Raw genomic sequence first — 57,671 nt, 5'->3', positions numbered from 1 at the left:
CTTTACGCACATTGCAACTTCTAGAGTATAGCATAAGAAAACCCTCCGTGTAAAGAGGGTTTTCGCACTTTTTCTTATGAATTTTACTGATTCTTTAACATTTTACGCTTTCTTTCAGTTCTGTTACTTCTTTCTCTGTCAGCGGACGGCATTCGCCTTTTTTGAGATCATCCGGGAGGGTGAGAGTTCCCATGGAGATCCTTTTGAGGTAGATGACCGGTGTTCCGACTGCTTCCATCATCCGTTTGACCTGGTGGAATTTGCCCTCGTGGATCGTCAGATGGAGTTCTGTGTAGACTTCCGGGAGATTTTCTCTGCGGACACGTGCTGTCTGTCCGAAAGATCCGTCTGTCTCTTCAAAGCTTCCGCCTACGATTTCTGCTTTTGCCGGCATGGTCAGTTTCGCTTCTCCGATATCCACGCCTTCTTCAAGTTTCGCGACTGCTTCCGGTGTCACATTCCCCTCTACTCTGACAAAATAGGTCTTGTCCACATGTTTTCCCGGGGCAAGCAGTTCGTGCGCCAGCATTCCGTCGTCGGTGATCAGGAGAAGTCCTTCTGTATCCTTGTCAAGACGGCCTACCGGAAAAAGTCCCTTCCTGTCAGATGGTACATATTCCATGACAGTTCTGTCGTTTCTGTCTTCTGTTGCACTGACGCAGCCCGCCGGCTTATTCAGAAGATAATAGACAAACTCCGGTGCCGCACCAACCGTCTCACCTGCAAGCACGACTACGTCTTTGTCCTGATCGACTTTAAGCTCCGGTTTCTTCGCCGGTGTTCCGTTGACCTGAACCTGACCTTTCTGTATAAATTTCTTTACTTCACTTCTGGTTCCCTTCCCTGCATCCGCAAGAAATTTATCCAGTCTTACTGCTTTTGCCATAATCACTCCTCATTCTGTCTCACTTTCCAAACCAGGCGAGCCACCTGCCCGAACTGTTTATGGTCTTCTGGTAGGTTGTCATTGTATCTCCGTCATCGTCACTGTTATCAGAAAACTCCGGGCTGATTCCAAGTTCCTGCATTTTGTCCAGTACGAAATCTGGTACATCTGCTCTCTTTAGAAACAGGGAATTCATCATCTCCCCCTGTTCCATGTAAACGGCAACAGCTACATTGGAAACTGTCTCCGTATCACCGCCCGCATATGCATTCCGTTCCAGGACCAGTGCATTCTGGATTGCTTTTATTTCCTCTGGTTTCGTATAAAAAAACTCTTCCTGTTCGGAAATGTTTTCCTCTTCATAATAAGTCAGTGAGATCTTGTTGATATCCAGTTCTTCTATTGTCAGAGGATATCCTGTTTTCTTAAGAATTGCAAGTGTATTTTTGAAAGAAGGTGGAACTCCAAGGTTCCAGTCCACATACGTAACTTCTTCATTGTTCTTGCCCGGCACAAGACTGTTGATATTACTTCTGACCGGAAGTGCATAATTAAAGTCAAGCTGGATTATTATTTCTTCCATCATATCTTCTGCTGATGCGGACTCGATGTCTTTTTTCAGTGCATCGAGAAGTTCCTGTTTCTGTCTGTCATCATTCTGGAAGATACTGTACCCCATTCCACATGCATCTGTCATTCCTATGGTCGTCAGATATTTTTCATCCAGATCCAGAAATTCGTATTTTTTCTCTTTGAGATTTTCTTCTGCGTACAATCCTTTCATGAGAGTTCTCAGATTCTTCACATCAGCCCAGTAACCTCTGCATACAACACGCCCGGATTTCAATGTATATTTCACAGAGATAAAATAAGATCTCTTTTTTGCTTTATCAACATTCAGGCTGTCTTTCACGATATTTTCAAGAGCCTCGTATGTCTCGTCTCCGATCCCGTCTGCCCCTGTCAGAGCATTTGCCGGATCGTACCAGTTATAATTATCTGTCAGATCATAAAATTCTCCATCTGCTGCTTTCTCTATATGAGCATAATAATCCTGATCATATCCGTTACTGATATTCACAGATGCAAGCTCCTCCTGTTTCGGAAGATAGCTGTCAAAATGAAGAAGGTCTTTCTGATAGATCATCGCACATCCGAACACAAGCACTCCTGCCAGTACAAGCTGCATTTTTTTTGCAAAAAATTTCTGGAAGCTCATATGGTAGATAATTTCTATCATACCATGTGAAAGTACCGTTCCCAGGATCAGGCCGAACACCCACCAGATCAGTTTTGTCCTTCCATCTGCCTGCGGATAAAAGATCCAGCCCACTGCCAGTCCTGTCGGGATCACGACCATAAATTTCACCAGTACTGCTACCCATCTGTATACCATGGATCTTCCTGCTGCCTCAGAAGGTCTTTTTTCATAGGCGATCCAGGAAAGAACTGCCAGTACAACGATAAGGATCACAAGTGCCACAAGATATTTCGCCGCGTGTCCGGCTGAGTAGGCATCTGCCAGACTGAACGCAAATGCCGCAGGCGAAGCATCCTTCAAAAGAAATGCCATGATCCCATATCTCTTATCTATAAAAGTATCCAGAAAAGTAAGTCCGCATGCCGCCAGGACAAGTTCCAGTGCGATCCCGTACAGATATATTCCACCCAAAGTCAGGATTCCCATCAGCATATTTCCCGTTATACATAAGACCAGTACAACGCTGAAGTAGATCATCAGATAAACGAGCAGGTGAAGGCACAGCATTTTTACTGCCATTCCCATAAGTTCCAGGCTGAAAAGCCCCCTCGCTGCCCCAACACAGACTGTCAGAAATTCTATAACGATATATGACACCAGATAGTAGATCAGTCCCATTACTGCCTTTTCTGCAAAAAGTTCTGACCGTTTCATTGGAAGACTGTGATAAAAATTCGTTTTCTTTCTGGAATACAGATACAGGAATCCATTTACTGCATTCATAAATCCTGCCGCCATCGCAACAGCCATTCCTGTCAGGACAAATCCATCCTTCCACAAACGATAATACAAAAGTGTGATCTGATCCTGCGTATATCCCAGATTTCTCCAGGATCCCAGTTTCTCCAGTCCTATCACCGGAAATGCCAGGATAAATCCAAGTGTCAGAAACGCCGGTATCCATGCCTGTCCTTTGGATACCGTTTTGATATATTTAGAAGAAAAGATTCTGGATCTCATAACCAGCCACCTCCGTTTCACTGATAAAAATTTCTTCCAGACTCAGTGGAAGTACCTCGCAGAACAGTGGATTTTTTTCCTGGATCCTGTGCATGATCTCTGTCCTTGTCCCCCTTGCAGTGATAAGCGTGAGGGATCCCTGATGATCGATTTTGAGGACATCCAGTTCTTTCCTGAGTGCGTCTTCCAGTTTCTTATCCTGTAATACACACTGGATCTTGTGGATATGGAATTTCATGTCTTCCAGATCTTTACTGAGGATCATGCCGCCCTTATGCAAAAGACCCACATGGTCACAGATATCCTCGAGTTCCCTCAAGTTATGTGATGCGAGGACCGGTGTGAATTCCCGGCTCAGGATCTCTGCTGCAAAAAGGCTCTTGACACCCTGCCGCACCACCGGATCCAGTCCGTCAAAAGTTTCATCGCAGAGAAGATATTTCGTTCCTGCACTGATTCCCAGAAGTACCATGAGCAGCTTCTTCATTCCTTTCGAAAAACTGCTGATCCGCTGTTTCTCATCAAGCCGGAACTGCCGCATCAGTTTGGAAAAACGCTGGATCTCAAACTTCGGATAATGAAGCCTGTAAAAAGCCGCCATATCTGCCGGTGTAAAATTTGTCGGAAAATAGCAGTCATCAGATATGTAAAAAAACAGCTCTTTCGCAGTTTCATTGTCATAGACTTCCATATCGTCAACGGTGATGCTGCCTTTATCTGGCTTCAGGATTCCTGCTACCATTCGAAGCAGGGTACTTTTTCCTGCTCCATTGCTTCCAACCAGTCCGAACACTTCCCTCTCTCCAATATCCATGGAAACGTTATTGACCGCCTGAAGTGCTCCAAATGCCTTGCTGCACTCTCTGATCTCTATCATTTCTGTTCCTCCTTGTACCCTCTCTGTACTAATGTGAGCAGTTCCTTTTCTTCAAATCCACTTCGACAGCCTCGCTTTACCAGTTCGAGAAATTCGCTGCGAAAATCTTCTTTGTATTTTTCCTGTATCTTCTGTGTGTCTGCCACGAAATTCCCCTTGCCTTTCACCGGGTAGATCAGTCCTTCCTGCTCCAGCGTCATATACGCTCTCTGGATCGTGTTTGGGTTGACCGACAGTTCTATTGCCAGCTGCCGTACAGATGGAAGTCTGGAATCAGCCGGCAGTGCGCCCTGATAGATCAGCGTCCGGAATTTCTCTGTTACCTGTTCGTACAACGGCCGCCTGTCCTGATAGTCTAAAACGATCATAGGTCCTCCTTTCCTGCATTTTCTATGTGTATATAGTGTACTAATTGTTTTAATACGCTCATTCTAGCATATCCATGCCTTTCAGACAATACTTTCAAATCTAAAATTTCCACAAAGCCGGTTTGAGCCGTTCGGGCAATAAAAAAACTCCCGGAATAAAATCTCATTCCAGAAGTTTCTTTTTCTTATATGATCCTTCGCTGTTCTGTATCCGTACGGTTTCGGAAATAGCTGATCCCGGCGCACATTCCAGTCAGAAGCAGAACCAGCATCACGGCAATTCCCATCGGATATCTATCAAGCAGCCATGCCGCCAGTTCAGGAAGGACCAGCGACCATATATTGGCACCCATGTGGAGCAGGACACTTGTCCACAGGCTGCCTGTCTGTTCAAGAAAATACGCGAAAAGACATCCGAGTATACTTGCATAGACACCCTGCACCAGATTTCCATGATAAATGCCAAAGAACAGACCGGAGATCACGATCGCCTCACCGGAGCGCATATAATCCCGGAGTCTCAGATAGATCAGCCAGCGGAACACGATCTCCTCCGCAAGTGGTGCTATGATTCCCATGCACACGATCAGGAAAAACATGCTCTTGCCATCCGTCAACTGGCTCATCGTCTCCTGATATTCCTCTGCATTGAGAAAGGAACCTATCATATTGACGAACATATTTGCAAACTGCGCAAAACCAGCTCCCATGACCAGGATCAGTCCGCATTCGCCAATGCTTAACCGATTCGGTTTCTGTCCTGTTACCAGCCCGCCGGCTATTCTCGCCCGACAGTCCTTCTTGTAAAAGTACAGACAGGGAATCATAGTGATAAGTCCGGTAAGCCCTGTGAGCAGGATCGCATTATTATAATAAGCCTCCGTTCCCCCTTCGCCCAAAAGCTGCATCGCAAGCCAGATTCCTGCATACCCTATGATCTGTGAGATCAGAAAATGGATTCCGCATGGATAAAGAACTCTCCATATCCGGTGGATGCGGCTTTGTTTACGCAGAGGGCTCAGTCGAAAAAATGAAGCAGTTCATCGACAGAATCAACGATCTTGAGAGGATTCGCCTCTGTCAGTTCTTCCTGTGTTCCATAACCATATGCAACTGCCACACAGTCAAGTCCTGCCGCACGCGCGCCAAGAACATCGTGCTCTTTATCACCTACCATGAGAACTTCGTTTCGTTTATCGCTCATGTTGATGCGTTTCAATGCTTCCTCGATCACCTCTGATTTGCTTGTTCTGGCACCGTTCATTTCACTTCCTACAACCACATCAAAATAAGAACTCAGCTTGAAATAATCAAGGATCTGCGTTACATAGTACTCTGGTTTTGAGGAAGCGACTGCCAGAATGTAACCTTTGCGTTTCAGTTCCTGAAGCATCTCCTCCACACCCTCATATGGATGATTCTCGTAAATTCCCTTTACTTCATATCGTTCTCTGTAAAATTCTACTGCCTTGCGTCCAGTAGCCTCGTCCACACCGGCGTATTTCATGAACTGTTCCATGAGCGGCGGTCCGACAAAGACTTTCAGTTTCTCCAGGTCTTCTTCTGGTTTTCCGATCTTTTCCAGTGCATACTGAACGGATTTGGTGATTCCCTCGCCAGACTCTGTCAGTGTTCCATCCAGATCAAAAAAAATTGCTTTATACATAAATTTCCTCCATTGTCAAAAAATATTATACGTTAGTATAGCATTCTTTTTTGCTTCCGTCCACGACAATTCTTTCCTGCACATTATGGCTGTCTCGATTTCTGTCTGCATTTCCTGTGGGTTCAGTTTCAGCAGGATCCTGCTGCTCCTCCAGTGCCAGTCTGCTTCTTTTCCATTTATCCGGATCGAGACAACTGCGATCACACGTGATCGATCCGGGATGATTTCTGCCTCTGCTGCATTCCGGATCTCTTTTCTGCAGTAAATGAGCTGCGTTTTCTGGCGGCATTCTTCTTCGGTAAGCTCTTCTTCTTTTTGTGGAACTGTCAGGATATTTTTCTGGATTTCTGAGACCGGGGTTGGAGTGGGACTGATGGATGGGATTGGTGTCATTGTTGGTGTGGGGGAAGGAATTGGTGTTGGAGATATGTCTGCGATCTGTTGTTCTGTATTTTCAATATTGTAAAGGGTATCATTACTGTTCTGATGGTCTGCGGCCCTGGCGGTTTCTGAGCTGTTATTTTGAGACACGGTGTTGTTGTTTGAAGTTCCATCTTCATACGAGTCTGCTGAGAAAAAATCGTTCCAGTCTGTTTCTGGCTGTGCGGTATTGGTGTTTCCTGTCGTGTAACTTCCTGCACCTGCGCCAGAGGAATCGTCTCCTGTATTCCAGGAATCTTCTGTGTTGCTCCAATTGTTGTTACTGTCATAATTATCATTGTCGGACGATGTCGTCCCGCCTGTGGTTTCTTCCTGATCCCAACTGGAATCATCCTCGAAACTTCCTGTTCCCATATCAACATCAAAGCCGCCCAGTTCGATTGCCTGGACAACCTTTACTGCGAGCAGTAAAAATATCAACAGCGAAACTCCTGCCAGAAAGTTCTTTTTTATTTTGAGGATGCTTCTTTTTTCCATGCTTCTATCTGATTCTGTGTTATCCGACTGTTGTCTGTTTTCTTTTCTGATGTCTGTTTTTCCCATTCTCTGTATACCTCCATACTCTGTTCATATCGCCCCTGTCTGTTGAGAAAGTTTCCAAACTCCAGATAGCCTGCTCCGTATTCCGGTTCGTATGTGATCAGCTGTCTGTAATAAAACTCTGCTTTGTTTGCTTTGCCAAGCAGTTCTCCGTTCCACGCCAGTAATTCCAGGAGGCGGATCTGCTCTTCACTTTTTCTGTAGAGTTTGAGCATCTGCTGTAATCTGTGTTCCGTATCCAGGCAGAAAAGTTCTCTGGATTTTTTATCGCTGCTTTGATATTCCATGCTATAAAATCTGGCTGTCACGGCTGCCAGTGCGTTCTGGAATTCTGGAAGTACCGGCTGCTGTTCTGCGCCGTGGATAACTGCCAGGAGGGTGAGGAGTGCAGCACAGACCGGAACCAGGACGGATTTCAGGGAGAATGGTTTCCAATTGATCTTTGCAAGATATTTTTCTGCTTCTTCTGCATTCTGCCAGCGTTTGTCCGGGTCCTGGCGGCAGCATTTGTGAATGAATTTTGCGAATTGCGGGGAGCGGATATAATAGTGGTATTTCTTTTTTCCGCAAAGTTTTTGCAGTGTTTTGCCGAGGGCGTAGAAATCGCTGGGTGCGGTCAGGATGCCTTCGTATTGTTCCGGAGCGGCGTAGCCTTTTGTTCCCTTTATCGTTTTTCTTGCAGTTTTGTAACTGCACAGGGCGCTTCCAAAATCTATGAGGTAGATTTTTCCATTTTCATCTAAGATTAAGTTGTCTGGTTTTAAGTCGCCATAATAAATGGGGGGTTTTTGTGAATGCAGGTATTGAAAAATTTGAAGAATTGTATGGGTGATCGTTAAGATTTGGTCAAAAGAAAATTGATAAGATTCTTTTAGATGGGATTCAAGGGATTTGCCTTTGATGTATTCCATGACGAGGTAGCAGGAATCGTCTTGTTCGGTGTAGTCTGTCATTCTTGGGAGGGATGGGTGGTTGAGATGTTTTAGAAGTTTTGCTTCGGTTTTCTTTGAGATGGGGAGTTGTTTGATGGTCCAGAAGGTGCCCAGGTCCATATCGCGGGAGAGGTAAGTGGTTCCCTCCCCGCCCTCTCCTATCTTGGATATGATGCAGTAGCGGTTTTTTAGAATTTTGCCTGTTAAATCTATATTTATTCTCCTTTCTAATTTTCCAAAACCGTCCGAGGGGGAACGCACTCGAAGTTGCGAAGGCCGTTTTTTCCCCCTCGGGCTCCCCCTTTTTCGACCACGCTTTGTGTGAACAAAAGGGGAAAGGTGAGGGACGGAAACTTTACATGCGGTCTGGGGCTGAGAAGCCCAGGAGGTCGATGCTGGTTTCGAGGATGTTTTTGGTGAGGCTCAGGAGTTTGAGGAAGGATTCTTTCTGGCCCTGGTTTTCTTCGCTCAGGATCTTGGTCTCGTGGTAGAAGCTGTTGAAGGCGTTGGAGACTTCGTAGATGTAAGCGCAGATTTTGTGTGGTGCTTTTTCTTCGAAGGCGTTTTCGATGGTGCTTCCGAATTTGGTCAGTTCCAGCATGAGGTTTTTCTGGCTGGTGTTTACTGCCGGGAGGAGTTCTCCGGATTCGAGGTTTCCGCCTTCTTCTTTGTAACGGTTCAGGATGGATTTGATTCGTACAATTGTGTAGAGGATGTACGGACCTGTGTTTCCTTCGAAGGAGGTGAAGCGGTCGATGTCGAAGACGTAGTCTTTGGTTGCCTGGTTGGAGAGGTCACCGTATTTGATTGCGGAGAGGCCTACTACTTTGGCTGTTTCCTGCGCATCCTGGTCTTTGACGCTTCTGTTTTCGACAATCTTGTGGAACATTTCTTCGTCGATGTCTGCGATCAGGTTTTCAAGACGCATAACGCCGCCGTCTCTTGTCTTGAATGGTTTGCCGTCTTTTCCGTTCATGGTACCGAAGCCAAGGAAGGAAAGTTCTGTCTCTGGTTTTACGAGACCGGTCTTTCTTGCGCAGCGGAATACCTGGATGAAGTGGAGTTCCTGGCGTTTGTCTACGACGTAGAGGATCTCATCCGGATCGAAGAGTTTTACTCGTTCTACGATCGTTGCAAGGTCTGTTGTTGTATAAAGGGATGCTCCGTCGGATTTGAGAAGCATGCATGGCGGGATTTCTTTGGTGTCTGTGTCTTCTTTGACATCTACAACGAGTGCTCCCTGATCTTCGTATGCGAAGCCCTGGTCTTTCATCATCTGGACCATATCCGGGATGTATGGCTGTGCGTCGGATTCCTTTTTCCAGAGGTCGAAGGATACATTTAAATTGCTGTAGTTTCTCTTGAGGTCAGTTACGGAAACCTGCATGATGTGGTTCCAGAGAGCCATGTAGCCTGGTTTGCCCTGCTGTAACTGATGTGTTGCCTCAAGTGCCTCGTTACGGTATTCCTCATCTACTTTGGATTTACCGCTTGCACATGGATAGATCTCTTCCAGTTCGCTGATGGTGAACGGTGCTTCCTGCGGGTATTCTCCCTGATAGCTGTCGTCAAAGTAAACAAGCTCCGGTTTGCGGTGTTTGAGTTCTGTGATGATAAGTCCCATCTGGAGTCCCCAGTCACCGAGATGTACGTCACCGATCACCTTGTGTCCTACATATCTGCCGATACGTTTGATACTCTCTCCGATGATCGCGGAACGAAGATGTCCTACGTGGAGCGGTTTTGCTACGTTCGGTCCGCCGTAGTCGATGATGATGGTCTTTGGTGTCTCTGCAGTCCTGACAGAGTATTTCGGGTCTGCTTCCATTTCCTTAAGGTAGTCTGCAAGGAATTCTTCTCTGACTCTGAGGTTGATAAAACCTGGTTTTACAACCTCTGCCATAGAAAAGATCTTGCTGTCCTTGAGATATACAACTACATCATCTGCGATCATGAACGGTGCTTTCTTGTAAGCTTTGGCTCCTGCCATTGCTCCGTTGCACTGATATTCACATAAGTCAGGACGGTTGGAAACGGTTACTTTGCCGTATGACGGATCATATCCGGCTTTTTCAAAAGCAGAAGCAAGTTCCTCTGCCATTAATTCCATAAGTTTTTTCATTATCATATCTCCTTATTTTACAGTTACTTTTTTGGAGCAGGCTACGGCGAGTGCTCCGTGTCCGATGTGGCAGGCTACACTTAAAGAAAGCGGATCCATATGGATGTCCAGACCCGGGAATGCTGCCTGAACTTCATTCTTGAATTCCTCTGCTTCTTCTTTGTTTCCTGTATATGCCATCTGGAGGCACATTTCTCCTGCTTCTGCATATTCCTTAAAACGGCTGTCCCAGTCTTCTCTCATTGCTTTGAGCATGACTTTCTTTGCCTGTTTCTTACCTCTTACCTTGGCATAGGCATCCAATTTCTCTCCCTGGATCTGAAGAACCGGTTTCAGGTTGAGAACAGTTCCGATCGCTGCTGCTGCCGGAGTGATCCTGCCGCCTTTTTTGAGATATTTCAGTGTTTCCAGTGTGATGTAGATGCTGGATTCCATTTTTTCCGCTTCGAGAACTTCTTTGATCTCTGCGGCTGTCTTGCCTACATCACGCAGTGCCAGTGCATCCAGAACGGACTGACGCTGTGTTACGGAAATCCTCTGGTTGTTGACAACCTGTACTTTGCCGCCATATTCTCTGGAAAGTGCTGTTGCAGTATCGCATGCTGCACTTAATCCGCTGGACATCGGAATGTGCACAACCTCATCATACTCCTCCAGAAGATTGTCCCACAGTCCGCAGACTTCTGCCGGGCCTGGCTGTGAAGTAGAGATTGCTTCATCGTTCTTGAGCTTCTCATAAAATTCTTCCTGAGAAAGTGTGATCCCCTCAAGATACATAACATCATTAATATAAAAAGGCATCGGGAGGACAGAAATTCCAAGCTCTCGTCCTTCATCCTGTGTAATGCCACTGTTACTGTCTGTTACAATCGCAATTTTTCCCATACTGTATCTCCTCATGTGTTTTTCTGTTTTCAGATAACAATACTCATATCCTTATTGAATCATTGCATACTGTTTATAGTTTAGCACATCTCACCCGGTATCTCAATTAAAAATATAAAAGCCGGATATTTTTTACATTTTATATAAAAAAACCTCTATGGTTCCCGGGAACCATAGAGGTTTTTTGTTACTGTTCACTCCGTTCACAGTAACAGATTTTTGACTTATTCACTTCGCAGTGCATCGATCGGGTTCAGGTCTGCTGCCTTAACAGATGGGAGCAGTCCAAAGATAACTCCGATCAGCATGGAAAATATTACTGATCCGATGATCGCCGGAATACTGATCGCCGTCGGTGCTCCCGAAAGCTTGGAGACCACTTTCGACAGGACAATTCCGACAATAACTCCAATGATACCGCCAATACTTGTCAGCATGGCCGCTTCTGTCAGAAACTGGAAAAGAATGACCTTTTTTCTTGCTCCGATCGCTTTCTTTAGACCGATCTCACTCGTTCGCTCTGTGACAGATACCAGCATGATGTTCATAACACCGATACCTCCTACCAGCAGAGAAATACTTGCGATCCAGATCAGCTGTGTATTGGTGCTTTCGCTGAGTTTCTGCATATTTCTTACCTGCTGCATCACATCGTCAGCCTTGTATTTGAACTTGGAAGAATTTGTATCAATTCCCTGATTCATAACTTCCGCTGCTGCATTTCCGGCAGAACTCATATTGTCTGTAGAATCCGCACGGATCACTGCATTCTGCGGCTCGTCAAACTGAAAAGCTGTCGGCCAGGTGGTTTCCGGGATCATAACTGTTCCCATGATGGTCTGATAATATTCATTGAACTCGTCAATCGTCTTGATGTTCGGAAGATAGTCGTCACTCTGCTGAACAACCCCGACAACGGTAAACGGTTCTGATCCAATCTCAATCGTCTTACCTACCGGGTTCTCTCCTGCAAACAGATTCTCTGCTGCATTATCATCCACAAGAACGACCTTTCTCATCTCATTGAGATCTTTCTGTACAAAACCTCTACCCGCTCTGACCATATACCCGCGAGTTTCCAGATACTCCATGTCTATTCCATAAATGCTTCCGCCCTGGAAACTGACATTCTGATAATAAACGTTGCTCGCATAAGAACGACTGTAAAAAAATGTCGCATTCTCTACATGATCCAGTTTCCGTACTTCTTCTTTCTGTTCATCTGAAAGAAGCGGTGCAGCTTTCCCATCACTCATTCCGTAATCCTGGTCATAAGCACTGTCTCCATAATTAAGCGTAATGGAAACCGTGTTATTACCCGCACCGATCAGGTCTTCCTTGATCTGTTCATTTGTTCCCTTCAAAGTTGAAACGATTGCAATAATGGAGGCAATACCGATAATGATACCAAGCATTGTCAGAAAGGATCGCATTTTGTGAGACCAGATTCCCTGAATGGATATTCTGATATTTTCAAGCATAAATTCCCACCTTCCTAGTAGCCATACATTTCGTCTGCTGAAACTTCTTTTGTTTTGACACCATCTGCAACATCATCGCCATAAGGAAAAGCAATTTTGTCTTCTCTGGTGATTCCTCCTGTTACGAGAACACTGTATCCACTGTTTACATTGCCTCCCACTTTCAGAATCTGTTTTTTCAGCACACCATTATCATCCTTGTAGACATAGCTGACTCCATTTTCAGTGCGGACAAATGCTCTGTCCAGAACAATTCCATTGCTGACCACATTTCCTGCCAGCATAACCGTAAGCCAGTCGTCATCTGATACTTTAACGGAACTGTCCTCTATAGTAGCTGTATATTCGTAGTAAGAAGCATTCGGATTTCCACTTCCATAATAGGAAGAATCGCCCGAAACAGGATACTCGGACACGTATGCCACCTTTGCATTAAAGTCACCATTTGAAGTGGAACATTTCAATTCTGTGCCTTCCTTTATCTGATCCAGCATCAGTTCACTTACCGTTCCTTTAACATAGTATCCTTCTTTGCTCTTAACTGTCATAAAAGTGCTTCCATCAGAAGATGAAGTTGTGGAATCTCCAACCTTTGCCACAGTTCCATCCAGTCTGCTGTAAATCGTTTCTTTCTGAACCTTCTTTTCCAGTTTACTGATATTCAGTTTGCTTTCCCGAATATCCAGACTCAGACTCTGAATTCTTGATTTCTGGATTTTGATTGCTTCATCTCTGGTAATTGAAGCGTTTCCTGAATCATCCGCATTATCATAATCTCCACCATCATCTGGTAATTCATCCTCATACTGACTTGCACCATCCAGTGTATATTCAATTTCCGAATCATTATCTACACGTTTGTCAAGAAGATTTCCATCAATGAGATAATACCCAATACAGGATGACTTTCTGTCCTGATAATCTGCCACCTGATTATTCTGATGAAATTCCAGCTGATACCAGTATCCTGTCTTTCCCGCATCTCTTGTACCGTCACTGTTAAACTGTGCCATTTTGTTAAGGAAAGAACCTTTTGCAACTACATATCCTTCGGACGAGTCACACAGGAACACAAACGGATCATCCTTTGTACCAGTTCCGGTAATAGGTTCTGTTTCATCATTCAGGATCTTCACAAACTGTGATTCTCCATCCATCAGTTTATCTTTATTCTCACCTGGTGCTATATCCACAATTTTTACATCATCCACAAAATCGTCCTGCGGCTGATCTGCTCCCGGTGTTTCCGTTGGTGTTGGTATCGGTGTCTCTTCCGGTGTTTCTGTTTGTTCAGGAATCGGCGTAGGTTCCGTATCATCTTCCCCTGTATCATCAGAACCAAAATCCACATCTGCGCTCGTATCTGCTTCCTCAGAGGAAGCTTCCTGCTGCGTATCCGTAAAATCCTCGGTCGAAGCTGTGCTTTCCAGCATGGCTGCCGCCAGAATTGGATTCATTACTGCTGCCAGATAAACTCCGTTCAGGGAACTTCCAGCCGAAGCCAGCTCATCTCCGGTGCTGCTTGTATCTGTGTCCGATGGCTGGTCTGCATTCAGAGAATCACTGCCTGCATCGCTTTCCTCAACAGGACCTCCATTCTGAAGACTCGCAAGTCGTTTCTGTGCCTTTGCCAGATTTTGTTCCTGCTGTTCCTGCTTCAGTTTCGCGATCTTGAGTTCCATCTGCACCAGTGTCATATCAAAAGAAACCAGTTTGTCTCCTTTTTTTACTGTATCGCCTTTTGATACATAAACATCCTGAACGATCATGTCTTTGTCTATGGTAATACTTTGAACTGCACTTGTAGCGATATTTCCCTCCAAGCTGGTATCATCCGTATAATACTGACTCGCCAGGCTGTCCACACTTACAACTGACACTTCACTCTGATGTGATTTTCTGTAATAAACTGCACCACCGGCAGTACCGCCCGCTATCAATGCAGCGATCAGAACTCCTATGATGATTTTTTTCTTCATGAATTCACCTCTTTTTCCCTGAGTTCACCGTCACGGATCGTTACTACACGTTTCGCATGTGCTGCGATTTCCGGATCATGCGTGATCATCAGGACTGTTACCCCCTCATCATTTAACTTCTGAAAAAGCTCCATGACCTGTGCTCCGGACTTACTGTCCAGTGCTCCTGTGGGTTCATCTGCAAGAAGCAGTTTCGGACTGTTTACGATTGCCCTGGCGATCGCCACTCTCTGCATCTGTCCTCCGGAAAGCTGGTTCGGCTTAAAGTCAACTCGATCAGCAAGTCCTACACGATCCAGTGCTTTGAGGGCTCTCTGTCTGCGTTCTTTCTTTGGAACTTTGGCATAGTTAAGCGGAAGTTCCACATTTGCTGCTGCTGACTGCCGCGGAAGAAGATGAAAACTCTGAAAAACAAAACCGATCTTGTTCAGACGGATATCTGACATGTCATTTTCGGAACAGGTTCCAATCTCCTGACCATCCAGAAAAAATTCTCCCTTTGTCGGTTTGTCAAGACATCCTATGATATTCATAAGTGTTGTCTTGCCTGAACCGGACGGTCCCATGATTGCCACATATTCTCCCTCTTCCATGGAAAAGTTGATATCTTTCAGTACCGGAACGCTCATTTTGCCCTGCTGGTAATCCTTATAGATTCCTTTTAATTCCAAGATCATTACTCTGCCTCCGTATCATCCTGTATCGGGACCAGATCTTCGTCCGGGAGATCGCCATCGGTCATATCACCCGTATCGTAATCACTTATCATGGTGTCGTCTGTTCCGTCATACCCGTAGTCAATGCTATCCATATTATCATCTGCCGGAAGTTCATCAGAACTCATATCAGAAACAGGCTCCATATCTACATTATCTGACTCAACAGCTTCTTCTCTGTTTTTGGTCGTTGCCATTCCCTCTTTGAGATTTTCTGCCGGGTAAGCAATATAATCATCCTTCGTAAGTCCGTCTGCGATCTCATATTCTCCCAGTTCTTCATCATACTGTCCAAGAATCACGCTGCGCTTCTCAAGTTTCTTGTCCTTACCCATTGCCCAGACATACGGCTGGTCAGTATCTGTATCTGAAATATACACTTCACTCAGCCACAGGCCTGCTTTCTGATCTTCCTGTCCTTCGTCATTTTCTATGTAAACATGCTGTCCAAGCATGAGACCGTCAGAAGAATCAAGATTCACATAAAATGGATAGGTACTTGAAGAAGTCTGGGAATCTCCACTTGCATCCATCATACCGAAGCTGTTGCTGCTACTGTTGGTAGTTGCACTGTCCTTATCAATAGTACCCATGGTCCCATGCCAGATCTGACTGCTGTCCACACGAGACCGGACAATTACCGGTTCTCCTTCTACAATGTTCTGGATATTCAGTTCATTTACAGTTCCTTTGACTCTGTACGAACCAGTACTCAGAATCGTAATAAATGCATTGCTGCTTCCACTTCCTGTATCAGAAGAAGAAGACATATCGTTAGCACTGTCATCCAGACTGTCTCCATCATCTGTTGATAATTTAGATGTGTCAATCTTCTGAATTACACCATCAATCGAACTTCTCACCTCAGTATTACCTGTTGCGCTCTGCAGTTTATCAATTTCTGCCTGCTTGCTTTTCTGATTATATTCATTTTTTTTGAGATTCATTTTGTTTGTCTCAATTTCAATTGTATAAGACAGCTGATTGTCCTGAGATGCCTGTTTCTTTTCTTTTTCGAGAGTAGCAATCTGATCATTCAGGCTGGACTCCTCATTCTTGAGACGGTCCAGTTCCAGCTGCGCTTCCTCCAGGCTGTCCTGAATACTGCTGAGATCATATTCAAACAAAAGCTGTCCTTTTTTGACCTGGTCTCCTGTCTTGACCTGGACTTCCTTGACAGATCTTCCACTCTCCAGTTCCACCTCAACCGTTTCCTGCGGTTCTACCGTGCCTGCATATCTGTTGGATACACCTGCAGCATCTCCATTGATCTCACTGATCAGTGTTACATATATAACATCTCCGCTGACTTCCTGCTGTCCAAACACTCCTGTTTTCCAGCAGACTCCCGCTGCGCCTCCTCCTATTATCAGGATCCCCAAAAGGATCAGAATTCTTTTTTTCATAATATGAAGTTTCCTCCTTACAGCCCTTCGCCATCGGACATTCTGACATATTCCTGTCGTTTTTTGTTTCTTAATTTATGTTACATGATTACTGCTACAATTCTGTAACAGCTACTTTTTTATCTTACCTATCATAGCAGATTGTTTCCAAAAAAGAAAGTCTTCCACAAAATCATTAAGATTTTCACATTTTTTTCACGTTTTCTTTCCAAAAACAGAGTAAAATATCCATTTTTTTGACTTTTGAGCTGATTTTTGGTAAAATGTATAAGAATATTTTTTTGAAAGGAAAGATACTTATGAAGATTGCCAAAAATCTGATCTCTCTTTTCGTTTTTATCCTTGCAGTTGTCTGTTTTGGCGGCTGTTCCCACCTCGATAAAACCGATGTAAAAACAGTGATCAGCAACGAACTGAATCTCCTCAAGAATCTGGACTCCGATACTGCCCAGAAATATGTATCCTATAAAGAACTGTTCCCCGACGCAACGACGGAAACTTCTCTTTCCCAGGAAGTAGAAGAAGTTTTTTCTCTCTTCTTTCAGGATTTTGATTATCAAATTCTTGATCTTGACGTCGACGAAGATAAAAAAGAAGCCACAGCAAAGATAAAGCTGACTACCATAGATGCTCAGACCTTAGCTTCCGATTACGCCGAAGCTTCCCTCAAAGCAGCAATCCTCAAGGCAGCCAGTTCTGATTCAGCAGACACCGAAGAAACTACAACTTCCATGGAGGACCGTTATCTGATCCTTGATGATCTGTTGAAGCAGAATCACTATGAAACTATGGAAACGGAATGTACCATCAGGCTCACAGACAAGGGTACTTCCAAACAGGAATGGGAGATCATACGGACCCATTCTCTGGAAAATGATCTTGTCGGCGGTCTTATGACTTATCTGTCCGACAGTGATCTCATGTCTCCAGAAGAAACACTGTCCGTCTATTTAGATACCCTCAAAACCATGGATTCTAAACAAATGGGAAATTATCTTGGTCTGGAAAGTCTTTTGAACACTTCAGATTCTGCCAAGAATTCCATTGCATCAGCTCTTGTCGATCAGGTTCACAAAACTCTTGATTATCAGATCACCAGTTGCAATATTCAAAGTTACAATGCTGTCGTAACTACAGAAATTACAACTTTTGACAGTGCATCCATACTTTCTGATTATCAGAGCAGCCGGGATACTTATCTCTCCTCTGTTGATGCCGTCATTGATGGTTCTTCCAAAAGATATGAGCATTCTCTGGAACTTCTCCTTAACAGCATTAAGGAAAACACAGATACCGTCACTTCTTCTGTTACTTTTCATCTTACCAACGACGGTGCATCCTGGAAACTCCTGGAAAACAGTGAAGCCATCGGAAATGCTATATTTGGAACGCTCAGCACCACACCTGTCCCCGATGAAAACAGCGAACTTTCAAATGATGAAAGTAACTCCGAACCATCTGACGAAACACTGTCTGATTCTTCCGAATATATCGATGAAGAAGATTTCGATTCCGGCTACGATTTTTCGGATGATGACGCAAATGCTGATAATTATGAAGATGACACTGCATCCGATGACAGTTCCTACGAAGAATAAACTTTCGTCCTTCTCCAGATCAAAAAACTCCTGCCAGACCTTTATATCACAGGCTGGCGGGAGTTTTTGTATATAATTAATTATTCAGCTTCTTCCGGAGCTGTCTCAAGTCCAAGTTCTTCAAGCTGCTGCTCGCTTACTCTGCTCGGCGATTCTGTCATCAGGCAGGAAGCATCTTTTACCTTCGGGAAGGCGATGACGTCACGGATGCTGTCAACTTTTGCCATCAGCATTACGAGACGGTCAAGTCCGTAAGCCAGTCCAGCGTGAGGCGGAACTCCGTATTTGAATGCATTCAGGAGGAATCCGAACTGTTCATAAGCAGCTTCTTTGGTGAAGCCAAGCATCTCAAACATCTTCTCCTGGATATCATTCTGGTGGATTCGAACACTACCACCACCGATCTCGTTACCATTCAGTACGATATCGTATGCTTTTGCACGGATCTTTCCAAGATCTCCGCTCTCGATCAGCGGGATATCTTCATCCATCAGCATGGTGAATGGATGGTGCATTGCTGTGTAACGGTTTTCTTCTTCGTTCCACTCAAGAAGCGGGAACTCTGTTACCCATACGAAACGATATTCATTCTTATCAAGAAGATCCATCTGTTTTGCAAGTTCTACACGGAGAGCTCCGAGAACATCGTATACAACTTTGTTCTTGTCTGCTGCAAAGAGAAGCAGGTCCCCCGGCTTACCTTCCATAGCCTGAACAAGTGCATCCATCTCTTCTTCTGTCATAAATTTGGCGAAAGAAGATTTGCGGGTGCCGTCTTCTGCGATCGCGATGTAAGCAAGACCTTTTGCACCATAAGTCTTTGCAAACTCAACGAGTTTGTCGATCTTCTTACGCGGCATGCTGCCCTGGCCTTCTGCGTTGATACCACGAACACTTCCGCCTGCCTCAAGAGCACCCTTGAATACTACAAATCCGCAATCCTTAACTACTTCGCTTACGTCATGCAGTTCCATTCCAAAACGCATATCCGGCTTGTCAGAACCGAAACGGTCCATAGCTTCCTGCCAGGTGATTCTCTGGATCGGAAGTTTAACATCTACATCAAGAACTTCTTTGAACAGGTATGCAAGGAATCTCTCATTTACGTCGATGACATCATCAACATCTACGAAAGAAAGCTCCATATCGATCTGCGTAAATTCCGGCTGACGGTCCGCACGAAGGTCCTCATCACGGAAGCAGCGTGCGATCTGGATATAACGGTCATATCCAGAGCACATCAGAAGCTGTTTGTAAAGCTGCGGAGACTGTGGAAGTCCGTAGAAAGAACCTGGATGGATCCTGGACGGAACAAGGTAATCTCTTGCACCTTCCGGTGTACTCTTACCAAGCATTGGTGTCTCAACTTCAAGGAATCCTTCGTCTGTGAAGAATTTACGGGTGAGCATCATAACTTTGCTCTTCATCATCAGATTTCTCTGAAGGTCCGGTCTTCTCAGGTCAAGGTAACGGTATTTCAGACGGATCTCGTCTTTTGTCTTGCTGTTTTCCTCGATCGGGAAAGGCGGAACATCGGACTCTGCCAGGATTCTTAAGGATTCTGCACGAAGTTCGAGTGCACCTGTAGCAAGGTTTTCATTTACAGCGCCGCCACGGTTCTCAACAGTACCTGTAACTGCGATCACAAACTCACTTCTCAGTTTGCCGGCTTTTTCGAATCCCTCTTCATCAATGCCGCCATTTTCAAAAATAACCTGCATGATTCCGGAACGGTCACGAAGATCAACAAAGACAAGTCCACCTTTGTTGCGGGCCTTCTGAACCCATCCCATCAGAGTTACTTTGCTGCCGACCATATCGTTTGTTACTTCTGCACATCGGCATGTCCTGTGCAGACCTTTCATACTTTCAGCCATGATTTTTCTCCTTTTGAAGCATTTATATTATTTATTAAAGAATTCTACAAATTCTGTATATCCTTCTGCGGTCATCTGTTCCTTCTGGAATTTCTTGTTTTTCTTCATGATAGAAATATTGACCTGAACGCCGTTCTTACGCTCTTCTTCTGCCTGTTTCAGAATTGGAAGAAGTTTGTCTGCCGGCATGTTTTTCTCGATCAGATATGCTTTCTTGGCTGCGCTTGTCGGGATCTCATATCCTCTCTCCAGAAGCAGCATAACGATTCTCTCAAATCCGATGGAAAATCCACATGCAGATGTATTCTGACCTGTAAATTTACCGATCATCTCATCATAACGTCCGCCGCCGCCGACAGAGCCGCCAAATTCATCCATTGCGATCTCAAAGATTGGACCTGTGTAGTAAGACATTCCACGAACCAGAGTCGGATCGAAGGAGATCTTGAAATCTGCGTTCTTTACAGAATCTACTGCTGTGATGATAGTTTCCAGATCTTCTGCAACCTTCGGATCAAGGACATCTTTCAGTTTCTCCTTGCAGTAGCGTACGCCCTCAATGTCAGAAGTGATTTCTTTGAACATACTAAGGTATGTATCAATGCTTTCTTTGCTGAAGCCTTCTTTTTCGAGTTCTTCTGCTACGCCTTCAAGACCGATCTTGTCCATCTTGTCAAGAATGATAAATACAGTATCAAAGCTTTCTTCCGGGAAGCCGCTGTACTGTGCCATAGCCTTGAGGATCTTTCTGTCGTTGATACGGATCGTGAAGTTATGGAAATCCAGTTTGCCAAGCAGTGTGGTAGTCGCCATGACCAGCTCGATCTCTGCAAGGTATGTGGACTCACCAAGAATATCGATGTCACACTGCATGAACTGACGGAAACGGCCTCTCTGCGGACGGTCTGCTCTCCATACATTTCCCATCTGCAGTGCCTTGAATGGTGCCGGAAGCTGGCTGGCATTGTTGGAATAATATCTGGAAAGCGGTACAGTCAGGTCATAACGAAGTCCGGAGTCTACCAGATCTGCCTCACACTCTGCTGTATCAAGTTTCAGTTTTTCTCCACGTTTGAGGATCTTGAAGATCAGTTTCTCATTTTCCCCACCCTGTTTGCTGCTGAGATTCTCGATGTGCTCCACGCACGGAGTCTCAATTGCTGTAAATCCGAATTTGCCGTAAGTTTCACGGATCATGTTCATCACATAATTACGGATCTCCATTTCCTTTGGTAAAATATCTTTCATACCGGTTACCGGTTTTTTCTTTAATGCCATGCTGTCCTCCTGTTATTTGTTATCATGTACCACTCTCTGAAATGCAAGAAAAACTTCCATATCAAAGTTTTTGATCTCATCGATCATCAGCTCTATCACACTGCTTACATCAAATGCCTTGCGGTAAGGTCTGTCTGAGATCAGTGCTGCATATACATCACAGACTCTCAGGATCCTGGCGCCCAGGGGAATACTGTCACCGGACAGATTGGATGGATATCCACTTCCGTCATAATTCTCATGGTGATAAAGGATACTCTGAAGAACTGTTTCCGAATAATCCTGATCTTTCAGTTCTTCATAACCAAGTGTCGAATGCATCCTGACATATTTCAGTTCCTCGATCAGAAGCGGATCGTTTTCCTGTCCGTTAATGTATCCTGTAAGTTTCAGTTTGCCAATATCATGAAGTATTCCTGCAATGGCAAGCTGATAACAGAACTCCTCATCCTGCCCCAGCTCCTTCGCTACCGCATACGCAAGATTACTGACCGCAATTCCGTGATTCAGTTCGGCAGACAGATCAAATTCCAGAAGCCTGTCCGGGGACTTTATCTCTTCTTCTTGTGTCATTTCCAACGTATATACCTCCTGCCTAGAGCCATTTCTGTATTCCTGCACGTTTTCTTTCTATCATTTCATCGATACGGGAAATATAATTAGTTACGTCTTTGACATTCTCTGCACGCTCGATGCGTCTGCCATGGTCAAAGACCAGTTTGGATGAGCCGCCTGCGCCAAGGGCAATGATCGGCTGTTTTTCTTCCATAATTAGTATATTGTAAATCCCGGCTTTGTCAACCTTTGCATAGCCTACATTTTCAAAATTACCCTTCATATTCTTCTGTCTGTACAGATAATAAGGTCCCATTTCCATTTCATAGGCTGTTTTCATGGTCATATCCATGATCTCCTGGTTGTTCTCAAACGTCATTTCCTGATATTTGTCTTTGAACATATTCAGGCGCGCTGCTCTCTTTACCGCCAGGGAATGTACCGTCAGGCTGTCAGGTGCAAGCCGTCTGACTTCCTCTAATGTATGCTCCACCATCGCTTTGTCCTCACCTGGAAGTCCCACGATCAGGTCCATATTGATATTATCAAAGCCACACTCTCTTGCAAGTTTAAACGCCTGCTCTGTTTCCTGTACCGTATGTCTGCGTCCGATGATATCCAGTGTCTCCTGGTTCATGGTCTGTGGATTTACAGAAATCCTCGTGACAGGGTAATTTCGGATCATCATCAGTTTTTCTCTGGTGATACTGTCCGGTCTTCCTGCCTCGATCGTAAATTCCACAAGGTGCTCGCAGTCAAAATGTTCCATAAGGGAATCAAACAGGACTTTCAGCTGTTCTGGTTCCAGAGTAGTCGGTGTTCCGCCTCCGATGTAGACAGTGTCCAGTTTTTTACCCTTTTGTCTCATAATCTCAGAGACAGCTTTGATTTCTTTACACAAAGCCTCAAGATACAGATCTACCCTGTCCTTCCACTGTTTCAGCGGATAAGAGCTGAAAGAACAGTAAAGGCAGATACTCGGGCAGAACGGGATTCCGACATAAAGACTGTAACCATTCTCATAATCAATGTCCTTCAGGATTTCCCGCTCTCTGTTTGCGATCGTGATCGCCAGTGCAGTTTTCTGGGGGCTGACCATGTAGCGGTCTCTCATTTCCTGCGCTGCTTCTGTGTTTTTCATTCCGGACTCAATAAGTCCCATTGCCAGCTTCGCCGGACGGATCCCGGTCAGGTTTCCCCATGGAAGGGTTTTGCCCGTCAGGCTGACCAATAACCTGTACAGTGCCAGTTTCACGATGTCCTTGCGTTCTTTACGGATTGCATGTGCCTGTTCTTTCGCATCAGCATCTTCTGACGCCGAACAAGAAACAAGGGCATCCGAAGACTGCCCTTCTACAAATTCTGCACTTGTCACACCTTTGTTCTCATGATCCTCATAGCGGATCATGCAGGACTCATCCTGCTTTTCGATCCGGAAATAAAGATCACAGCCTTCCTTTCTCTCATCATAGGAAGAAGTGATTTCACTTCCTGGATAAAAAGCACGGATCAGTTCATAAATATCATGTTCAAATTCTTTATCAAGAAAAAGTATATCAATCTTATACAAATGGATTGTACCTCTTTTCATAACCGATTGTTGTCGATGCATCATGCCCCGGATATACCTCTGTCTCATCCGGCAGTGCATCCAGAAGACGATGAAGGCTTCTGACGATTGCTGCTGTGCTGCCCTCCGGAAAATCCGTTCTTCCTACTGATCCCTGAAATACGGTGTCGCCACTGAAAAGCACACCCTCATCCTTGAGATAATAACAGCAGCTTCCAACAGTATGTCCCGGTGTCTCGATCATCTGTACTGAAAATCCGGCCAGTTCTACGGTCTGAAGATCCTTAAGATAAACATCCGCATCCAGTGTACAGCTTCCATGACCAAACACTGACAGATTCACCTTCGGATTCAGAAGTGTTGTCTCTTCTTTTTCACTTGCATAGATTGGAATATTGTATTTCTTTCTTACCTCATCTGCTGCCATGATATGATCAAAATGACCATGCGTCAGAAGGATTCCGACAGGCTTGCCCTGCATCTCGGAAACTTTGCGCTCGATCGTATCCGCCGCATCTCCCGGATCCACGATCAGCAGTTCACCATTTTCTTTATTTTTGAGGAAGTAGCAGTTTGTGTATACACTTCCGACAATGCATTTTTGTAATTCCAGTTTTTTCATGCACTCTTTCTCCTATATATCGTTCATCAGCCTGGAGTTCCACGTTCTACATCAAGTACGCTCTCGATCTGACGGAGTTTCTCAATGAGAGACGCCAGTTCTTCCTTGCTTCCGATCTCAAAGCTGATGGAAATTGTGGCTTTCTCCTGCTTGTTGGTACGGCTGTTGATCGTTCGCATATCAATCTTACGTTCTGTGAACACTTTAGAAAGGTCTACCAGAAGACCTGTACGGTTATTGGCAAATACCTGAATATCTGCCATATATTTCTCAGAGCTTTTGTTCTCTGTTGGCTGCCATTCTGCCTCGATCAGACGGGAACGGTCTGTCTCTGACATGTTCAGAACGTTTACACAGTCCGTCCTGTGGATCGTGATTCCACGGCCTCTTGTGACAAAACCTACGATCTCATCTCCCGGAATCGGACTGCAGCACTTGGAAAAACGGACTGCAACATCATGGATACCCTTTACTACGATTCCGCCCTTGTTCTTGGTTATATGAAGCTTCTCCTGCTGTTCACCGGCCGCCTCAAGGACCTGCTCATCAGTAAGATGCTTCTGATTTTCCTTCTCATAAGCTTCCAGTAGTTTATTGAAGACCTGGCCTTCCTTAAGTCCGCCATGTCCGATTGCTGCCAGCACAGAATCCCAGTCACGGAAACCATACTTGCGCATAACAGATTCCAGAAACTGTGATTTGGTATAATTACTGATCTTATATCCCTTGGACTTCGCATACTGTGTCAGCATTTCCTTGCCCTTGAGGATATTGTCTTCTTTAAGTTCTTTCTTGAACCACTGATTGATCTTGTTCTTTGCCTGTGTACTCTTGACGATCTTGAGCCAGTCACGGCTCGGTCCCTGGGAATTCATCGAAGTGATGATCTCAATACGGTCACCATTCTTGATCTGATACTCGATCGGGACAAGCTTGCCGTTTACTCTCGCACCTACCATACGGTTTCCTACCGCACTGTGTACACTGTACGCAAAATCGATCGGTGTGGAACCATTCGGCAGAGTCTTGACATCTCCCTGCGGAGTAAAGCAGTAAACACTGTCCGCAAAAAGGTCCAGGTCATTCTTGAGAAGGCTCATGAACTCCCTGTTATCGGACATGTCCTTCTGCCATTCAAGGATCTGACGGAGCCAGTTCAGCTTCTCCTCCTCGCGCTTATCTACCGGCAGTTTGCCATCGGAAGATTCCTTATATTTCCAGTGTGCAGCGATACCATATTCTGCTGTCTTGTGCATTTCGAAAGTACGGATCTGGATCTCAAATGGCTGTCCATTTGGTCCGATCAGTGTGGTATGCAGGGACTGGTACATATTTGGCTTCGGCATGGCAATGTAATCCTTGAATCTGCCCGGGATCGGTTTGTACATCTCATGGATGACGCCAAGGGCTGCATAACAGTCCTTGACTGTATCTACCAGAATACGGACTGCAAACAGATCATAAATCTGATCGATCGTCTTGTCCTGATTGACCATCTTCTTGTAAATACTGAAGAAATGCTTGATTCTTCCATCCACCTGTGCCTTGATTCCGGCATCGTCCATATGCTGCTTGACCTGGCTTACGATATTATTGACAAATTTCTGGCGTTCACTCTTACGAAGAGCGACCTTGTCCACAAGATCATAATATACATCCGGTTTGAGATATTTCAGTGACAGGTCATCCAGCTCCACCTTGATCTTGGAAATACCAAGACGCATGGCGATCGGTGCATAGATGTCCATGGTCTCTCTTGCCTTTTCCTGCTGTTTCTCCGGTCTCATATACTGCAGGGTACGCATATTATGAAGTCGGTCAGCAAGTTTGATCAGGATTACACGGATATCCTTTGCCATGGCAAGAAACATCTTACGAAGGTTCTCTGCCTGCTGTTCTACCTTGTCTGAGGAATAGCTCAACTGTCCCAGTTTTGTTACACCATCTACAAGAAGCGCAACCTCTGCGCCAAATTCCTTCTCCAGTTCCTCGCAGGTCATCCAGGTATCTTCTACAGAATCATGAAGAAGACCTGCAACAATTGTTTCCTTGTCCAGTTCGAGATCGGCAAGGATGATCGCAACGCACAGCGGATGAATGATATACGGCTCTCCTGACTTTCGCTTCTGATCCTTATGTGCCTCTCTTGCAACTTCGTATGCCTTCTCTATCATAGAAATATCCGTAGAAGGATGATATTTCTTTACGCTGGAGATCAGCTCATCGTATAAGACTTCCGGGCTTGTAAAATCATTCATGGATTTTACTGCCGCATCTGCCCGTTTTACAGATTCCAGTTTTTCTTTTTCTACCTGATCCAGATTCTTCTCAGGCTGTGCATTTTGTTTCTTCTCTGCCATTCTCTCCCACCTGCCTGCCATCGTTTAGATTTTGTATCTGTGCTTCTTATCGGGTTACTTCTACATTATTTGCCATCGTATTTGATGACAGAAGCTACATCATAGCCTGCAAGTTTTTCTCTGCCTTTCAGTCCGGCAAGTTCCATAAGGAAAACAACCTTGACTACTTCGCCGCCAAGTTCCTCTACCAGTTTGATCGCAGCTTCGATAGTACCGCCTGTTGCGATCAGGTCATCTACGATTGCAACCTTCTGTCCTGGTTTGATGGAATCCTTATGCATCTCGATCGTGGCACTGCCATATTCCAGATCATAGCTCTGTGAGACAGTTTCGCACGGAAGTTTGCCCTTCTTACGGATCGGTACAAATGGTTTGTGAAGATTGTATGCAATCGGCACGCCAAAGATAAATCCTCTGGATTCTGTTCCTGCGATCACATCTACCTCTGTATCCTTAAGACAGGCCTGCATGGAATCAATTGCAAGCTGTAAACCATCCGCATCCTGAAGAACACTTGTTATATCACGAAAAATAATGCCCGGTTCCGGAAAATCCGGAATGCTTCTTACATAATCCTCTACTCTTTTCATATATGCGTACCTCCGACTTTTTGTATAAATCTAGGTAATCAGTATATCACTTTTTTTTGATGGAATCAATGTCTAACCCGACAAGAGTCGTGAAAATACAGGGATTTTCGACTTTTAACAGTAGTTGCGAATGACAACCTGCAGGGTTTCACGTCCCTGATATACATTGATCTCCGGGTAATATGTCACGGAAATCTCCTCCTGCTGCCGTACAAAATCCGCAAATTTCTCCGCTTCTCCGAAGTATACCGCATCCATCTGCATGCCGGTCTGATCCTCCAGTTTCATCTTTGCCACATTCTGATTCTTCCCAAAAATCCTTAAGTTTAAAACCCGTAACCCCTTTTGTGCAAAAATCGGCTTGGTGTTTCCTTTGCCAAACGGCTCCAGAATTTTTAACTGCTCTGTAAGTTCCCTGGAAAGATAAGAAACCGGCATTGGCACATCGATCACAATCTTTGGACGGAGTTCTTCTTCTGTAAGAGTACAGTTTGCATTCAGCTGTTTTCGGAACAGTTCAACATTTTTTTCTTCGATAGAAAGTCCTGCTGCCATCGGATGTCCGCCAAACTGGATCAGAAGATCTCCGCATTTGACCATTTCTTCGTACATTGAATACGCTTCTATGGAACGGCCGCTTCCCTTGACAGAGTTTTCACCCTTTGTGAGAACAAAGACCGGTTTATGATACTTTTCACGAATCCTGCCCGCAATGATACCTGCAAGACTTTCGTGACAGTCCGGAAGATAGACCACCAGCACACGGTCCTCATTTAAGCCCGTCTCTTCGATCAGGCGGATGGCTTCTTCTTTTCCTTTTTCTGTCATTGCCTTTCTGCTCTGGTTCAGGGCAAGAAGATCTCCCGCCAGCTCTGCTGCCTTTTCTTCGTTTGTTTCGCAGAGAAGTTCCAGTGACCTCGCAGCCGTGTCAAGACGTCCGCTGGCATTGATGCATGGTCCAAGCACAAAACCTACATGATATGCCGTGATCTCCGCACCATCCAGATTATTCGCACGGATCAGTGCCCGAAGTCCCGGTGTATGTGTCGCCGAAAGCTGTCTCAGACCTTCTTTTACGATGATCCTGTTTTCTCCCTGCAGATCCATGACATCGCCAACGGTCGCAACAGCTGCCAGTTCTGTAAAATCCAGAACTTCACTTTGTGAGATTCCATTTTTTTCATATAATGCCCAGATCAGTTTCCATGCAACGACTGCCCCGCAGAGGTTTTTGTTCGGATATGCGCAGTCTGCCTGTTTCGGATTGATCACCGCATCTGCCGGCGGTATGATCCATTCTTTTCCATTTTCTGTCTCTTGGAATGGAATGTCATGGTGGTCAGTGATAACTACCGTCAGGCCACGTTCCTTTGCATCCGCGATCTCTGCCGAAGCTGCAATTCCATTATCACAGGTGACGATCGTGTCAATCCCATCCTCCACTGCTTTCTGGATAAGCTGTTCATGGATTCCATATCCATCTTTGATCCTGTCCGGAATATAGGTGTCCGCATCCGCCCCCAGTCTCTGGAATCCTTTGAGCAGAATGCAGGTCGAGGTAACGCCGTCTATATCATAATCCCCGATAATCCTGATTTTTCTGTGTTCTTTTATTTTTTCCTGAAGGATCTCCACTGCTTTGTCCATGTCTTTCAAAAGCCACGGTGATGGAAGTTCCTTTAATGTCCCATAAAGATAGGAACGGATATTTTCTGTTCCTTCTACATCCCTGTTCCTGATCAGTCTTGCGATCACCGGATCGATCCCGAATTCCTGGCTGATCTTCTGAAAATCTGCACGTTTCGCGCAGACTACCCATTTTCCCATAGTTCTTTCTCCCTGTGTCTTCTTCCATAAAATACATATTCCCGGAACAGATATCCTGCCCGGGAATATGGTTTATTTATTGATTATTCTGTTTTGTTTTCGTTATCTGCCGCTTCTTTTGCCGCTGCTTCCTGAGCTGCGAGACGTTCTGCAACTCTCTTGCGGTTTTTCTTCTTCGGCTGATTCTTATCCTTCTTGGAAGGCTGATTGTTCTGTGCTGTATTGGTCGGCTGTTTTGTAGAAGATTTGCTGGAACCTGCTGTCTTGCCAGCCAGCGCTGCCTGTGCCACGGCTTTGCCCTGGCGGCGCTTCATTACCAGCCACAGTGCACCTGTAATGCATACAGAAGAATATGCACCGCAGATCACACCTGCCATCAGAGGAGCTGCAAACTCACGGATGGAGGATACTCCAAGGATGTACAGTACTGCAACCATTACGAAGGTTGTAAAGGAAGTATAAATACTTCTTGTCAGTGTCTGTGTGATACTATCGTTTACGATCTGCTCCAGATTATCCGGATTCTTTCTTCCATGCATGTTCTCACGGATTCGGTCAAAGATGACGATCGTTGCGTTAATAGAATAACCAACGATTGTCAGCATGCAGGCAATAAAGGTATTACCTACAGAAATTCTGGAGATCGCATAGAATGCAAGAACAACCAGAACGTCATGGAGAAGTGCAAGGACCGCACTGCTCGCAAAACGGATATCCTTGAAACGGAACCAGATGTATACCAGCATGCAGAGTGTTGCAACAAGAACTGCAACGATCGCATCTCTTCTCATCTCAGAACTTACAGTAGCAGAAATACTTTCTGTTGTGATCAGGCTGTCATCTACATCGAAGTTCTCAACCAGAGCCTGATCCAGTTTCTCACGTTCTTCCTGTGACAGAGTACGTGTCTTGATCACTACCTGATTTGTTCCAGATACCTTGGTCGGCTGTACATTCTTGTCTCCTGTAACCTCTTCTACAACTGGTGTAACTTCAAAATCGATCTGCTTGATATCCATATCTTCGTTGAATGTTACTGTTGTAGCTGTACCACCGGAGAAGTCAAGTGCATAGTTTAATGCTGTTCCGCCAGTCTGATGATGAACCACCATTGCAACCGGACCGCTCAGGATCAGGATAATGGAAATAATGAAAAATACTTTACGCTTTCCAACAAAATCAACAAATTTACGCTGTTTTGCACTTCCGTAGAATTTCGGATCACGGACACCTACTGCATACAGTGCATTTACGATCAGTCTTGACACAACCAGTGCGGTAAACATAGAAACTACGATACCAATAGCCAGTGTGTATGCAAATCCCTTAACCGTACCGGAACCTAACCACATCAGGACCAGTGCCGCGATCAGAGTTGTAACATTACCATCAAGGATTGCGCTGAACGCTTTGGCAAAACCTGCTTTGATGGAAGTTCTCACGGAGCTTCCTGCTGCGATCTCCTCCTGGATACGTGCGTAAATGATAACGTTGGCATCCACCGCCATACCGATACCAAGGATGATACCCGCGATACCTGGAAGAGTAAGTGTAATATCAAATGCATTCAGTGTGATCAGCACGATCGCTGTATACAGAACCAGTGCTACACCTGCAACCACACCAGGAACACGATACATCAGGATCATAAAGATGATGACGATCACAAGTCCGATCAAACCTGCCATAACGCTGGTGGAAATTGCTTCCTCACCAAGCTGTGCTGCTACTACGCTGGAACGGAGTTCTTCAAGTTCGATACTCAGAGAACCGATGCGGATATAGGAAGCAAGATTCTGTGCTTCTTCTACACCTGACATACCGGTGATCTGTGCCTGTCCTCCGGTGATTGCTTCATTTACCTTCGGAGCACTTAAGATCTGGTTATCATAAACGATTGCAATCTGTTTTCCGACATTTGCTTCTGTTGCTTCTGCAAATTTCGTCTTACCTTCATCTGTAAGAGTCAGGCTGACAGCATATTCTCTGGAACTGTTTTTGTCAGACTGGAAAGCGCCTCCCTGGGCATCCTTCACATCTGTACCTTCCAGTACTACTGATCCTGCTTCGCGGATCTCATCCAGACTTCTTGCAAGCGCATAACCGCTTCCTGTGCTTGAGAAGTTTGCATTACCGTCATCGTCTGTCTGTGTGATAAAACACAGAGAACCAGGTTTACCAAGATCATTGAGGATCTGGTCTGCATCTGTTACTCCTGGGATTTCTACTGCAATACGGTCGCTTCCTTCTTTGTACACCTGTGCTTCTGTACTGTACTGTTCTACACGCTTCTGGAGCTTGTATACAGTATCTGACATGTCTTCAGCACTTGGGTTGCTGTCTTTTGCCTGATAGGTAATGCTGACACCACCTGACAGGTCCAGACCGGTCTTGATGTTCTTTGCTGCACCGGTTCCTGTTGGTCCGAGGCCAATCCCAGCCGTGTAACACAGAAAGACTGTGATAATGGCGGTCAGGAGCAGCGCAACGATTGCTCTGTTTTTCTTCATCGTTCTTTCCTTTCCTGAATTATTTTATTCCGCTAATGCGGCCTTTATCATGATCGCGCACTCCACTCTCTTACGCTGAAGTTCGCATCCGATATCATAATTGCCATTAATATCTTTCTGGAAATGATAAGCATTGGCAGCACATCCGCCACTGCAGTAAAATCTTGCAAAGCAGTCCTTGCAGGATTCCTTTGTATATACATTACATTTGCTGAAATCGCAGCGGATCTCCGGTCTTGTGATTCCCTCGTCCACATTTCCCATAAGGAACTGTTCCTCACCAACAAACTGATGACATGGATAAAAATCGCCCCACGGAGTTACCGCCAGATATTCGGTTCCTGAACCACATCCGGACAGACGCTTGTACACACAAGGACCACCGGTAAGGTCGATCATAAAGTGGAAGAAATTGAAGCCCTTGCCGGCCTTTTCCCTGGCGATCATTTCCTTTGCCAGTTTATCATATTCTTCCTTGATCTGCGGGATATCTTCTTCTCTGATCGCATAATCCTCTGTGTCAGCCGCAACTACAGGCTCTACAGAGATCTGCTTGAATCCGAGATCTGCCAGATGCAGAACGTCATTGGAGAAATCAAGATTATGATGAGTAAAAGTACCTCTTACATAATACTTGTCCTGATTTCTGGATTCTGCGAATTTCTGGAATTTCGGAATGACCAGGTCATAGCTTCCGGCTCCCTTGCGGAACGGACGCATGAAGTCATGTACTTCCTTACGGCCATCTACGCTGAGAACAACATTTCCCATCTCACGGTTACAGAACTCCATCACTTCGTCGTTGAGAAGGACACCATTCGTGGTAAGTGTGAAACGGAACTTTTTATTATGAAGTTTCTCCTGTTCTCTTCCGTAGGCAACCAGGTCCTTGACCACCTGCCAGTTCATCAGCGGCTCACCGCCAAAGAAATCAACTTCCAGGTTTCTTCTTGAACCGGAATTTGCGATCAGGAAATCCAGTGCTTTCTTTCCAACCTCGAAGGACATCAGCGCACGTCTTCCGTGATATTCTCCTTCTTCGGCAAAACAATATCGACAGGCCAGATTACAGTCATGGGCAATGTGCAGGCACAGAGCCTTAACTACGGTCTGTCGATTCTTGGTAAATTCTTCTATTACATTCTCATATGCATCTCTGGTAAAGAGCATTCCCTGCTCCCTAAGTTTCTCGCACTCGGAAACAGAAGTACGGATATCTTCTTCCGGGAAACGATCCTTTAATTTGGAAACAATTTCCTCTGCGTTCAATCCTTCTTCCATATATGGAAGCACTTCGTATGTAACCAGGTCTACCAGATGGATGCATCCACTGTTTATGTCCAGAACAATATTGTATCCATTGTTCTGATATCTGTGAATCAGACTCATCTCTCTGAAAATCCTTTCATTATAAAAACTTTTTAATCATAAGAATAAGCAGCGGATTTCACTCCGCTGCTTAACTGATTGCTTTGAACTTGCTTTATTTGTTCTCGCAGCTCTGATTTCCTACAGTACAGGAAGTTTTGCAAGCAGACTGGCAAGATGTCTGACATTCACCACATCCACCTTTTTTCACTGTGTTCTGCAGATTCTTTGTATTCAATGTTTTGATATGTTCCATATTATCATACCTCCTTATGTATAGTTATCTGGGCATAGTATAGCATAAATCCTGCTCAATTAAAAGCATTTTTTTCTTAAGATAGCATGCCTCCAAGAGTACCTCCTCCAAGGCACATACAAAGCGTTGTTATCATATGTCCCGGGCTCATATCCCAGCTTCCGCTCACAATAAAAGAAACAGTTCCCAAAAGTATGAAATAAGAGAGACCTACCAGGGCGCCCCAGCGGTATTTCTCTCTCCTGGTGATCTTTCCCGCCAGAAATCCACCAGCCATGCAGGAGATCACATAAATCACGATAATCCCAACCGTGACCGGACCTGTCCCGATATCCATCTGGAATACAAGAAATGCAAGAAGCAAAAGACATATTCCTGTCAGCGCATACGCCAGAAACAAAGATCTGAGTACTGCTTTTATTTTCATGCAGGCAACCCTCCCATATAGATTATATGAAAGGATCACCTGTATATTCCCTCGGATTTATTTATTATTTTTTTCTTTTTCTCAGATAAACGATCACACCAACGATAGCTGCTGCTGCAATTGCAAGGATCACAAATGGAAGAATGCTGGTCGTATCTCCTGTATGTACCGCTTTAACAGAACTACTGTTATCTTCCTCACTGTTCTCATCTTCGTCAGAAGAATCTGAAGAAGTCTGTGCAGTACTGTCCTCCGGTGCAGATGTAACTTCTGTATTCGTGGTATCTGCCGCTGAACTGTCTGTAGTCGTAGTTGTATCTGCTGTATCAGCGGCTGCTGAATCATTTGTATCATCTGCTACTGGTGTGAGATCCGCTGAACCGGCAGCATCCGGAGTTTCTGTCACTACTGCTGTGTCGTAGCCATCTTCCTCAATTTTCTCACCAACCAGAGTCTTACTTCCTGCAATTCCAAACGGACTGAAAGAATGTGTGCTGAAAATCATGGTACTTCCATCTACACTCGGCACAATTGTTTCCATTGCTCCGCTGTCCAGAAGATGTTCGATCGTATAGCTGTAGCCGGCTTTAACCGGAACTGTCACACTGACGTATTCTCCATCCGGAACCTCATATTCTGTATCATTCTTGAGATCCCACAGTTCAAACTCGTAGGACTGGAAGACATTTGCCTCAGATTCATTGGTAAATTCATAATCATCTCCACTGGCAACACGGAACTGAACATAGTACGGCAGGTCGATTCCTGATACGGTAATTCCATTTGTACTGTGATTTTCTTCAGCAAGTGCTGCCTTCTGAGCATCAGTCAGATCTTCCTCAAAATCTGTAGAACGGTTATCCTCTTTGATATCCTTGTCTGCACCATCAAAGATATTGTCCTTGTCAGCTTCCGGAGTCACTGTTGCCTCTGGTGTCTCGGTTGTTTCCGGTGTTTCTGTTACTTCTGGTGTCTCAGTTACCTCCGGTGTTTCTGTTACTTCTGGTGTCTCAGTTACCTCCGGTGTTTCAGATGGAGTGACCTTCGCATCTTCTTCGGCAGTATCTTCTGTTTTGTTGTTTTCTTCGGATTTCTGCTCTTCCTTTGTATCTGTTTTGGTTGTTTCTGACTCACCATCAGCTTCTTCTGACGGCTCCTCAGTGATTTCTGCTTCTTTCTCAGAGCTTTCTTCTTCAGCCGGAGCTGCTGTTACTTCTGGTGCTGCTTTCTGGTCATCCTCTGCTGAATCTTCCTTCTGCCCCTCATTTGCGTCGGAAGAATCCTGGTTTTCGTCATAATTATCCTGATTTTCGTCATTTTCTGTTTCGGAATCGTTATAATTTTCGTCATAATTCTCCGAAGAATCTTCATTCCACTCATCAGATTCCTCTGAATTTGATTCCATTCCACTTACAACCACTGTCACAGTGCTGTAAATTGCGTCAGATTCTCCATCCCATCCGGAAATTTTTGACAACACAGAAGAATCGTATGGTTTGAATACGACATCATACGACTGCACCCTTTCAGACGGCACGCTGGATGAATCTACCCAGGAAAGTGTTCCATACTCACTGTCCGGAAGTGAAATATCAGAAAGCGGCATTGGCTGTTCTACGGTCACGTTATCCGGGATCAGACTGCTTAACTGCACAGATGTGCTCTCAGCATAAGCCGGTGAAACTGAAACCTGTCCTGCCATAAGAGTTGCTGCAAGAGCTGCAATTGCAAAAAGATGCATATTTTTATTATTATTTTTCATAATTATTCTACCTCAATCTATTCTAAACATTATATAAATGATCAACAATTTATCCTGACCAGATGTGCTTATGTTATAATTCATTTCATTGCCCGTCCATAAAATCCGCTCAGTTATATTCTATCTATAAGTAAATTTAATTCAAATATTCTGACATTACTTTTTTCAAGATATGCCAAACTTCAATATACCAACCTTTTACCTTTTTGTAAATATTTCGTAACATAATATTTTCTTTTACGACACACGTATTATATCACAGTTCTGCTTTTTTCGACACCCCTAAATTATTTTTAGAATTTACAAATTATGGGATTTATTTTTGCATCATTATCTGAAATTGGCTGACAATTCGTTTTATCTCTGCCAGCACTTCATCAATTCCATGCTGAGTCAGTTTCCAGTTTTCTTTTGTAATTTCATCCACAGAGCAAGGGCATACCAGAAATTCTGTTTCCGGATACGCCCTCTGATAATACATAAATGCTCTTCTGGCATGATAATTCTTGCAGCACAAAATTGCTTTTTTCACTTTTAATCCGGCCTGATCTGTCACTTTTCTCGAAAAAAGTGCATTCTGCCATGTAAAAGTTGCCTCGTCTTCCCTTAAAACGGCATTCTCCGGCACGCCGTTTTTCATCAGTACATCCTTCAGGAATTCCCATTCCGTCTGGTAGGCTCCATTATATTTCTCTGCCTCTCCTGTCACTCCGGAAAACTTTCCTGCAGAAATACTGTATCTTCCACTTGGAAGAACCATCGGCGCCAGCCCCAGTCGATAAAGCTCTGCCGCTTTTTCTGCCATATAAGGGTAACTGTTTCCCGGAACAAAAATAATATCCGCCGATTCCGGCTGATTCTCCATAAAAACAAAGTTTCCTACTTCCTCCAAAAATTTCTCGTACATAAATTTCTCCTGTCTGTGTTTTATTTTGTAACGATTATCGTACTGTATCCCGCGTCCCGGAGTCTCTGTTCCATCTGGATCGCATTGCCGATCTGCTGAAAAGCTCCTACCTGAACCTTATACAGATCACCTTCATAGAGCAAAAATGCAGGAAATCCCTGATCTGTCAGCTGATACAGCATCCTGTCTGCATTTTCGCGACGCCGGAAAACTCCTGTCTGAACCCGATAATACAATGGCTGTTCTATCGTCTCATCATTCAGGGTTCCAAGAATAGATGTCGCGATCGCCTCCGCAATTTCCTTCTGTTTCTCGTCATACAGCTTATTGTCCTCATCTGAATTCAGAAATCCTGTCTCCACCAGAAGTGCCGGCATCCTGGTCTTACGAAGAACGACAAGACCCGGCCGCGCATTGACCCCCAGTTCTTTGAATCCAAGTTCACCCAGGGCTCCCACAATATTCTGCGCCATATCATATTTGATTCCACTCTTATCATATACCAGCACTTCTACTCCCTGATACTGATTCTCCTCCGGGCTGCTGTTTCTATGGAAAGAAATAAAATAATCTGCACCCGCCTCGTTTGCAATCTTCGCTTTCTCAAAAGGTGTCTGATAAATATCTGTAGTTCTAGTATACACCACATCTATCCCATTGTCTTCCAGGATCTTGCCCACTGCCAGCGTCAATTCCAGATTATCATCTTTTTCTTTTCTTTCCTTATATATAGCACCTGGGTCTGTACCACCATGGCCTGCATCCAGCACAATTTTATACGCCAAAGTCTTTCCTCCAGAAATCCTTTCTTAATATTATATGCATCCACCCGGCATTTGGCACTGTCGTTTGTATCACAAGACACTAAATGATCCTGTCTCAAGATCATAATGATAAATCTGATATGTCAGAAAATCTTCTGGCGGAGTCGTTTCATTCACGGTATCCTCCAGAACCTTTTTCAATTCTTCCGGATCTGCACTCTTTTCATTGTGGATCATCACCTCATGAATGCTGGTAAACACCATATAAAATCCTCCCCCCATCAGCTGCCCGATCCGCTCTGCCACACCGGGCAGAAAAATTGCCACAGCTCCATTCGTCCGGATTGTCGTACTGAGACAGTTCCCCAGTACATCTTTCTTCAGCTTGTAATCACATAACAGGTTCATGAAATTCTCTCCTGCATAATCCGGATCAAAAATCAGCTTTTCCCAGCAATAGATCCTTGGTGGCGAAATAAAATATGTATTCAGCAAAGCTTCCTCAAAAACCTGTTTTGGCTCCTGCTCCCACTTTTCCAACATGTGTCGTTTAATCTTGATGCTTGCACTGCTGCCATTCAGTTCTCCCATTCTCGCGTAAAGCACCAGTGCAATGTCGCCAATCGTTCTGTAAATACAGTCTTCAAGTTCTACCTGATTTTTTTCTATATTTAAAAGACGGATAAACAAGTCCTCTTTTATCTTATCATAATCCTCAAGATTTCTGGAGCGCTGAAAACATTCTGATCTTGCGATCGCATCCAGCCGCTCAACGATCTCCCGCACAATCGCTTCCATGCTCCAGCCATTTTGATATTCCCTGAACAGGTCCTGCACATACAACGCACAGACTTCCATGATTTCCTCATTCCGCTGTCTCTTCAATAGAAGCCGATCCCCCGATGTAGGTGGATATTCCGTTTCCTGCTTATAACAGATCATCTCCTCATCGTATCCTGTCGCTTCAAGTAACTCTGAACGAAGTGTTTCTACAAAACTTTCGTATGTCATTTCCATATTTAATTTCCTCGTCTTTCTGAATGTTCGGGCGAACGCCCCTGATAAATGATAGATAGAAAGGGAGCCTGACTGCTCCCTTTTAAGAGTTGCTGTATGAACAGTATATACAGATTTGAAATGTGTGTAAAGAAGTTTTCATCGACAAATTCTCCCCGTCGATGTTGAATGTCGTTGAATAAAAAAGAATCTAAACTTATTTCGAAGGTATTTGTCCATTCTGCATACTGACAAATATTACTGTTTATTTTATATAGAGCCTTTGCGCCTCAGATATTCCAGAAATCCCTCGCATCCTTCTACAATATCTCTGTATGTCAGCTCAAAGTTTCCCGTATACCACGGATCTGCAATATCCCTCGGCCGGTCTGAATAATCCAGCAGAAGACTTACTTTGTGTTCCGGATCACTGCCAAGGATCCGCAGCATGTTTCTCCTGTTCACGCCTTCCATCCCGATCAGATAATGATATTTATCATAATCCGATTTCTTAAGCTGCACCGCCCGCTTGCCCTCACAGGAAATCCCATGCTTTGCAAGCTCTCTCTGCGCCGGCGGATAAACCGGATTCCCGATTCCATTCCAGATCTCCTCCGTACTCGTCGCAGCAGACGCAATATAGAAATCAGACTGCAGTTGTTTTTTGTTGATCATGTCTTTGAAGACGAATTCTGCCATTGGGGAACGGCAGATGTTGCCGTGGCAAACAAATAACACTCTTATCATTGCTTAAAACTCCTTGAAATGCTGTATTTACGCTGTTTACAGGCATTTTCCGATAATCTTCAATCCTGTCATTTTCCTGTATATCACAGCATAAATTCGTATATTTTCTTATCCAAATTTAGTAACTTCTTAGTAATAACCAGCCTGGAAAACAGGCTCTCTAAGAACCTTATAATCAGATTATTTTTAATTCTTTTTTCTATTATTTTATCATACTATGCCAGTTTTGCAATCCTATTCATCTCTTCTTTTGCATCAATTAATCCCAGATGCGTATATACATTTAACGTAACCCCTATATCAGAATGTCCCATTAAATATTGGAGTGCTTTCGGATTCATTCCAGCTTTCGCCATATTGGAACAATATGTATGCCTACATACATGAGGCGTGATCTTTGGCATTTGTTCCTCATGAGTACGATTATACTTTCCTAACGCCCACTGAAAATGTTTTTCCCAATGGAGTGCTACCTCAGGCATATCTTTTTTATCCAGGAATAAAAATCGACTATATCCATCTATAATCGGCTCAACCCTTACTTTTTTACGGTTTTTCACAATCTGTTCAAAACATTCATAAACTTCATCTGTCATCGGCAACATTCGTGTTCCACTTGAAGTTTTGGTATCTTCAATGACGTACTGCATTCCTCTGGTTCTCTGAAGCTGATGATTCACATTGATTTTTCTCTCCTGAAGATCAATATCTTTCACTGTCAATCCACAAAACTCAGAAATACGAAGTCCAGTCTTAAACAAAATAAACATTCCATTATAGTATTTTGAGTAATGGTCATCATTTCGGATAAACTCCAGAAATAACTCTTCCTGTTCTTTTGTAATTGCCTGTCTTGTAACACTGTCATTTACGACAACTGTACATAATTGAAATTCAAAAGGATTCTTGCGCAGTAAATCATCTTCAACTGCCATCTGAAATGCAGGTCTTACAATTCCACGCACACTGTGAATGGAACTGTATCCTCTTCCATCTGCTTGCAGCTTAATAAACCATGCTTTTGCATCCGACAATTTTATTTTATCTATTCTTCTGGTTCCGAATTCTTCTTTTTTTATTATATTGATCACAAAATCATAGTTCGCCTGAGTATTATGACGAACCCCCTTTTTTTGTCCAATATATTTTTGAACCAAATCCAAAACTGTTAAATTTCCTCCGTAAGGTACTATACCATCATGTAAATCTCTTTGGATATTTTTTTCTTTTTCCCTTAGAGCTAAGCATGGTCTGCATCCAGTTGGCAGAGAATCTGTTGGCTCTAATTTCCAACTATACAAAAACTTCTGCTTTCCATAACAATCTGTATATACAAACGCATATCTTCCATCTTTTCTCTGACTTTCTCCGTTTCGTAAAATTCGACCTTTTTTATCTCGTCGTTTTTGGTCACGTTTTGTTTTACCCAAACGTCTTCGCCCCTTTCTACGAAGAAGCCCTAGCACGATATAGGTATTATATCATACCAGGGCTAACATTTCCACTTTAAAGTGCTAAATTGTTCGTATATTTTTTACAAAGACGTAGTCTGATCCAGAAAGGCCTCAAATTTCTTACGGTTAATCAATGACTTACACCCCACCTGGACTGTAAAGCAACATTCTGAATTTAGATGTTCCGAAATAAGCATCCTTATTTTCTTTTCACCTATTCCGAAATATTGCACTGCTTCATCCACCGTAAGCATATATTTTTCCCAAATTGGAATCTTACCTTTTTCAATTTTAATCGCCACTCTTCTCTCCTCCTTTTCTCTTTGGACAAAACATTTTTATCTGCCCATGACAATTTACAATTTTATACACTGTCATCGGCAGATAAAATTACAATACAGGTGGCAGTTCAGTACTCTGCCCACATCGGTTTTGCACCGTCATTAAATATGACCAGATTTTTTCTGGAAGTATCATTATCACAGATATGCTTCGTCGCCCTGTGCAGCTGCTACACATTTTGTCAAATTCTTCTCGCTCCATACCTTTACTTCAATGTTATATTTCAGCATTTCCTCGTATTTACTCCATTAACAGAGCAGATATATCATGGCGGATTTACCTAGTGGCTCTACATATCTTCACGTCCTGTATGTAAAACAATATACAATTTTCAAGGTACAAAAATTCCTGAAGGGGAAAAGGAATCTATATTAAATACTCCCTTTACTGATTACTTTTCCTTACATATGATTTCGTATCAAATCCCAAGGTCTTAGTAATCAGTTTTGCTTCCAGGCGTTGACGCAGAGTTTCATCTACACAGTAATGCACCTGTCCAAATTCGTCAAACATTTTTCTGGTAGCCAAAACTGTTATGTACCCTTCATAATGCTTCAACACTGCCTGGATTGCCTCAGTATCACCAGTTGATGCTGCCTCAATAACATGGAATGGCAGCAAATCAAATGCGCATTTCTGTTTTTTACTTTTTTTCATTTGCAGATTCCTCCATATTTTTTCTCATCAGTTCCAGTGATCGTCTACGATGCTCATTAATTGTGCTGCGTACAAGATTCATTTCTCTGGCAATGTCTGCATCACTCATATCCATAAAATATGATAATAACACAACATTCCTTTTCTTTTCAGTAAGTGTCTGCAGTGCTTCAGCAATCAATGCATCTTTGACTTCTATGTCGTAACCCAGGACCTGAAAACGATGTGTTTCCATTTCATGCTCTTCCATTATAAAAAGTCTGCTCAACTCCTTTTCTGATAATTCTGACAACATCACTTCATACTTCTGGCGATATGCCATATGCTTTTCATAATTAATAACTTCACTTTTCAATGCCAGCTTGCACAGAGAATCAAACTGATGTCTGACTGTCTGCTCATCTTGAAAAGAGGATTGCTCCATAAGAGTTCACCTCCTTCCCCGCCGGTAGGCAATAAGCAAAGTTCTTGCTTCCCCTTCACACATATCCCAAACGGATGAGTGCATTTGTCGGGGTGTGGGAAGAAATTTTTAAAAAATTTCTTAATAAATACGAGAAAATTGTTTTTCCTGTATTTTGAGGTATATAAAAAACGTCCTAATGGGTAGTTTTTAGCCCATCGGACGCTATTTATATCAAAAGATAATATTTTGCCATCATTTTTTGTGGCATATAATTCACTTTTTGAGGTAAAGAAATTTATTTGCTTTTTTGAACTATTTATCTATTTCATCCGTCACGTAATGACGGATATGATACCAGACAATAAAATTCTTAATCTTTCCTATACCTCCGGATCTGTTTTACGGAAATTCAGAATTTTATATGTCTTTTAAAAAGTGAAATATTACCCTCTTTTTTAGTGAAATATTAGTTCATTTTCTTTCAAGAAAGGGAACTATACACTAAACATGGAGGTGTATCATATGCCAAAACAAACAGATAAAGAACTGGGATTGTTTTTTAAGAACGCCCGACACGAGCAAAAATTGACTTATGAAGAATTAGCTGAAAAAGCAGAAATGTCCAGCCGATATTTAAAGGAAATTGAAAATGGGGGCCGAGTTCCCAGTTTTCATAAAATCAGAAAACTGGTACGCGCTTTAAATGTTCCTCCTGAACCATTGTTTTATCCAAACAATCATACAGATAATCTTGATTATCAATGCCTGCTCATGTACCTGTCAAAATGCAACGATGAGCAAATTACCGCTATCCTTGCCATCGTAGAAGCATACCTGCGCACATACAAAATTCCTACAGACCACGATAAACAAGATCCCTGAAATTCATTTGAATTCTATCTGAATTATTCTGAAGAAGCGGTATGGTTTCCCATACCGCCACTCTTAACGTGCATATTTTTCTATCATTCTCTTAACATTCGTGGATTTCTTTATTGCCCCTATATTAATAAGAAACTCAACTACATCCATCATTCCCTGGTAATAAGCCCGCTGCTCCTCTTCATAATGGAAATGTTCTAACTGATCCAGATATTTATTCCAGAAATTCTGCTCACGCTCTGGGATTTTTTCCAGATGTAGTGGCAGCTTCTTTTGTATTTGTTTCAAATTCTTCTCTGCTTCTTTCCATTCTTCCGGCTGTACTGTATATTCTCTTTCTCCGAAGTCACAGCGCAATTCCTCAAATAAATTCGATACTGCTTCATAAAATTCATTCATTTTCTTTCCACCTCTCATTAGAATTATTTCTCATTACAGGCAGCATTATCATTTTCTTATTTCAAAAATCAAATAAACTTTCCAAAAACTTCATCTTTAGAAGTATAGTAACAATATTTTTCCTTAAAATCAATAATAATACTTCATCTTTAGAAACTTTTGAGGATCAGAATGATTATTTATTGGGATAAAAAAACGAACAGTAAAAACAGAATAGGACAACGGGTAAAAGAATTACGAAAGGCTCATAATCTTACTCAGAAAACACTCGCTGCCAAATTACAACTTGCAGGATATGATGTTAATGATCTGGCAATCCTGCGAATTGAACAAGGCACACGTTTCGTTCCCGACTACGAAGTTGTCGCACTGGCCGAAGTATTTAATGTTTCCTGCGAATATCTTCTCGGTCTGACGGACGCTCCTGCAAAATAATTCAATTGTATTGCTGCCCATTCTATGCTAAACTATGGATAGATACTTCTGAACAACATACACTATTTATATTATAAACCGTATGATTGGAGTGATTTCATGGAATTAACAAAAAAAGTCCCTACAACCGATAAAAACCAGGAAAACAATCATCTTCTCCGCATGTTAGACCGGGGAATTGATGATATGGAAGCTGGTCGTGAATTGCCACTGGAAGATGCTTTTCGCAAAATCACAGAATTAAGGGATGCACGAAGAAATGCAAGAATATAAAATTATTTTAACCTGGGAAGCAATTTACGATGTCACAGACATTGCAGATTATATTGAAGAAGAATTCGGCCAGCAACGTGCTGACCGTTTTCAATCTGATCTGAAAGAACAAATGCAGAATTTAGGCCAGTTCAGTACTGCCTTTCCCCGAACTCAAATTCTGTACAGAGGATATTCCATACATAAAAGATCTTTTCCGCCATCTATTATTTTTTATATTATAATGGAAGAAACAAAAGAGATTCATATTCTCCGAGTGTTGCGCCATGAACGAGATTGGGAAAATATCCTGTTGCAAAGATCAACTTATACATATCCAGAATGAATACCTGGGAGCCAATCAGAGATTTTTCTGAAAGGCTTCCTTTTTTATTACTTCCCACTGTCAATTAAATCATAACTCATATCCAGAAAATCCAGCGTCTTAGCTTCACTGACAGAATCATCCAAAAGAATCGTAATCCAGTGTTGCTTATTCATATGATACCCCGGTAAAAATCCATACGTTTGAATAATCATCCCAACCAGATCAGGATCACATTTTACATCCAGGATGTCAATGTTTCCATCTTCTTCTAATCCCAGTATTTTCTTTTCCACTACCATAATTATAGCATACCATTTTCCATTTTTATGTCGAAGCACCGCAGAATCAGGATCTTTTTTCCATAAATATTCCGGTTCAGTTCCATATTGCTCTTTTACATATTGAAAAATTTCTTCACGTTTCAAATTTATCCCTCACTTACGATTTCTTTCTCTGATTATACGCTATCAGGATTGTATTCTCAACCACTTCTCACAGTTCTATTTATGTTTTATAGCTTTTGCATAGCCTGCTTTGCAGGCTACACCCCAAAAGAAGCAAGCACTGCCAGTGTCATGACACCTGGCTCATTTTGTCAAATTCCCTTTCCGGTTCATTCTACCAAAATGTATCAGGGAGTATCCCTGGCCCTCTCATATTTTATAATTTCTTAATTTGACGCTTCCGCCTACTCCTGTTAAAATAAACTGTAGACACATCTATCCAAAACATCATACAGTCAAGTAATATAACTGTCATAACCGAACTGGTTAGACAGTTTTTTTGTACTCTTTTTTATAGAAAAAAACGAATTGGAGGATTTCAATGAGCAAACGTACCAGAATTCATCCCGTACAATTTTATTTGAATGATGACGAACAATACATTTTAGAAGAAAAATATCGTCTTTCCAGGATGAAAAGCAAATCTGCCTTTCTACGGAAAATGATCTTATATGGATTTGTATATGAAGTAGACTACTCTCATATCCGAAAAATGAATACCCTGTTGGGCAATATCAGCAGCAATTTGAATCAGATCACCCATCGTATAAACAGTACCAATACAGTTTACCCAAAGGACCTGGACGATATAAAGGAGTTAATGGAAAAAATATGGCAGTTACAAAAATCCATGGTATCAAAACAACCGTTAATAAAGCAATAGAATACATCTGCAATCCAGATAAAACTGACCAGAATCTATATATTTCTTCCTTTGCCTGCTCTCCCGAAACAGCCGTTCTTGACTTTAAATACACTTTGGATCATACACATGACTGCAGAGATCCGCACAATACAAATAAGGCATTTCATCTGATTCAGGCATTTTCCCCTGGTGAAGTTTCCTATGAAGAAGCCCATCAAATTGGCAAAGAACTTGCGGATCGCTTACTGGAGGGAAAATACTCCTATGTTCTGACAACACACACTGATAAAGGTCATGTACATAACCATTTAATTTTCTGTTCTGCAGATAACATCACTTTTTCTCATTACCATGACTGTAAAAAGAATTACTGGAAAATACGAAATCTCAGCGACACTTTATGCCAGGAACATAACCTGTCCACAATTATGCCAGATGGTAAAAAAGGAATGAAATACAATGAATGGGCTGCAAATAAATCTGAATCCAGTAAAAAAGCGCAGCTGCGAAAAGATATCAACCAGACAATCCGAATTGTTTCCACTTACTCAGAATTTCTTGCATTTATGGAAGCTAAAGGATATGAAATAAAAAACGCAGAATTTGGCGAAAGCAGCAGAAAATACATTACCTTTCGTTCTCCCGATATGTCCCGTCCAGTGCGTGGAAGTGCTAAATCTTTAGGAAAAAATTTTACTAAAGAACGTATCAAAGAACGCATTGAAAATAAACGTCAGAAAGCTATTTTTCCTTCTGTTCATAACAAATTAATAGATACCAATGCTCCCAATATAGCAGGAAACATTGGACTTCAGAAATGGGCAAATAAGGAAAATTTAAAAATTGTCTCTGCTGAATATAACAAGATGTTCACACATAATCTACATAATTTTTCAGAACTTGAAGACCGCATAGCCTTGTTACATATGCAGCAAAAAGAGGTAAATACCTCTGTTGTTTCTCTCGAGTCTCAGATACGCCATCTTCGAGAAATGCTAAAATATGCCGAACAATATCAGAAAAATAAAATTTACGACGACCATTATAAAAGCTCCAAAGATCCAGATCGTTATTTCCGTAAATATGAATCTCAAATTATTCTTTTCGCGGGTGCTGAACATATTTTACAGGAAAATGGTATAAACCTGAAACATCTTAATTCCAATAAGTTGCAAGAGCAAATTGCAGATCTTATTTCCAGAAAAGAATCTCTAAATACTCAATACGTTTCTTTTAAGCAAGAAATAAAAGAGTTGGAATTGATACATCAAAACCTGTCCAAATATCTCAAACAGGATGCTCCTGAAATACAAAGATCTTCTCATAACCAACTCCCTTCTTTGTAAAACCATAATAATAGGCAGCGATTTCACTCGCTGCCTAAATTCCCATTAAACCGATATCCTACACCTCGTACTGTTTGTATATATAATGGTTGTCCAGGATCATCTTCTATTTTTTCTCTGATATTGCAGATATGTCGCATAACCACATTATAATCACCGGAATAAGGTTCATTCCATACCAGATCATAAACCATTTCTTTTCCAAATATTCTACCTGGACTTTTCGCTAAAAAAAGTAAAATATCATATTCATATTTTGAAAGATGAACATCACTATCATTCTTTTTAACAATTCGTTCCTGTAGATATATTTTTAATTCTCCAAACCTTATAATTTCCGGTATGAATTGGTTTTTATGTTCCCAGCTAGTCAATATGTTTTCACTTATGCTTCCATTAGCATCTGTGATTCTCTCAATAATTTCTATCTTTTTCACCTTTATTGCCTCTACATTATTAATTTTATATTCTATATATCATCTGCCATTTGACTTTTTTCTTCTACAAGTAATATAATATATTTATTACATATGTAGGATTTAGCAGGAGGATTTTATTATGTCACTACCCCAGATTTCAGAAGCCGAATTTGAAGTTATGAAAATTGTATGGAAATATGCTCCCATCAATACAAATGAAATTACAGAAAAACTTACTCTAACTACCAGCTGGAGTCCAAAAACAATTCAAACTCTTATCAAGAGACTTGTTTCCAAAAAAGCTCTTTCCTGCGAAAAACAAAGCCGGGTATTTGTCTATACTCCATTAGTCCAAGAAGATGAATATATACGCCAGGAAAGCAATTCTTTTTTAAAGCGATATTATAATGGAAATCTTTCTTCTATGCTGGCTTCTTACCTTGAAGACGATAAGCTCTCTTCAACAGAAATTGATAACTTACGCCATTTATTATCAAAACATCAGAAATAGGAGGTTTTGAATGAGCAACTGGATCATCCACTTTTTAATCAGTAATATCTTCATATGTATTTTTACACTTGTAATAATCGGAACAAAAAAACTTCTGAAAAAATATTTATCTGCGACTACACAGTACCATCTCTGTTTTCTTTTATTTTTATTACTTGCCGTGCCATTTTTTCCTGTACAGATTCATGGCTCACAACTTTTTTCATGGTTACATTTTTTTCAAACTGACTCAGGACTTAACTCTGGTACCGACACGCTATCCGAACTTACCAGTAATACACAAAATATTTTGTTAAACCAGGTGAATGATTTTTCAGTTTCCATCAGTAGTCAATTTTCTGGAGGCTTGAATACCATACTCTTTCTAATATGGATAACGGGTGTTATGATTATGTCAGTCCTCACCCTTCATTCATTAAACTATGTACGTTCCATAAAAAGATCTGCTCTCCCGCTTCAAAATCAGCAGGTAAAAACTATTTATTACAATTGTTTAAAGGAACTTAAAATCTCTCACCCAGTATCAGTCTACAGTACTGCATTTTTAAAATCACCAGTTTTAATCGGAATAATACATCCCAGAATTTACATTCCCATCCATTTAATTTCCGAACTGAATCCTGATGATATGCGTTTTATGCTGCTACACGAATTACAGCATTACCGTCACAAAGATACATTTATTGGCTTCCTCATGGTCATAAGTAATATACTCTACTGGTTTAACCCTTTTGTTTGGTACACTTTAAAAGAAATTCTCTGTGACCGTGAAATAGCCTGTGATTCTGCTGTATTGCAGATGATTTCTGCTGATGAATACCAAGCTTATGGAACTACACTGATTAATTTTGCAGAAAAAATATCCTCTTTTTCCTCTCCACTGGCAGTTGGAATGTCCGGAAATTTCAGGCAGATGAAACGACGTATTCTCAACATCGCCGTTTTTAGGAAAGAAACTCTTTATCAAAAAATGAGAGCATTGATAATTTATCTGGTCATTAGTGCTGTTTTTATTGGATGTACACCCATTTTATCCATTGATGCCTCTACTCAAAACGTATATCATTTTAGTGATACAGACAAAAATATCTCCCTGTTAGATATATCCGAAACATTTGGAACATATGATGGATCATTTGTTTTGTATGACAATAATTTGGATTCCTGGAAAATATACGATCTTGAAGAAGCCACCAAACGTATTCCGCCAGAGTCTACCTACAAAATATACGATGCATTATTAGGGTTGGAATCCGGAATCATCACACCAGAACACTCTTCCATGACATGGAATGGTGATGCCTTTCCTTTTCCATCCTGGGAAGCTGATCAGGATTTAAACTCTGCTATGCAAAATTCCGTTAACTGGTATTTCCAGGCAATTGATTCGCAGCTCGGAATTAACAGAGTCCAGGAATTTTTGAATAAAATAGAATATGGAAACCAGACAACCAGTTCAAATCTGGATTTATACTGGTCCGATTTTTCATTAAAAATCTCGCCTTTAGAGCAAGTAACATTATTGAAAAAATTTAACACAAATGAATTCCATCTAAATTCCCAAAATGTATTTTCTGTTAAAAATGCTATAAAAATTGCCAGTACACCTAATGGTAATTTCTACGGAAAAACTGGAACCGGTCGTGTCAACGGACAGGATATCAACGGCTGGTTTATCGGATATGTAGAAACTTCCGATAACAGCTATTATTTTGCAACCAATATCCAAAGTGATTCTAATGCAACTGGCAAAAAAGCATTTGAAATCACTTCTGATATCTTAAAAAAATTACATATATGGAATTAACAAATATGAAAGGGCTGATAGTTGTTATCAGTTCTTTCTTTTTATTCTATATTGATATTTGGGAACTTCTTTCGTACCATTATTCAGAATTTTATTCCCCATATATTTAAAACTCTTATCATCGTTGAACTTAACAGTCAGCTCACTTGTAATAACGGCATCATTACATATAAATGTATCACATACAGCATCAACAACCAGCACATTGTTTCCCTCTCCGCTATCTCTTATTTCAACGACCTCCGGTAAAGATGTTCCAAAGCTATAATTTAAACAACCAAATTGTTCCCAGTCATAAGTTTGATGTTCCGAATCAAATACTGCCCATTTTTTAATTTGATCTGCTGTTATCGGCAAAAACTCCATTATCAGATTTTCAAACTCTTCTGCCGGAATTCCACTTGAGTTACCTGAAAACTCATATCTCTCCCCGTATTTCATTCGATATAAATATTCATATAAACCATTATAATCTAACCCTTCCATATCAGATCTATCCCAATCAGAACATAAAAGATTATTCCCCTGATATCCAAGCAAATACACACACCTCTTTGAAACTTCCCTGCATTCATCACTTAAAGGTTTAATTCTTATCATAGAACTGCCATCAACCGCTTCTGATACTTCCGGATACTTTGGAACGCATAGCGTATAACCAAACCAGCCTTTTTCTGTATATTTCCATTCTTCTATCCTTGTATACGAAACATATACAATAGATGGATTGTCGTTCATACCCCAAACAGCTTTCACAGCCAGCAAATACATATCTGTCCCATCATAATTGAATTTGAGTCTTTCTATCCCACCATCCCTGTTAATCCTATATAAGACGATATCTCCTGTCAGATCCTGTTCTGCCCTGAAAAGAAATTCTTCCATTTTAGAATAATTAGCCATATTTGAATACGGTGCTGATGTAATAACGGGGACATTTTTTTCCTTTAATACTTCCTGCATTTCTTCCATTACTGTCTCAGAAACTACTATATTCGATGAAGTCCCTTTATCCGCCTTTTGATAAATGACTTTCATCTGATTCATAACATTCTTACAATCTTCAATAGCTTCTTCTTTCACGACTTCATCTACTGGCAAATCATATCCTCTTTCTTGTACAGCATAATTCGCAGTTTCCTGTGAAATATATTCTAAATCAGCCCCTTTACATTTTGTATTTCCTATGAAAAAGCATCCCGAAATAAATAAAACGCTCATCATCTTTTTCAGTTTTCTTTTTGTAATCATATCAATTATCTCCATAACATTCCTCCCACTTTTCGTCTGATAATCTTTCCGTATACCAGGTAACCTCTATTTCTGACCTTGATACATAATTGGATACATATTGAAATCTATCTTTATCTAACAGCCGAATGGTTACGCTATGACAAAACGCCTGATCTAATTCTTTTTGTGGCCATACCGCATTTACTTCCAGTGTTATTGTTCCATCTTGATTTTCTATGTAGGAAACAACTTCCGGATATGGAATATATGGTGTGGGAGCAAAATCATATACGATTCCTCTGGTTCGATACCGATATGTCTGTGTTTCCGTGTGAAATACCGTTCCTGTCTGCAGTATCTCTGCGCTTATATTAAAATATTTTTGAAATATCGCTTCAAATGATTCTTTTGGGATTTCATAAGTCTTTCCTTCCTTAAATTCATCAGCTTTTTCTTCCATTGAAAGTAAACGGTCAAAAACATCATAAAAATTTATTCCATCATAATTTTTTTCACTCCAATTAGAAGTAAACAATTTATTAAGTGTATATCCAAAAGGAAGTATATATTTTCGATTCAGCTCCCTGCATTTTTTATTTAACGGCACTACCCGAAAGGCCCGATATCCAGACGGTCCATCATATCCAGCCGGATGATATTCTTCCATAAAGAAATACCCGTTTTCTGTATATTTCCATGAATTAGCTCTAAACTCATGATAATATGTTTCCTGCCAAGTATCCTCTTTCCATTTAAAAGAGCTTACTTCAACGTCTATTTTCCCCTGTTTGGTTTTCAGATCATACCGAATAAAATGATCCCCTGCTATAACTTGAAATATAGTAGTTTTTCCATTTTTCTCTTTTTCTGCTTTTTTCAAAAAATCATCTACTTTAATACTTTGAACCATATCCAGCTGATTGTAGGAATCAATTACTGCATATCCATATTTTCCAAAATAATCCATACTTTTTTGTATTGTACTCAGCTCATATAGTGCATTTTCTTTCACAGCATTCTCATATATGCTCTGATAGCCTTCTGCTAGCATTTCACACTCTCTGTAAATTTTTTCTTTCGTATCTTCAATTGTCTTTTTCTGCTCTTTCTTTATGCCACATCCACTACAGACAGCAAGAAAAATAACTCCCACAAATATTTTCCAAATTTTTTTCATATCATTTTCCTCTTACATTTGTAATATTTAAAGGTAAAAATTATTCATTACCAAGATATTCATCCAGTATCGCCTTATCCTTTTCCACCACATAACCGCTTCCTCCAATATCTTTCACATTCTCTACCATACTGATGAGCAAAATAGGATTCTTTGTATCTCTGTCTGTAGTAAAAACTGTAAACCAGCCAATTTCTGTTCCAGATGTATCTTCTTTTGTAGCTTTCAGTTCCGCTGTTCCGGTTTTTCCTGCTAATCTAATGTCTTCCCTGCATGCTCCATAACCAGTTCCTTCCGGGTTATTCACTACACCCTCTAACCCCTCCATAACCTCCGAAACAATTTGTGGTGAAAAAGCATCTTTTATCCAGATTTCACTGGAAGTGCTTCCACCATCCGCGTGAAGATATGGCTTTATCATATTTCCATCATTTAGAAAAGCCGTATAAATGCTTGCAAGATGCAAAGGATTTACCAGAATCTGTCCCTGTCCATACCCACTGTCAGCAAGCTGGATTTCTGTTTCTATCTTGTCCGTATTAGAATACTGAGACTCTGACATTTTAATATCAAATGGAAGTTCCTGATTAAATCCTATTTGATTTAGAGATTGCATCAGTTGATCCGCACCGATTTTTAATGCTGCTTTTGCAAAATAAATATTATCTGAATAAATAAGCGCATTTTTCAAGATCACAGGTGCATAATCATGAAGTGTAGTCACTGTATAATCTCCCCACGAGGAATCTTTCTGCCATGCCAGACCCTCATTTCCAAAATCGTCATTTGCAGTAAATGCCCCCACTTTTAATCCAATTGCAGCAATTACAGATTTAAAAGTTGAGCCTGGACACCATGTCTGGCGAAAGCGGTTGTATAAAGGCCTGTCTTCATTTTCATTTAATGCACTCCACTGGCTATTGTCCATTCCACGTACAAAATCATTATTATCATAAGATGGCGTACTTACCAACGCCAGTACTTCCCCTGTATAAGGATTCAAGGCTACAGAACATCCTCTGTCTTCTTTAAATTGTTCATAAAGAGTACTTTGAAGATTGCCATCAATCGTAGTATGGATATCTTCTCCATCTTTTTTAGGCTCATATGCAATGACACTTTTTTTATTTCCATTTGCATCTACAATACAGATCTCACACCCATCTGTCCCTTTTAGTTCTTTTTCATAAAGCGTTTCCAGTCCCGTCTTTCCAATCACACTGTTTGTACGATACCCTTCCCCTTTATGTTCCTGCAAATCCTCGGCTGTAACCGCCTGTACATACCCTATCAGATGAGAGGCAGCTTCTTTTAGATAATAAGTTCGTACTTTTACATCAGATAACATAATACCTGGAATCTTCAATAATGTGTCCTGCTTTTCTTTTTCTTCCAGAACAGTTTCATCCGGATTCACTGTCAGAAGATCGACCTCTTGTATTTTAGGAATTGTTGCTACTGGTACAAAAGAATCTGCTTTTACCCAACCGGCTTTTAACTTATCCTCAATTTCGTCTGCTCCAATTCCAAGATACTCTGCCAGTTTTTTTATTGTATCTTCCCTGTTCTCCATTCTGCCCGGAACAATTCCTACCGAAGATGCAGTTCCCTCTCCAGCCAGCTGGCGACCATTTCTGTCTAAAATATTTCCTCTTTTTGCCTCTTCTAACGTTACCTGAACTTTATCCGTTGCAGATAACTCTGGAAAAATCAACTGATCCTGCCAGATTAAATGATATCCTGTCCAGTTATGTGAAAATACCGCATTGTTGGTAAATTCTACATTTCCTGCAGCAGTCTGCATATTTGTTGTATAGGAAACTGCCGCATTTCCGTTTTCTTTTCTTTTTGCTGTAATATCGGTTATGGACAGATCAGACATCTCAATGCCTTCATATATTTTAGAATTTCGTTCTATAAATTCTTCCTTACTGTTCATGCTGCTTTTTTTCTGATCCAGCATGGCATACATTTGCTCATATTCCCCTTTTTCAATATATTTCATATATTCCATTAGTCTTTTTTCAGGAACATTACAATTCATTATTGTTACAATACCGATTCCACCACCAATCAATATACCGCTAAATAAAACTATTTTTGTAATAATCTTCGTGTGTTTTTTTCTTTTCTTTTTTCTCATATAGTTTTATTTCTCCTTTTTTCATATTTTCTTAAATATTACACTTGTAATATTTAAACGTCAAGTTTTTTCTTAGGTTTATATATGTAAACAAGAGGAAAGATTTGGAAAAAAAAGAAAGGGCATCTCAAAGCCCTCTTTGATAAAGAACTTTACCGACACCCTGAGGTAATGGTTTCTCCGGATGTTTCCCAAACGCTATAATCACTCTCCAGAAGAACCAAAAACGATTTTTAATTTTCTCTCAGAAAAAAAGAACTACTCTAAATCTGCTGATCTTTGAAATAACCCCGCTCGTTTCTTATAATCACAAACATATTCAGGCAACACATTCTTTGCTGGCAGATTATTATAGCGGAAAACGCAACAAATCCCTTTATTAACTTTTGTTCCATATATTTCCTGTACCAATCCTATTGTTTCATCATCTGAACAAAAGCTCTTCGGAATCTCCCTACAATCCCTGATAATAACGCAAATCTGTTTACTATGTCTTCTCTGTTAGTATACAAGCCAGCTAATCTCTTTATTATAGTATCTAAATACTTCTTCCCAATTCCACTACTCAAAATTTCTTCAGTCACTATTTCTGCAGATATGTTTTTATATCAGCCAGAGTTCCCCTGGCTGAATTCTTCCAATATATACCTGTTAACACTTCTCAATGCTGACACTTTTTCCTTCGCTTCTCATCTTTCACCTGCTATACTGCACTCTGGCTTGAATTCATTCCCCCTCTTCCAGTTCCGATTTATAATCTTCCAAGTCTATAAGAAAAGTCTCATATCCTTCATCACTCATGCATAACAGCTTTCTTAGGGTATTGCAGACAAGCCCGATCATATCCGCATCCCCTTTTAGAAATGGAATGATATGGTCGATTGCTTCCATTGTGTCATTTCTGTTTCCTTTATCAAACATTGCGGTTACTAAACATTCGTCTGTATCAAAGTTCATTGTCAGATCCATCATAATTCTACATCCCCCTTCTTATGTGCTTTGGTTTTTTCTGCTTCTTTATTTTTCTGTTCCTGTGCTTTTGCCCTTGCCTAAAACTTTTTCAACGACTGCAGCACAGATTTTTTCAGTTCCCCTTTTTCGCCCTTTGCCGGCTCTTTCTTTTGTGTCTGGTTCGGTTCCACTGATCCAGATTCTTTCTTGACTGGTGCTTCTGGAACTTCCTGTTTCACTTCCACAGTCTGTTTTGTTTCCTGCACCTTTTCATGTTTCTCGTTCAGATATTTTTCCATATCGTTGATTGCTTTCTGTACCAATGGACTTTCCTTATAATGTGGAATCATATCAATCAGATTCCTTTCTATCCTGTCTCCACTCATAAGTCCGTATTCCCCGGAATAATCCTCATCCCCGTCCTGCAGATCAAAACCAATCCCTTTGATTCCATGCAGGCGTTCTGCCGGAATACTTTCATAGATTTTGATTGCTTCTTCCAGAGTAAGATTATTATGGTACTCACCCATGACCGGGAACTCCATGCACTCTGCTACATAGAAACTGATCGTAGCTTCTGGCTGTTCCTGCTCAGGCTGTCTGGTAAAGATAGAAAGGGTTTCTGCATTTTCCAGACGGGAAAGTAATGACCGGGCAGTTATCACATCACTGTCTATATCAGATTCTTCCGATACTTCAACGAGCCAGTCCTTTAAACACTCTGTTTTCTTATTCAGGATGTCCTCTGTGATTTTCTCCACCTGTTCTTCCCTGTTCTCAACGGTATCTTTATATTCGTAAGTGTCATATTCATAGCTGAAATTATCTAAATCCACCGCCAGCTTTTTGATCTCCTGCTGATCAAGATAGGCTTCGGATTCCCTCATATATTCTGCCAGAGTAATTCTTTCTTCTGCAATAGGATTGATGTCTACCTTAATACCTGCCATTGCCATACCATGAGCATTTAATTCATTGAAGAAACTGTCCTCCCGGATATTGCCACGATAAGAAAGCACCACATCAAGGTCAGAATCATCTCTGTAAAGTTCCTCTCTGCTTCTGGAACCATGCACCCTTGCTGCAAGTAGCTCTACTTCATTTTCTAATCCCATATCTTCCAGAATACCCTGTGCGTGATACAAGACACCCCGTTCCACTTCTGCCCTGCTAAGACCATTTAATGCAACCTCATCTCTTCCAATCTCAGAAGTCGCACGAAGTTCACCTGCCTGCAGTAAGTCTTTGGAATGTTGGATAGTCATTGCCTCAAATTCTTTATAGTCCACTTTGATACATTCCATATCATCCATTCTTTCACTTTTCAGGATTTCATAAGTAGCTTTCTGAACAGATACTTTGGGATCGTCATAATCATTGGAATGGATTTCGTGCAGGTTAGAGTCATAAAAAATATAAAAATACCCTTCTCCTGTTGCCTGTACAGTCAGATACCCTTTACTCTTGGTAAACTGCATGGCGATTCCCTCACAGGTATCCACTGCTCTTTCCCGGTCATAATCCTCGAAAATACTTGGTGGACAATTCTTTAATAACTGTGCCAGCTGCATCTGCCGTTCGCCTGCTTCTTCCACTTCTGCCATCAAATCCTCATAGTCAACGGGAACTGCATTTTCCAGGGACATATCTTCATCTTCCAGAATATCTTCCATTGCCTGCCGCATAGAAACATCAGGATTATCATAGGCACCGCCGTCGATCTCATCATAATCCAAAGCATAAAAGGTATAATCATAGCCTTCCTCTGTTCTCTGGATTGCAAAATACCTATCGTCAATCTTATATGCCCGTTCATCCGATTCTAGTTCTGGCATAAGTCCCTCTACAGAAATCCTTTTCTCCTGCAGATATTCTGAAATAGCTTCCAATGCTCCTGCATCATACCCATTCCAGAGATCTTCTGCGACAAGCTGACCCTGTTCCGATACGATAATCCCTGCCACATCTGAACCATACTCATCATGCTCCATGAAGAAGAACTTCTCCCCTGCATACTCTCTTTCATCTACTGTATGCCAGGTTCCCGCATGTCCATCTGCTTCAAATCCTCTGGTATCTGCTGTAATGGTGACTTCCGCTTCATCCAATGCCTGTTCAATCTTCTGCATACGGATCTCTGCTCTTGCCATATCAATAAATCCATCTAACACCGCCGGATGGCTTTCTATCACATAATCCTGATTCATGTTCTTTCCCTGATTGATATTTTCCGGGATCTCGATATGCTCTGCCCAGTCTTTGTTCTGTCTGGAAAATCTGCCATCATAAGAAAGTTCCCGAAGCGTATTTGCCATAACAAACGTCATACGTTCTTCTCCAAACTGTTCCAGCACTTGCGTTGCGGCATCTTCCTTTAAATGCAGCCCATCAAAATTTAATGCGATTGCTTCCTCGATTGCTTTCTTACAATCAATATTTAACTTTCTGGAATCCAGATAAGCATCTACATCCCGTTCTTCCATTGCCTGAGCAAGTGTTCCTTTATAGACTGGCGGGTAGGCTCTGGTATGATTATTTTCCAGCATCTCCATTCTCTGCTGTACAAAGTCCGGAAGGTCCTCAAAGCCGAAAGAGTCCACATAATAAGCCTTTGTCTCTGCCGTTCGGTTTATAACAATGACATCACTTACCGATAAGGAATGTCCATGAAAATCGTTCGGGCGGTTGATATTAAATCTCTCAAAAATATCATCTAATGTGATCGTTGGTATCCACGGAGCCACATACGCCATCCTGTAGTCTTTTCCATTAATGGTATAGCCTAATTTTTGAGCTGATTCAAAACCCATAAACTGATAAGTGTGCTCTCCACCCGTATCCATCTGATAGATTGCAAAACGACCGCTTTCTCCATGAAAAAGCAAAGTTTCATCAATCTTTTCCGCACTGTCTTGTTCCAGTTTTTCCTGTCTGGTGGCAAATGCTTCTTTTTCTTCATATTGCATGGTATTTTCTCTTTCCAGCTCATGCATCTGCTCCTCAATGTTCCCAATGATCTCTGCAGATGTTTTTCGGATGGTATCCATTGATGCTTTCAACGCCTTCATATCCCTGCTCTCGCACCAGCTGGCGATATAGGTAAACGAATATTCTGAAGTATCCAGACCAAAATGGTTGCAGACTATGTAAGCGATACTTTCTGCTTCAAATGGAAACATTAACATTTGAAGCGTTATACTCAGCATTCCAAAATGTTAATCATTTTAAAGAATGCTGAGAAATAAG

52 protein-coding genes are annotated in these 57,671 nt (G+C 42.0%); 9 read left to right on the top strand and 43 right to left on the bottom strand.

Annotated elements, in window-relative coordinates:
* Window positions 1-94: 94 nt before the first annotated feature.
* The 14 genes from DWX28_RS10645 to DWX28_RS10580 all read right to left on the bottom strand — a co-directional run bounded on the left by DWX28_RS10645 (window position 95) and on the right by DWX28_RS10580 (window position 16,520).
* Window positions 95-886 carry a pseudouridine synthase gene (locus DWX28_RS10645; RefSeq protein WP_022214348.1) on the bottom strand — a complete coding sequence of 264 codons (792 nt, stop codon included), beginning with the start codon at window positions 884-886 and terminating at the stop codon, window positions 95-97.
* Between the two features lie 19 nt (window positions 887-905).
* Entirely contained in the window at window positions 906-3,107 is a 2,202-nt protein-coding gene (locus DWX28_RS10640; RefSeq protein ID WP_118252663.1) for a DUF6449 domain-containing protein, read from the bottom strand.
* Window positions 3,082-3,984 carry an ABC transporter ATP-binding protein gene (locus tag DWX28_RS10635; protein ID WP_022214350.1) on the bottom strand — a complete coding sequence of 301 codons (903 nt, stop codon included), beginning with the start codon at window positions 3,982-3,984 and terminating at the stop codon, window positions 3,082-3,084. The genes DWX28_RS10640 and DWX28_RS10635 overlap by 26 nt, the downstream gene beginning before the upstream one ends.
* Complete coding sequence (locus DWX28_RS10630) at window positions 3,981-4,352, bottom strand: GntR family transcriptional regulator (RefSeq protein ID WP_022214351.1); 372 nt, start codon at window positions 4,350-4,352, stop codon at window positions 3,981-3,983. The genes DWX28_RS10635 and DWX28_RS10630 overlap by 4 nt, the downstream gene beginning before the upstream one ends.
* A 185-nt stretch (window positions 4,353-4,537) precedes the next feature.
* Window positions 4,538-5,260: a CPBP family intramembrane glutamic endopeptidase gene (locus tag DWX28_RS10625; protein ID WP_243002410.1), complete on the bottom strand. Its 723-nt coding sequence runs from the start codon at window positions 5,258-5,260 to the stop codon at window positions 4,538-4,540.
* 110 nt (window positions 5,261-5,370) lie between these two features.
* Window positions 5,371-6,018 carry an HAD-IA family hydrolase gene (locus tag DWX28_RS10620; protein ID WP_022214353.1) on the bottom strand — a complete coding sequence of 216 codons (648 nt, stop codon included), beginning with the start codon at window positions 6,016-6,018 and terminating at the stop codon, window positions 5,371-5,373.
* Window positions 6,019-6,033: 15 nt separating this feature from the next.
* The gene (locus DWX28_RS10615; protein WP_158565304.1) at window positions 6,034-6,879 is read right to left on the bottom strand and encodes a hypothetical protein; all 846 of its coding nucleotides are present in this window, start codon (window positions 6,877-6,879) and stop codon (window positions 6,034-6,036) included.
* Window positions 6,880-6,908: 29 nt separating this feature from the next.
* A complete protein-coding gene (locus DWX28_RS10610; RefSeq protein ID WP_118252660.1) occupies window positions 6,909-8,192 on the bottom strand; it encodes a serine/threonine protein kinase in 1,284 nt (427 codons plus the stop codon).
* Between the two features lie 94 nt (window positions 8,193-8,286).
* Complete coding sequence (gene argS / locus DWX28_RS10605; protein ID WP_022214356.1) at window positions 8,287-10,053, bottom strand: arginine--tRNA ligase; 1,767 nt, start codon at window positions 10,051-10,053, stop codon at window positions 8,287-8,289.
* Window positions 10,054-10,065: 12 nt separating this feature from the next.
* The gene (locus DWX28_RS10600) at window positions 10,066-10,938 is read right to left on the bottom strand and encodes a DegV family protein (RefSeq protein WP_022214357.1); all 873 of its coding nucleotides are present in this window, start codon (window positions 10,936-10,938) and stop codon (window positions 10,066-10,068) included.
* Between the two features lie 224 nt (window positions 10,939-11,162).
* Complete coding sequence (locus DWX28_RS10595; RefSeq protein ID WP_022214358.1) at window positions 11,163-12,419, bottom strand: ABC transporter permease; 1,257 nt, start codon at window positions 12,417-12,419, stop codon at window positions 11,163-11,165.
* Window positions 12,420-12,433: 14 nt separating this feature from the next.
* Window positions 12,434-14,398, bottom strand: coding sequence for an efflux RND transporter periplasmic adaptor subunit (locus tag DWX28_RS10590; protein WP_118252659.1), 1,965 nt, complete (start codon window positions 14,396-14,398; stop codon window positions 12,434-12,436).
* Complete coding sequence (locus DWX28_RS10585; protein ID WP_118252658.1) at window positions 14,395-15,075, bottom strand: ABC transporter ATP-binding protein; 681 nt, start codon at window positions 15,073-15,075, stop codon at window positions 14,395-14,397. The genes DWX28_RS10590 and DWX28_RS10585 overlap by 4 nt, the downstream gene beginning before the upstream one ends.
* Window positions 15,075-16,520, bottom strand: coding sequence for an efflux RND transporter periplasmic adaptor subunit (locus DWX28_RS10580; RefSeq protein ID WP_118252657.1), 1,446 nt, complete (start codon window positions 16,518-16,520; stop codon window positions 15,075-15,077). The genes DWX28_RS10585 and DWX28_RS10580 overlap by 1 nt, the downstream gene beginning before the upstream one ends.
* 299 nt (window positions 16,521-16,819) lie before the next feature.
* Here DWX28_RS10580 and DWX28_RS10575 point away from each other — a divergent pair, with 299 nt between their 5' ends.
* A complete protein-coding gene (locus tag DWX28_RS10575) occupies window positions 16,820-18,118 on the top strand; it encodes a hypothetical protein (protein ID WP_243002408.1) in 1,299 nt (432 codons plus the stop codon).
* An 80-nt stretch (window positions 18,119-18,198) separates the two neighbouring features.
* Here the strand turns inward: DWX28_RS10575 and aspS are convergent, their stop codons facing one another.
* From aspS to DWX28_RS10470, 21 genes are all read right to left on the bottom strand, one after another.
* Window positions 18,199-19,995 (bottom strand): aspartate--tRNA ligase, encoded by a 1,797-nt coding sequence (gene aspS, locus DWX28_RS10570; protein WP_118252656.1) that lies wholly within the window; start codon window positions 19,993-19,995, stop codon window positions 18,199-18,201.
* 27 nt (window positions 19,996-20,022) lie between these two features.
* Window positions 20,023-21,273, bottom strand: a complete 1,251-nt coding sequence (gene hisS, locus DWX28_RS10565) for a histidine--tRNA ligase (protein WP_118252655.1) — start codon at window positions 21,271-21,273, stop codon at window positions 20,023-20,025.
* A gap of 12 nt (window positions 21,274-21,285) precedes the next feature.
* Window positions 21,286-21,846, bottom strand: a complete 561-nt coding sequence (locus tag DWX28_RS10560; RefSeq protein ID WP_118252671.1) for an HD-GYP domain-containing protein — start codon at window positions 21,844-21,846, stop codon at window positions 21,286-21,288.
* 22 nt (window positions 21,847-21,868) lie between these two features.
* Complete coding sequence (gene hemZ / locus DWX28_RS10555; RefSeq protein ID WP_118252654.1) at window positions 21,869-23,419, bottom strand: coproporphyrinogen dehydrogenase HemZ; 1,551 nt, start codon at window positions 23,417-23,419, stop codon at window positions 21,869-21,871.
* Entirely contained in the window at window positions 23,391-24,020 is a 630-nt protein-coding gene (locus tag DWX28_RS10550) for an MBL fold metallo-hydrolase (protein WP_022214367.1), read from the bottom strand. The genes hemZ and DWX28_RS10550 overlap by 29 nt, the downstream gene beginning before the upstream one ends.
* Before the next feature lie 26 nt (window positions 24,021-24,046).
* Window positions 24,047-26,380, bottom strand: a complete 2,334-nt coding sequence (locus tag DWX28_RS10545) for a RelA/SpoT family protein (protein ID WP_118252653.1) — start codon at window positions 26,378-26,380, stop codon at window positions 24,047-24,049.
* A 65-nt stretch (window positions 26,381-26,445) separates the two neighbouring features.
* On the bottom strand, window positions 26,446-26,970 hold the full coding sequence (locus tag DWX28_RS10540; RefSeq protein ID WP_022214369.1) for an adenine phosphoribosyltransferase: 525 nt from the start codon (window positions 26,968-26,970) through the stop codon (window positions 26,446-26,448).
* A 114-nt stretch (window positions 26,971-27,084) separates the two neighbouring features.
* Window positions 27,085-28,797 carry a single-stranded-DNA-specific exonuclease RecJ gene (recJ, locus tag DWX28_RS10535; RefSeq protein WP_118252652.1) on the bottom strand — a complete coding sequence of 571 codons (1,713 nt, stop codon included), beginning with the start codon at window positions 28,795-28,797 and terminating at the stop codon, window positions 27,085-27,087.
* Between the two features lie 83 nt (window positions 28,798-28,880).
* The gene (secD, locus tag DWX28_RS10530) at window positions 28,881-31,307 is read right to left on the bottom strand and encodes a protein translocase subunit SecD (protein ID WP_118252651.1); all 2,427 of its coding nucleotides are present in this window, start codon (window positions 31,305-31,307) and stop codon (window positions 28,881-28,883) included.
* A 24-nt stretch (window positions 31,308-31,331) separates the two neighbouring features.
* On the bottom strand, window positions 31,332-32,696 hold the full coding sequence (scfB, locus tag DWX28_RS10525) for a thioether cross-link-forming SCIFF peptide maturase (protein WP_173905078.1): 1,365 nt from the start codon (window positions 32,694-32,696) through the stop codon (window positions 31,332-31,334).
* Window positions 32,697-32,790: 94 nt separating this feature from the next.
* Entirely contained in the window at window positions 32,791-32,931 is a 141-nt protein-coding gene (gene scfA / locus DWX28_RS10520) for a six-cysteine ranthipeptide SCIFF (protein WP_015541285.1), read from the bottom strand.
* A 76-nt stretch (window positions 32,932-33,007) separates the two neighbouring features.
* On the bottom strand, window positions 33,008-33,358 hold the full coding sequence (locus DWX28_RS10515) for a TIGR04086 family membrane protein (protein WP_022214373.1): 351 nt from the start codon (window positions 33,356-33,358) through the stop codon (window positions 33,008-33,010).
* 64 nt (window positions 33,359-33,422) lie between these two features.
* Window positions 33,423-35,120 carry a hypothetical protein gene (locus tag DWX28_RS10510; RefSeq protein ID WP_243002407.1) on the bottom strand — a complete coding sequence of 566 codons (1,698 nt, stop codon included), beginning with the start codon at window positions 35,118-35,120 and terminating at the stop codon, window positions 33,423-33,425.
* Between the two features lie 316 nt (window positions 35,121-35,436).
* The gene (locus tag DWX28_RS10505) at window positions 35,437-36,027 is read right to left on the bottom strand and encodes a YdcF family protein (protein WP_118252650.1); all 591 of its coding nucleotides are present in this window, start codon (window positions 36,025-36,027) and stop codon (window positions 35,437-35,439) included.
* A gap of 20 nt (window positions 36,028-36,047) precedes the next feature.
* Window positions 36,048-36,812 (bottom strand): N-acetylmuramoyl-L-alanine amidase, encoded by a 765-nt coding sequence (locus DWX28_RS10500; RefSeq protein ID WP_022214376.1) that lies wholly within the window; start codon window positions 36,810-36,812, stop codon window positions 36,048-36,050.
* 69 nt (window positions 36,813-36,881) lie between these two features.
* Complete coding sequence (locus tag DWX28_RS10495) at window positions 36,882-37,808, bottom strand: DUF5688 family protein (protein ID WP_118252649.1); 927 nt, start codon at window positions 37,806-37,808, stop codon at window positions 36,882-36,884.
* A 249-nt stretch (window positions 37,809-38,057) separates the two neighbouring features.
* A complete protein-coding gene (locus DWX28_RS10490) occupies window positions 38,058-38,534 on the bottom strand; it encodes a low molecular weight protein-tyrosine-phosphatase (RefSeq protein ID WP_118252648.1) in 477 nt (158 codons plus the stop codon).
* Between the two features lie 215 nt (window positions 38,535-38,749).
* Window positions 38,750-39,964 carry a site-specific integrase gene (locus DWX28_RS10485; RefSeq protein WP_044960653.1) on the bottom strand — a complete coding sequence of 405 codons (1,215 nt, stop codon included), beginning with the start codon at window positions 39,962-39,964 and terminating at the stop codon, window positions 38,750-38,752.
* 104 nt (window positions 39,965-40,068) lie between these two features.
* Complete coding sequence (locus DWX28_RS10480) at window positions 40,069-40,290, bottom strand: excisionase (RefSeq protein WP_021650362.1); 222 nt, start codon at window positions 40,288-40,290, stop codon at window positions 40,069-40,071.
* Window positions 40,291-40,714: 424 nt separating this feature from the next.
* Window positions 40,715-40,987: a helix-turn-helix domain-containing protein gene (locus DWX28_RS10475; protein ID WP_015541278.1), complete on the bottom strand. Its 273-nt coding sequence runs from the start codon at window positions 40,985-40,987 to the stop codon at window positions 40,715-40,717.
* Complete coding sequence (locus DWX28_RS10470; RefSeq protein WP_015541277.1) at window positions 40,974-41,411, bottom strand: RNA polymerase sigma factor; 438 nt, start codon at window positions 41,409-41,411, stop codon at window positions 40,974-40,976. The genes DWX28_RS10475 and DWX28_RS10470 overlap by 14 nt, the downstream gene beginning before the upstream one ends.
* Before the next feature lie 504 nt (window positions 41,412-41,915).
* Between DWX28_RS10470 and DWX28_RS10465 the strand changes: the two genes are divergently transcribed.
* Window positions 41,916-42,275: a helix-turn-helix domain-containing protein gene (locus tag DWX28_RS10465; protein WP_118252647.1), complete on the top strand. Its 360-nt coding sequence runs from the start codon at window positions 41,916-41,918 to the stop codon at window positions 42,273-42,275.
* Window positions 42,276-42,338: 63 nt separating this feature from the next.
* On the opposite strand, the gene DWX28_RS10460 is transcribed toward DWX28_RS10465, so the two are convergent.
* Complete coding sequence (locus tag DWX28_RS10460; protein ID WP_022214380.1) at window positions 42,339-42,674, bottom strand: hypothetical protein; 336 nt, start codon at window positions 42,672-42,674, stop codon at window positions 42,339-42,341.
* 171 nt (window positions 42,675-42,845) lie between these two features.
* On the opposite strand from DWX28_RS10460, the gene DWX28_RS10455 reads away from it, so the two are divergent.
* The 3 genes from DWX28_RS10455 (at window position 42,846) to DWX28_RS10450 (ending at window position 43,707) form a co-directional block, all read left to right on the top strand.
* On the top strand, window positions 42,846-43,109 hold the full coding sequence (locus DWX28_RS10455) for a helix-turn-helix domain-containing protein (protein ID WP_118045780.1): 264 nt from the start codon (window positions 42,846-42,848) through the stop codon (window positions 43,107-43,109).
* 99 nt (window positions 43,110-43,208) lie between these two features.
* The gene (locus DWX28_RS19535; RefSeq protein ID WP_005426514.1) at window positions 43,209-43,382 is read left to right on the top strand and encodes a hypothetical protein; all 174 of its coding nucleotides are present in this window, start codon (window positions 43,209-43,211) and stop codon (window positions 43,380-43,382) included.
* Complete coding sequence (locus DWX28_RS10450; protein ID WP_019162149.1) at window positions 43,369-43,707, top strand: type II toxin-antitoxin system RelE/ParE family toxin; 339 nt, start codon at window positions 43,369-43,371, stop codon at window positions 43,705-43,707. The genes DWX28_RS19535 and DWX28_RS10450 overlap by 14 nt, the downstream gene beginning before the upstream one ends.
* Before the next feature lie 47 nt (window positions 43,708-43,754).
* On the opposite strand, the gene DWX28_RS10445 is transcribed toward DWX28_RS10450, so the two are convergent.
* Complete coding sequence (locus DWX28_RS10445; protein ID WP_019162150.1) at window positions 43,755-44,114, bottom strand: MmcQ/YjbR family DNA-binding protein; 360 nt, start codon at window positions 44,112-44,114, stop codon at window positions 43,755-43,757.
* A 400-nt stretch (window positions 44,115-44,514) separates the two neighbouring features.
* Between DWX28_RS10445 and DWX28_RS10440 the strand changes: the two genes are divergently transcribed.
* Together DWX28_RS10440 and DWX28_RS10435 are read left to right on the top strand one after the other, a co-directional pair.
* The gene (locus tag DWX28_RS10440; protein WP_005426517.1) at window positions 44,515-44,856 is read left to right on the top strand and encodes a plasmid mobilization protein; all 342 of its coding nucleotides are present in this window, start codon (window positions 44,515-44,517) and stop codon (window positions 44,854-44,856) included.
* Window positions 44,805-46,184: a relaxase/mobilization nuclease domain-containing protein gene (locus tag DWX28_RS10435; protein ID WP_015541272.1), complete on the top strand. Its 1,380-nt coding sequence runs from the start codon at window positions 44,805-44,807 to the stop codon at window positions 46,182-46,184. The genes DWX28_RS10440 and DWX28_RS10435 overlap by 52 nt, the downstream gene beginning before the upstream one ends.
* 23 nt (window positions 46,185-46,207) lie before the next feature.
* Here the strand turns inward: DWX28_RS10435 and DWX28_RS10430 are convergent, their stop codons facing one another.
* Window positions 46,208-46,621 carry a winged helix-turn-helix domain-containing protein gene (locus tag DWX28_RS10430; protein ID WP_019162151.1) on the bottom strand — a complete coding sequence of 138 codons (414 nt, stop codon included), beginning with the start codon at window positions 46,619-46,621 and terminating at the stop codon, window positions 46,208-46,210.
* A gap of 118 nt (window positions 46,622-46,739) precedes the next feature.
* On the opposite strand from DWX28_RS10430, the gene DWX28_RS10425 reads away from it, so the two are divergent.
* Together DWX28_RS10425 and DWX28_RS10420 are read left to right on the top strand one after the other, a co-directional pair.
* On the top strand, window positions 46,740-47,114 hold the full coding sequence (locus DWX28_RS10425) for a BlaI/MecI/CopY family transcriptional regulator (protein ID WP_026077000.1): 375 nt from the start codon (window positions 46,740-46,742) through the stop codon (window positions 47,112-47,114).
* A 10-nt stretch (window positions 47,115-47,124) separates the two neighbouring features.
* Window positions 47,125-48,921, top strand: a complete 1,797-nt coding sequence (locus DWX28_RS10420) for a BlaR1 family beta-lactam sensor/signal transducer (RefSeq protein ID WP_118252646.1) — start codon at window positions 47,125-47,127, stop codon at window positions 48,919-48,921.
* A 27-nt stretch (window positions 48,922-48,948) separates the two neighbouring features.
* Here the strand turns inward: DWX28_RS10420 and DWX28_RS10415 are convergent, their stop codons facing one another.
* The 5 genes from DWX28_RS10415 to DWX28_RS10395 form a co-directional block, all read right to left on the bottom strand.
* Window positions 48,949-50,187, bottom strand: coding sequence for a DUF6070 family protein (locus tag DWX28_RS10415; RefSeq protein ID WP_118252645.1), 1,239 nt, complete (start codon window positions 50,185-50,187; stop codon window positions 48,949-48,951).
* The gene (locus DWX28_RS10410; protein ID WP_118012902.1) at window positions 50,174-51,331 is read right to left on the bottom strand and encodes a DUF6070 family protein; all 1,158 of its coding nucleotides are present in this window, start codon (window positions 51,329-51,331) and stop codon (window positions 50,174-50,176) included. The genes DWX28_RS10415 and DWX28_RS10410 overlap by 14 nt, the downstream gene beginning before the upstream one ends.
* A gap of 40 nt (window positions 51,332-51,371) precedes the next feature.
* Entirely contained in the window at window positions 51,372-53,474 is a 2,103-nt protein-coding gene (locus tag DWX28_RS10405; protein WP_118252644.1) for a penicillin-binding transpeptidase domain-containing protein, read from the bottom strand.
* A gap of 726 nt (window positions 53,475-54,200) precedes the next feature.
* On the bottom strand, window positions 54,201-54,446 hold the full coding sequence (locus DWX28_RS10400) for a transposon-transfer assisting family protein (RefSeq protein WP_118252643.1): 246 nt from the start codon (window positions 54,444-54,446) through the stop codon (window positions 54,201-54,203).
* A 77-nt stretch (window positions 54,447-54,523) separates the two neighbouring features.
* Window positions 54,524-57,610 carry a DUF3849 domain-containing protein gene (locus DWX28_RS10395; RefSeq protein WP_330417650.1) on the bottom strand — a complete coding sequence of 1,029 codons (3,087 nt, stop codon included), beginning with the start codon at window positions 57,608-57,610 and terminating at the stop codon, window positions 54,524-54,526.
* Window positions 57,611-57,671: the final 61 nt, after the last annotated feature.

It is taken from the genome of Blautia sp. AF19-10LB (assembly GCF_003461245.1).
In the GTDB taxonomy this organism is placed as follows: domain Bacteria; phylum Bacillota; class Clostridia; order Lachnospirales; family Lachnospiraceae; genus Blautia_A; species Blautia_A intestinihominis.
This window is presented reverse-complemented; position numbering and strand designations above follow the sequence as displayed.

Coding starts and splice junctions, on each gene's coding strand:
- DWX28_RS10645 (WP_022214348.1), bottom strand. CDS start 886: ATGGCAAAAGCAGTAAGACTGGATAAATTTCTTGCGGATGCAGGGAAG.
- DWX28_RS10640 (WP_118252663.1), bottom strand. CDS start 3,107: ATGAGATCCAGAATCTTTTCTTCTAAATATATCAAAACGGTATCCAAA.
- DWX28_RS10635 (WP_022214350.1), bottom strand. CDS start 3,984: ATGATAGAGATCAGAGAGTGCAGCAAGGCATTTGGAGCACTTCAGGCG.
- DWX28_RS10630 (WP_022214351.1), bottom strand. CDS start 4,352: ATGATCGTTTTAGACTATCAGGACAGGCGGCCGTTGTACGAACAGGTA.
- DWX28_RS10625 (WP_243002410.1), bottom strand. CDS start 5,260: ATGCAGCTTTTGGGCGAAGGGGGAACGGAGGCTTATTATAATAATGCG.
- DWX28_RS10620 (WP_022214353.1), bottom strand. CDS start 6,018: ATGTATAAAGCAATTTTTTTTGATCTGGATGGAACACTGACAGAGTCT.
- argS (WP_022214356.1), bottom strand. CDS start 10,053: ATGAAAAAACTTATGGAATTAATGGCAGAGGAACTTGCTTCTGCTTTT.
- DWX28_RS10600 (WP_022214357.1), bottom strand. CDS start 10,938: ATGGGAAAAATTGCGATTGTAACAGACAGTAACAGTGGCATTACACAG.
- DWX28_RS10595 (WP_022214358.1), bottom strand. CDS start 12,419: ATGCTTGAAAATATCAGAATATCCATTCAGGGAATCTGGTCTCACAAA.
- DWX28_RS10590 (WP_118252659.1), bottom strand. CDS start 14,398: ATGAAGAAAAAAATCATCATAGGAGTTCTGATCGCTGCATTGATAGCG.
- DWX28_RS10585 (WP_118252658.1), bottom strand. CDS start 15,075: ATGATCTTGGAATTAAAAGGAATCTATAAGGATTACCAGCAGGGCAAA.
- DWX28_RS10580 (WP_118252657.1), bottom strand. CDS start 16,520: ATGAAAAAAAGAATTCTGATCCTTTTGGGGATCCTGATAATAGGAGGA.
- DWX28_RS10575 (WP_243002408.1), top strand. CDS start 16,820: ATGAAGATTGCCAAAAATCTGATCTCTCTTTTCGTTTTTATCCTTGCA.
- aspS (WP_118252656.1), bottom strand. CDS start 19,995: ATGGCTGAAAGTATGAAAGGTCTGCACAGGACATGCCGATGTGCAGAA.
- hisS (WP_118252655.1), bottom strand. CDS start 21,273: ATGGCATTAAAGAAAAAACCGGTAACCGGTATGAAAGATATTTTACCA.
- DWX28_RS10560 (WP_118252671.1), bottom strand. CDS start 21,846: ATGACACAAGAAGAAGAGATAAAGTCCCCGGACAGGCTTCTGGAATTT.
- hemZ (WP_118252654.1), bottom strand. CDS start 23,419: ATGAAAAGAGGTACAATCCATTTGTATAAGATTGATATACTTTTTCTT.
- DWX28_RS10550 (WP_022214367.1), bottom strand. CDS start 24,020: ATGAAAAAACTGGAATTACAAAAATGCATTGTCGGAAGTGTATACACA.
- DWX28_RS10545 (WP_118252653.1), bottom strand. CDS start 26,380: ATGGCAGAGAAGAAACAAAATGCACAGCCTGAGAAGAATCTGGATCAG.
- DWX28_RS10540 (WP_022214369.1), bottom strand. CDS start 26,970: ATGAAAAGAGTAGAGGATTATGTAAGAAGCATTCCGGATTTTCCGGAA.
- recJ (WP_118252652.1), bottom strand. CDS start 28,797: ATGGGAAAATGGGTAGTCTGCGCGAAACGTGCAGATTTTCAGAAGATC.
- secD (WP_118252651.1), bottom strand. CDS start 31,307: ATGAAGAAAAACAGAGCAATCGTTGCGCTGCTCCTGACCGCCATTATC.
- scfB (WP_173905078.1), bottom strand. CDS start 32,696: ATGAGTCTGATTCACAGATATCAGAACAATGGATACAATATTGTTCTG.
- scfA (WP_015541285.1), bottom strand. CDS start 32,931: ATGGAACATATCAAAACATTGAATACAAAGAATCTGCAGAACACAGTG.
- DWX28_RS10515 (WP_022214373.1), bottom strand. CDS start 33,358: ATGAAAATAAAAGCAGTACTCAGATCTTTGTTTCTGGCGTATGCGCTG.
- DWX28_RS10510 (WP_243002407.1), bottom strand. CDS start 35,120: ATGAAAAATAATAATAAAAATATGCATCTTTTTGCAATTGCAGCTCTT.
- DWX28_RS10505 (WP_118252650.1), bottom strand. CDS start 36,027: ATGTACGAGAAATTTTTGGAGGAAGTAGGAAACTTTGTTTTTATGGAG.
- DWX28_RS10495 (WP_118252649.1), bottom strand. CDS start 37,808: ATGGAAATGACATACGAAAGTTTTGTAGAAACACTTCGTTCAGAGTTA.
- DWX28_RS10490 (WP_118252648.1), bottom strand. CDS start 38,534: ATGATAAGAGTGTTATTTGTTTGCCACGGCAACATCTGCCGTTCCCCA.
- DWX28_RS10475 (WP_015541278.1), bottom strand. CDS start 40,987: ATGAAAAAAAGTAAAAAACAGAAATGCGCATTTGATTTGCTGCCATTC.
- DWX28_RS10470 (WP_015541277.1), bottom strand. CDS start 41,411: ATGGAGCAATCCTCTTTTCAAGATGAGCAGACAGTCAGACATCAGTTT.
- DWX28_RS10465 (WP_118252647.1), top strand. CDS start 41,916: ATGCCAAAACAAACAGATAAAGAACTGGGATTGTTTTTTAAGAACGCC.
- DWX28_RS10460 (WP_022214380.1), bottom strand. CDS start 42,674: ATGAATGAATTTTATGAAGCAGTATCGAATTTATTTGAGGAATTGCGC.
- DWX28_RS10455 (WP_118045780.1), top strand. CDS start 42,846: ATGATTATTTATTGGGATAAAAAAACGAACAGTAAAAACAGAATAGGA.
- DWX28_RS19535 (WP_005426514.1), top strand. CDS start 43,209: ATGGAATTAACAAAAAAAGTCCCTACAACCGATAAAAACCAGGAAAAC.
- DWX28_RS10450 (WP_019162149.1), top strand. CDS start 43,369: ATGCAAGAATATAAAATTATTTTAACCTGGGAAGCAATTTACGATGTC.
- DWX28_RS10440 (WP_005426517.1), top strand. CDS start 44,515: ATGAGCAAACGTACCAGAATTCATCCCGTACAATTTTATTTGAATGAT.
- DWX28_RS10435 (WP_015541272.1), top strand. CDS start 44,805: ATGGCAGTTACAAAAATCCATGGTATCAAAACAACCGTTAATAAAGCA.
- DWX28_RS10420 (WP_118252646.1), top strand. CDS start 47,125: ATGAGCAACTGGATCATCCACTTTTTAATCAGTAATATCTTCATATGT.
- DWX28_RS10415 (WP_118252645.1), bottom strand. CDS start 50,187: ATGGAGATAATTGATATGATTACAAAAAGAAAACTGAAAAAGATGATG.
- DWX28_RS10410 (WP_118012902.1), bottom strand. CDS start 51,331: ATGAAAAAAATTTGGAAAATATTTGTGGGAGTTATTTTTCTTGCTGTC.
- DWX28_RS10405 (WP_118252644.1), bottom strand. CDS start 53,474: ATGAGAAAAAAGAAAAGAAAAAAACACACGAAGATTATTACAAAAATA.
- DWX28_RS10400 (WP_118252643.1), bottom strand. CDS start 54,446: ATGATGGATCTGACAATGAACTTTGATACAGACGAATGTTTAGTAACC.
- DWX28_RS10395 (WP_330417650.1), bottom strand. CDS start 57,610: ATGTTAATGTTTCCATTTGAAGCAGAAAGTATCGCTTACATAGTCTGC.